We start from the raw sequence: 46859 nt of genomic DNA on the forward strand, positions 1-46859 counted from the left end.
GGTTTCGATATACCATGGTTCTGTAATATGAAAGAGACTATCAATATCTTGGATTTCTACCTTCATTCCGAATCACCTACTAGTTCTACTATTTTAGTAACCAGTATGGACAGGGGTAAATCATTTTAAACAGCGAAGAAGCTATTAATTTCGCTCATATTTGTCATGATTATTTTCGGATTGAACCTTTCAACATATGGGTCGTTACCAATTGCAGCACATTTAGCCATTGTGTCTAATGCCACCAAGCTAAGAGGTCGCCTTTTCTCTAGCCATGCTTTCATCCTCTCCCAAGTCGGAAAGCATAGAGCTGCTAATCTACCCCAATTATCATGAAACGTTATACAATTGTGTTCAATCCAATCAAGCACTTCATTTGAGCGAAATCTATGCAAACACGAAAATACAGACATTATTAGTTCTTTATCGCTTAAAGATTGTAATTTTTCGAAAATGTATTTCAGACCTTCTTTGGCAGGTAAACTACTTGATGATGCCCAAGACAATTGGATCAGGAAATCAGCATCGTAGTTATTCCAAAGTTCTCTAACCCAATCAGAAGCAACATCACCAAGAACATCAGCTATTATTTCTAACATTCTTGATTTTACTTCATAATTTACAGTGTCATAAAATCGATATTTAACAGAATTTAATAGGGAAACTTTATCATGCTGTTTCAGAGCATAAATTACCTCATCCTCAAGGAACCATCTCGTAATTGAAAAATCTAACAACAATTCCAAATCATTTTTAACGCTTTCTAGTGTTGGTGCTATATCATTATCAGACACCTATACTTTTTCTTCTGGTTGAGTTGCTTCTCCATCATCATCATAAAAATCATCATGTAATAAGAATTTCTTTGGAGAATGAATAACCGCTAAGTTATACCACTCAATAGGTTTAAGAGAATATTTTACTAATTTATTACGACACTCCATACAAAGCCTGAAAGGTTGTTTTTCATCATCAGATTCCTCAACAATGCTTATTAGATTTATCTTACAGGATTCGCATACTTCAGTAGTAAACAAAACAACCACTCCTTTTTAACGTAATAACTACTCCACTTTTATCACAAAATTATAATAGGCGTCACCCAGAGATACGCTTTCTTTCTTTTCGTCCATCCAAATTACTCCATATAAAAAAAATAAACGCCTTTTGCAATAGGGGCTTTAAAAATACCATTATTAATACTAACATCTGTTTTTTTACTGTTATTTATCTGAATTAATCTGAACTTATTTGGGGGTGTTTCATAGTTCATATTTAACTTAATTGAATCTCCAGCTTTAACTATTATAGGTTCTTTTCCTTTTAGAATCTCTTCTGGTCCTGCTTTCTCCACACATTTATCTTGCCAACAATAAGTTCCTAAAGTAGTTTCTTGTGTTTTATTTTCTACTTCAATTTCAACGATTGGGGGGGTTTCTCCATTTAGTACATTCCCGGTAATTGAGTTAAAAATAAATATTAATATAGAGAATAACCCCAATAGAGTTAAGGATATTACAAGCCAATATTTCATTTGTATACCTCCATTTTTTATAACTTTTCACCTCAAGCTTTTATAAACCAAAAACGCGCCTCTATTTATAGAAACGCGCCTGATATAAATTTAATAACTAATATATATTGAGAATACTAGGGATAGGCCCTATTTTTTTGTGTATATAAATTTATATCTATTTTTTAAAATGATTTTGTATTAATTTCTTTACAGAATTCAAATCTCTTCCATAAATGGTATGTCAACACTAAATCAAACAATCTTTTTAAGGGCTAAGTTTCTATATTCTACTGGACTTAGATAGCCAAGTGTACTGTGCGAACGGATATTATTGTACCAATTGATATAATCAAAAAGTTCAAGATCAAGCTGGTTAAGGGTGCTAAAGTGAGCTCCGTTTATTAATTCAGTTTTTAAGATCTTAAATGTTGCTTCTGCCACCGCATTATCATATGGATTTCCTTTATGGCTCAAAGAGCGTTCAATCTGATATTTACTTAATAATTCATCAATGTTCACGTTTTTAAACTCAGATCCGCGATCTGTATGAAAGAGCTTCACATTCTCTAATGGCTGCTTAACCGTTGCGAAAGCACGTTGAACTAAAGCTGCGTCTTTGCGTTTTCCAACACTATAACCAACTATTGCTCTATTATATAAGTCAATTAAAAAACAGACGTAGTTCCAATGCTGGCCTACTTTGACGTACGTTAAGTCACTGACCAGTACAGTCATCTCTTCATCTACTTCAAATTCCCGATCTAACACGTTTCCAACGGAGTCTTCATTGGGGAGGGAACTCATTGGCTTGTAAGATGGCTGTGCATACTTTGATTGAATTCCAAGCTCTTCAATAGTCTACCAATACGGCGTCTAGATACCTTGTAACCAGCTTTTAAAAGCTTTCCTTTAATCTTGCGAGTTCCATATACTTTACGGTTTTCGTTAAAGATCTTTAGTATTTTTTCTTTTAATTCTTCTTCTTCTTTAGCTTTTTCTTGTTCTTTTTGAACCGCTATTTCAGCTTCATAATAAAAAGTACTTCGAGCTATTTGTAGGACTTCGCACATTGCTGATACCGAATAGAGGTGTCGATTTTTCTGAATCACTTCTATTTTCGTCCCATGATCAGCACGGCTTGCTTTAAAATATCAACTTCCATTTCTAACTGTTTATTTCTTTTTCTTAACTCAATCAATTCTTGTTCCTCAGGGCTTCGATTATCTTTCTCTTTGAACGAACCAGACTGTTGAAATTGAGTAATCCATCTGTCTAAAGCAGAAGCTGTTAATTCATATTCACGTACAATATCTTGACGACTTTTTCCACCCTCATATAAAGCAACCACTTGCTTCTTAAACTCTGTGGTAAACGTTCTTCTTTTTTTGGACATAGTAGATTCGCTCCTCACTTATTGTGTTTATTCTACTAGCCCTTATTTTTATTGTCCAACTAAGTGTAGCCTATTCAAATTTGCTAAGTCATAAACCCTTTTCATCTCATATTAGGGAAGCTGCTGTTCAGCGAACGCCCTCTTAATTTAAACATTTATAAGCGGCTAATTTGGGGATTGATTACCTTCTTTTATGAATTAGAATTGATACTTAAACCCACGCATTATTTTTCTTTTAATATTGAATACAGCCGATAAGCCTTATAGTAACTTCCACCTAAAAAGACAACCATTAATGCGGGAAGCAATTTCAAAAGAACAAAAGGAGTTTCAAATAACAGCGCTTTCCAAAATAAAGAACCTTCCATATTCCAAAGACCTTCATGATATAATCCCGAATCTCGATAGAACATAAAAGAATACGCTAGAAACACCATACCCAACCAAAATGAATATCCCATAAGTCTTTTATAATAATTAGCCTTTGATTGGCGGTCTGAGAAAATTTCATTTTGATCATCATTTTCCTTTTGCCAATATCGTATTCCACTAAGCCAATACCCCTTCAGATAGTTCCAACCGAAATCCTCATAGATCCCTTTGTATTCGTCGAATTTTTCTTTGGACAAATGATTTTGATAGTCAAGTCGCATAACATATCTTTTTTTGGTTTTTTCGAATGTGTATATCCCCAGGCCACTAATGTTTATGCAGCGATAGCCTTTTTGTAATTGCTCATTCAGCCAATGCTCTTCTTTTTCTATATTAAAGAAAACTTTAAACTTCTTCATTTGCTTCACTTCCTTCATACAAAGATAAAATATGCAATAGCCTATCTTGTTCCATCTTCAATATTTTTCTTCCTTCTGTCGTTATCTTATAAATCTTTCTCCTACCTGAACTTCCAACAGATTCAATCCAATCATGCTTATTCAAGTTTTCAATCGCACCGTACAATGTACCAGCTGCTAAAATAACTGTTCCATTACTTATCTCTTCTATCTTCTGCATTGCGGCATAACCGTGGAGTGGCTCCCGTAGAGCTAATAATATATAATGCATGGTTTCAGACAACGGCAATAACTTATGTTTCATATACTCACCCTCTATTCAGTTCAACTGTATAGTGTAACTTAATATTAAGATATTACAGTTCAACTGAATAGTCAATAACATTTTTTTAATTAATTTAATGAAATTAAAATAAGCTTTTAAACCAAGGAAAAAATTGAATTTTAAAAAGTCAATTTCCTTTATGCTGGGAAATCGACTTTTTGTGTAATTTGAATCAATTTATGTTGCAGACTTTTTGAATACAAGAGTTAACCACAATCTTAAACTAAACTGCCCTTTAACTTAATACCAATTATTTCAAAATCGAGCAGCTTACTCAAGAAAAACTTTAAACAAAAAAGCTCATCCTGTTCTGGATAAGCCCCCTATATTGAAAAAAGCTAGTTTATAGTTTAGATTTCATTTGCTTAATAACATTTATAACTAATTGAGGTTCGTCACGGCGTGTCCCTCCTCCATTTCGATTCTTTCCGCCTGATCTACTAAATTTAAGTATATTGAATTAATTTGCGGCTTCATTAGAAAATTTAAAGAAATTAATTCAACTAGAAAGCAATATTCTTAGTAATTGGTTCAACTACTAAAAAGAAAGTGTTATATCATCAAATTCCTCAGTTACCCCTTTCTTAGATTCATAAATATAAACCTTTGGGTTATCTACTGGCTTTACTGCTGGCTCATCAGGATTGAACAAAATAAGGTTACTACCACTTGTCCTACTTGAAGAGTAAATAATTCCTTTGAACCCTGCTTGTCTAGCACAATCTGCTATAAATGTAGTTAGTAAATATTGTGGTCTCCATTTACTAGATCTATCAATTACCTTTTCGAATATAAAACGTGAAGCTAATAAAGCCTGAATCACTTCATTTTCCGAGGAACCTAAACCTGTCCATTCATGCCTTAAATCTAAAATCTGTGTTAATTCAAGCTTTTGAGAGTACTCCTGAATCCAAATTAGAGAAGGAATATCTGGATTTTCAAGAGTTTCTATCATTGCGAGCTCTTCGTTTTCAGCTAGATACAAAACACTTTGTCCCTGGTGATGAAACCTTCCACCTGAAGATAACCCGACCTGTGGTGCAGTCATATCCGATTGACCAAACACCTTCCCCTGGGATACTAGTCTTGCCCTTGCCCACCTCTAGTGTTTTACTTCAATTGATTCTACATTGCTCTTCGTTATTTCTTTATGAATTTTCTTTCCCATGGGATGCGCAAGAGCAAGGGACGGGTATTTTTCTAAGTGTAATCGAAAATCATATAGTTTATCAGCAAAACGGGAGATTATATGTTGATATTTCCTCTCTTCTTCTAGGACAGATGAATCCTCCGTACCAGCCACCTCGTATCGTTCAAAACCAGATTTCCCGCAGTTAGGACATTTCAAATGTGCAGCAATATCTTCACGGTATTCTTCAGGACATCTAACACTGTCAAAAATTTCATCAATCGTAGTTTCATTTCCAATTATCCAAATATAATCGCCACCATCATAAGGTTGACAGGTTATACAATAATTTAATTCTATTTGTGCTTTATTTTTATATTTCTCTGCTGTTTTATTGAGTTCTGGTAAGTACTCTTGATAATCCATTTTTCCTCCTTTTAACCGTATTCTTAAAACATTAATTTTAATATTAAACGAAGCTTTCGGATAGATTAATTATCCATTAGTTTCTAAATTCCTTCAACTGTTCCATTAAATGGCCCTTTAATGGAACTACCGTATGTAGTTAATCCATTTATATAAAAAAAAGCGGAAGATAACAAACTTCCGCTTAAATCATATAACGTTAATTTGTATAAGTCTTATTTATTTTATGTTTAATTATCGAGTAAAATATATCTTCCTCTACCTCCCCTTCTTAGCATCCTATACTCAGCATTGACCCTAGAACTTTTGCTTCCACCCTCAGAAACTGAGACCATATCAGCCATAATAGTTCCAAAATCACTCCATTTATCGCCATATTTCAGCTTAACTAAGTGTGTTACTTCTTCTATAGAACATTCTTTATTAAGATGCTTGAATGCGCCAATTATTGCTTCTGGTTGAGTTGTGATTGAATTCCCTCCTACCGATTATAGAGTCAATAAAGCCCATTAAATTTCTTTAATGGACTAAATCTCTAAATATCTCTACAATTCTTTTCGTTATATAAGTATGCTTATGTATAATTTATCTTTTTTTTCCTTCTAAACAATATGTGTTTTTTCGATATCTAGTATTTTCTTTCTTCTACAAACGCCCCCTTTAATGGAAGAGGTTCAACATACTCACTGAACCTCTTATCCAAAACTCTATTCAAATGATTCCGCTATCGAAATCATTGTTTCTTTGTTAATTTCTGTATCTAATTCAATCGTTTGATATTCTAAAATGTAATGATAATCCCCATCTTTCCAATGTACAGACGGACCGGTTATTTCATTGACAGCATAAAAACCTTCATTTCCGTTTATCTTTACTTCTTCTTGATTTTCCAATTCTTCTTCATATGTAACTGGAGATGAATGGACGACCAATGTAAAAATTTCATCGTTTTCACCCGTTATTTTTGTTTCGTGTCTAGTCGATTCGTGTTGCGGTTTCAATATTTCATATTTTGTAATAGATATTGGAAAATTTGTAGGTAATTTAGGTTCTACTCCTTCCTTTTCTAAATCACTTGCAAGTTCGCTGTTATCATATGTCACTAAGTTATTCCCATTGCCATTGTTGGTGCAGCCTATCAGAAGAAAAGATGCTGCAATTATCAAAAAGAAAATACTCCTCATAATGTAACCCCCTTATAATTTTACTTACGGACAAATGAGCAATTAGTTTCAATTATTCAAATTAATGTATCTGTGGGTCTTCCTCCATTATTTTGACCTTAACTTGAACAAAGGGCATTTATATGTTCAACAATCGCCCCCATTTCTGGAACAACTTCATTGACATTAAACATCTATTTTCGGTTTTTTTCCATTCTTGCCCCTGAAATCTAGAATCGTTTCCGTACCCCTTTTTATTTCATCGCCGTAACAAAAATGTTGTATAAGGTTCTTCTACAGCTTCTTTGATCCTAAATTTCAATACTTTCTCAATCCTACAAACTTGATATTCGAGCAATAAGATTAATTCATGAATTGGTGGTACCTCTTCTCCCCAATCGCTTGTTTTAGTACCTGGACTCAATAATTCTGTAATTTGATCAGGTAAGTTAATTTCTTCCCCAGTAAAATGAAAGGCGAACTGTTCTTGGACGACCTATATATGCCCGAGATTCCAGTTACTATTGTTATTATATCCTTCTAGAATGGATAGTGATGGCCCATCATTCATATCTGCCACATGGCCAACCGTATTATCCCGAACAATTCTTAATCAAATCCAAAATGCAGGAGATTCCCGGTTACTGCGTAAATTATTAATAATCAACGCAAAGAAAACAATAATCACCGAGCCGATTATTACCGGTGTAATTAAGTAACTCCAACTGAACTGATAACGGCACATTTTGCATTCGTATAATTTGTTTTTACGGCTAAATGTTAAATAGTATTCAGAGTGATCACATTTATCACACTGATACCCGTTTTTCCATTTCAAACGAAACAAATGATCTTGGCATTCTACTTCTGAAGAGAACTCTTTTTGAAACTTCACTAAGTTCATTTTCATGTAAGCCTTTATATGAATCAGTCTCTCAGGTATTGTTTCTACCATTATACAAGACGAACAGAATAGTATTTTTACCCATTCTGAGGCAAGGGGATACTCCGTTTTCCTAATTTACTAACGAGTTCTCTGCACCCTTCTCTCCAAAGTCAATACAGAAACCTAATCTCTAACCTTCCTTAATCAATCTCCTCATAATACTTAATATTTTTCAGTCAGAATAAGATTGACTCTCATTCAACCTCAAGGCTGAGGATAGACCATTCTTACGTACGTTACAGCTAAATGTAAAATTTTATAAAATAAAAATAAGAAAACTATATTGAAAAATGTCAATTGTATATAAGATTGTAAACCTTGTTTCACAACAATTTTAGTTAAGAGGAGGAAAAATCATGTTAGCACTCCTACACTTTACTCGTGAATTTTTTATCGTCCAGCCTGAATCGAAAAAACAACAAGAAAAAATGTTAACCGCTCGTGCTGTCCTACACACTATAATATTCTAGTGATAGTCGAAGAGATTTCATGTATGAAAAAGCTAATATTCATTTCTTTATTTACGAAGATTAGACATTTTTTATGATAATTCAATTCACAATAGGGAAAATTATCTTTAGCACATTCAAAAGGAGGATTGAACATGACAAACAAAAATGACAATCGTGAACGCAAAAACAAGTATCCAAACAACAAAAAACAAGATACCGAATTTTCTCGTGAAAAAGACATTCGTAGTGAGATAACAAAGAAAGATCTTGGCAAGTAACAAGTGAAGGACAAAGAGCGTTGGTCATCACCAACGCTCTTTGTCGATGGCTATTTTTTAATAAATGTGGTTTTTCGGATGGGAATAAAATCCATAACTTGGATGCCTAAGGGCTCTTTTTTACCATAAAATTATTGAATTCAAAATAAAAAATAAGAAATAACTAGAATTCACCATACTGCCTTAGTTTTCTTTGTAGAATAATGTAAACGAAGAGTGGCTTGTACCTCGAATTCTTTGTTTTTATCCCTTCACTTTTACCATTTGTATCGCGTCAACTTTTTTAACGTATTATCCGCTGCCTTATTTACTCATTTAAATTGCTTTTTTCGTATACATTGTGGCTAGTTCATCTGGTTTTGATTAAATCGCCCTTTTCCATGTTGATTCCCATAAAAATAAACGAAATGATGCCCGAAACAAAGCTATATCACCGTTTATAGACTGGTGCAAAAAGAAAAAAACTTTGCGAAAACAGCATTTCGCAAATAAACGAAAAGAGCCTAAAAAAGACACCTAACGAAATCGTTAAGTGCCTCAAAATCTATTTTTATTACTTTTTTATTTGATTGCCTTCATATACGTTCACATCTAGCGGTGCTGACAAATAATCCGGTGCTTTTTCAACAAATGCTTTGAAATGGTCGCTTGAATTATGACTTTCTACAGCTGCACCATCTTTCCAAGCTTCCACCATCATATACACATGATTTTTCTCTGTATCCTTCATTAGATCATAGGAAATATTTCCTTCTTCCGCTCTAGAAGCGTCCACCAACGAGCGAATCTCTTCTAAAAATGCCTGTTCTTTTACTGGATTAATTTGAAAACCCGCGTGAATAATAATCATTTTGATTATCCCCTTTTCCGTTTTTTATTTCCATTCTGTAATAGTTTCAATTGGTAAACGTATCGATGGATAGCCTGTTTCTGCTGCTTTCCCCATAGAGATCAGCATCACTGGATAGTAACGTTCCTTATCCATTCCATAGGCTTGTGCAATTTGCTCTTTTTCATACCCACCAATTGGATTGGTGTCGTAACCATGTGCACGTGCTGCAAGCATGAGTTGCATGGAAACCAATCCCGAATCAATCAGGTTCATTTCTTTTAACATTTCCGTTGAAACCGTCTCAAATAATCCTTTAATTGCAGGAAGCTGACGATCCCTTACTTCTGCAGGCATTAATCCTTCTTCCACTGCTTTATTATAGATTTCATCTGCATAATCAATATTTTGCATATCAGCAAAAACGGCGATAACAGCGGAAGAAGTTTTCACTTGAGTCTGATTGAATTTAGCAAGAGGGGCCAGTGTTTCTTTTCCCTCTTGGCTGTCGATCACCACAAAACGCCATGGTTGCAAGTTTAAAGATGACGGTGCAAGCGTGGCTTCTGTCAGAATTTCTGTCATTTCATCTTTACTAATTTTCACCTCTGGATCGTACGTACGGATCGAACGACGACCGCTAATAATTTCGTTAAAGTCATTGATTTTTGATTGATTCATGATGAATTCTCCTGTTTGTGTAATATGATTGGATTTTCTATTTACTCTTTTATTTCCTGAACATTTTCTTGAAGGCGGTTTAGCATATTGGATAAAACGGATTGTTCTTCACCCGTAAAATCCTTAAAGACCTTCGAAATGAAAATTTCTTTCTCTTCATAGTAATCTTGAATCTTCCTTCGACCTTCATCGGTTAATCGGACATAGGTAAATCGATGGTCCTCAGGGTTTTTACTTCGCGAAACGATCCCTTTAGCTTCAAGCTGCTTTAAATGTCTTGTCACAGCGGCACTATCAATGTTCACTTGTTTTTGAAGCGCTGTTTGGCTGATTTCCTCGATCCCAAACAACTTGTGCAAAAGTTCCAAACGAGACTGGCTAATCCCTGTACATCGTTCAAACTTCGGGCTCATCTGCTTATATATTTCATTTAACTGAACAATAATTTTTTCTTCATCCTGACATATGTTGGACAGCGCTACCGCCTCCTTTCAATTAATTGACGGGTCAATAGTTGACTCATCAATTAATATAATATACTTATGAATATCTGTCAAATGACTTGCTCTACTATCTGTAATGAGAAAAACAGATTTGGTATCAATATCGCCTTCTGGTTAATGAGAGTATATTCTCAAAGCATTCCTTACTACTTTTGGCTCAGTTAAGACGGATTTCTGTCCTTGTTGTTCCAATGTATTACCTTTTAGTCCATTTCTCCAATTTCTAGATGAAACCCTGATTTCAAATACACTATTTTATACTTCTCTATTCATATACAGCATTGTTCTTAATCCTTCATTTTGAGCTACATCTTCTTTTGAAGCAAATACATTCAACTAATTTCGAATAGATGATCAGAAAGCAAGGATCTACTCGAAAACATCCTTTTCTTCATTATTATTATCTTCCTAACAGCTATTACTTATTTAAATATCCGGAACATTAACTAAGTACCAATTTTTTCAAACATTTATTGGTTTTTCATCCCTTATTCTAGAATCAAAAGCCTATTACAATCAGCAGTGACCACCTCTATGATTAACATAAACTGGGGAGGGACGTGGACCAGATTCAATTACATAAATTCGATTTTTCATATCTCGAATTTGAAAATGTATTCCATGAATGATCCTTTTCTAAATAAAGCTGTTTTCGCAAAGCTTGTGGCTTTTCGAATAGGAATCTATCCCCTGATTTGTATGACTTCGTGCTCTTTTCCTCATGAAAACTTCTCCATTTCTAGATAAAAAGTAAGAAATCAGTCGAAAAAACCTTACTGCCTGTTTTTTCTTTGTGCCAATAGCAACAAAGTATATGAAAAGTGCCTTGAATAAAAATAATAAAAAATGCAAGTCACCTCCAGTTTTTGTCGAAGAACAACCGAAACCGGACATGGCTTGCACTTTACTTTTTCTTAAAAAAGGTTTTTTGGGTATACATAGTTTCGTTATTACTTTACTCCTTGTAGGAATAGGCCATGCAAGGATAGATATTCTAAAAAAAAGCCAAAAAGATGACCCGAATCTTATCCTTTTAACGCTATATATGGAATGCAGCGGTCTTGTCAAAATCAACCTATGAAGTGACTCCACTTAGGAACTTGCACCTTGACGATTACCAGGTTAAGGGTGTCAAGGATTCATCAATTGCTCTTAACTCATAATTCTCATTAAGCAAATATGTAATCACTTCATCCATATGCTCCAAGGTAGACTGTGTATCATGAAATAAGATGACCGGGTCTATTTTTGCTAATTCCAGTTCTTTGACTTCCTTCTTCACAATATCCACCATACGTCCACTTTTATTTTTCCAGTCCTTACTATCTATGTTCCAGTCCCAAATTTTATATCCCTTGGCCTCTATCGAATTTTTCCACTGATTACTGAGATAAGGTTTGCTCCCATAAGGGGTACGAATGAGTGTTGAATCGATCCCGGTGAGATTTTGAACAATTTGTCTCTCCTCTTCCATTTCGCTTACTATATTTTGAAGAGAGGAATAGACTTTTTTCACTGAGTGGGACATACTATGAAGACCAATCCCAAATCCATCTTCGGCCATTTTTTTAACGGCTTCAGTATGATGAACTATGTTTTCACCAATCATAAAAAAGGTCGCATTTACATTAAATTGATTAAAAAGCTCGATGAAGGAATCCGTGTATGGAGATGGTCCATCGTCAATCGTTATATAAGCCACCTTTCCCGTACGTGGCTTGAATTCATTTTCACCTTCACTCAGTGCAGTTGAATCATCTTTCTTTTCTTGAGTCCCATTCTCGCTATTGATATCTATTCCTTCTTCCATATTCAAGGCTACATTTCTATCACTATCAATTTCTGCTAAATGATTTTGCGTTTGGCTTTCCACTGTTTGAGAACTACCATTTGTGAAATAACTGAAGGTCATAGAACCCAAAGTAATAATCATGATTAGTATATAAAATCGATGATTTGGCCTTGGCAATCTTTTTAATTTCAATTTCCTCTTCACTTTCTCCATCCCCCGTACTATAACTATATGTTCTACCAATCTATTATTCTAGTGAAAACTCAGTTGTCGTTTTATCTAAAGGGTCAACTCGCAATCATTTTTTCTATCAATAGTATTTATCGAATGCATCTCTAGGTGTATGATTGATTCCGTTGAAAAATATACGATAAGATGACCCGAAACTTTTGCGTTTTTGATTTACAGACTATTTTGAAAACAGTCATAAATAAACAAAGTAAGTTACCCCTCTTAACAGTTGATAAGAAATCATCCTATGTCCTATTCAAAGGAGTATTTACTTTATATCTGTTTTCCTATGATTCAATAATTCCATTTTACACCATTGTATATAATTGTCAAATGCGATAAAAGCTTGTCGTTTCTTAGTTTTGGAATCAACTCTTCACTGAATATATTCATTGCTCTCTAATAATTCGCTTATCACATTTGTCGGTATAACAAATTCGACTAGCCCCATATACCCTGGAGCTACTTCATATTTATTAAAAACAATCACAAGCTTCCCTTCCGTATTAATATAAAATTGGTTCAGATTTCGAACCGCTTTTCCTGCGTCTTCATCACCAAATTCAATAAAATACGTATTCTGTGTATCTTCCTCCATTTGCTTTTTGATATTTTCACTAATGACATCAATGTATTGATCGTTCTTGAACAGCATAGGTAACGTTATGACTATTTTATTCTTTTTATCAATGGTATCAAACTTCACTTCTGTTTTTGATGAGCCCGATTGGAGTGTTCTCGTCACGATGCGGGCAAGGGATAAAATTTTTTCATTGTCTGTTTTAACATCCACATCGCTCTCAATTGTGGCCAGGTTTAAATCGTCCTGACCGATAGAATCAATCAATTCCTCATATAGAAGTTTTCCTTCAGCTAGGTATTTTTTATTCAGTGCTTCTTCTAGCGAAGGTTCGGCAAGATCTCGGATTGTTGGCACTTTAATAATGGCTTGATGATGATCATCTTCATATTCATATTCACGAAAAATAAGGATTTTTATAATGTCATCCACAACAGGTAATCCACTCATTGCCCTTGCTATAGTAGCGCTTGTGTTGAGTAATGAAATAAAAATGATGACGGCGACACCTGCTCCGATTAGCCATTGATTCTTCATTGATTTATGATTTATTTTTTGTTTGAATGCATTTTTTACAATGAATTCAAGTTCGTCTGGGATTGGGGTTTCTAAATATTGTTGTTTAAGATGTTCTAATTTTTTGTCCATCTTTATTTATCCTCCTTCCCAGGATGAGCTATTGTACTCTCTAAATCAGCCATTATCCGATATAGTCGCGATTTAACAGTATTGAGGTTCAAATCTAAGGTTTCGGCGATTTCCGATAATTTAAAGTCTTTATAATAGCGAAGAACGATGAGTGTTCTATCCTCTGTCGATAAATCATTTAACGCTCGATTTAGGTCAATATCCTGATAGGTGTCCATACGACCTGGTGAAAGGAAATTTAATGTTTCTTCATCGGTCACTTGAATTCTTTTTTTCTTTCGAATAACATCAAGTGCAGTGTTTGTGACAATTCGATAAAACCAGGATTTGATTTTTTTTGAATCTTTTAGTGTATCTAACTTAACTAATGCTTTATGAATGGACTCCTGCACGATATCCAGTGCTTCTTCCTTATCTTTTACATAACTGAATGCATATCGATAAATTGCTTCTCTATTATCGATAACGAATGAAGTTAGCTGCTTCTCAACCCTTTTTTTCCCTATCACAAGTATCCAATCCACCCTCTTTTTAAATTACACAGGTAAAGACGCATAGGTTGGTTAAAAAGTTTGAATTTTTTCCTTTCTTTTTTCACAGCTGGTCACCCGGATAAGTCTGCCAAGCAAGTTAAACATAAAATCACTCCGTTATCTGTGTAACGGAAAAGAAACCTTCTATGCCTCTGTACATCGAAGATCTTTAACTCAAGGCTGTTTTCGCAAAGATTGTGGATTTTCGAGTAAGAAGGAATCCCTTGACTTGTATCTCATATTTCGCACGTGAACCTATTCAATTTTTATTGACAAATTCTGAAACCTAAATGACAAAATAGTTCAATTTCCCCTTAGGAGAATACATTTTTTGAGGGTGATTGTGTTTTACTATTATAGACAGAATTCTAAATATCGCCTAACAAGTATATATTATTTTTCAAAAGAGTAACGATGTGCGAAAGGTGAGTTGTATGGCTTCGTGCTCTATTCCTAGTGAAAAATTCTTCATTTGTAGATATAAAGGAAGAAATTAATTGAATGAATGCTACTGCCTGTTTTTTTGTGTGAAGAGCAAGAAAGTATATGAATAGAGCCAAACTCAAAAAGAGAGTCGAATAGGATTGTTTTCAACTTGGCTCTATTCGTATTGATTATTGCTTTAAGTAGAAATTCTATGTGAAAATATTCCCTTTTCTAACTACACCAAACCTTTTGATACAAAAAGAGGACCCGAAGTGGAGATATGTTAAGAATGTTAAATTAGAAATGAATTCTAGACTGGAATTTCGAAGCCACCGAGAAAAAAGCAACAGATGCCTTCTCCCCGTTGCTTTAAATCAGTACTTAATCGAACTCTCAGCCTGCTCCCAACTCTCATCTTTTTTTCGTTTTTCAACTAGCCACTGAACGCCGTATAACAAGTAGGCCTTATAGTGGAGATAGAGAAAAAATTGAAGATGATTAATCCGTTCTAGACGAGCGATTTTCAATTTTTTTAGCACATCAATGAAGAAGAAGGCAAATAAACCATCTGCCAACACATTCAGTAAAACAAATTTCTTAAAATTCCCGAACGAAAATTTAAGTATCCACATCGACAGTGGCATGGCGGGGCCCATACTGAATGGAAGTTCTTCTTTTAGAAACGATTTAGGCTTATCATAAAATACCCACCATTTTCGGTTTTGCGCAAACAGATGATTTATAAACTCGAAAATGATAATAAATACTCCTGAAATAGAATAGCGTTTAAAGTTTTGCTTTCCTATAAAGAGTAAAGATATCCAAGATAGACTGATTAAAGAAAAATTAAAGACGAAGTGTCTCTTTGATTTCATCCGTCCCTTCACCTCACAAAAGTATTTCTTATTACCTTTGTATCGTCTCCAAAAAGAGGGAAATAAACCTTGAATTTTGGAATTAGAAGCATTATAGCGGTTACAAGCTACCAATAATATCAAAAAAACTAGTGTATGGAACTTATTTCCTTTCCCCCCTGAACCTGACTCTTCCGAAAAGCTCCACCTACAACACCTATGAGCTTTAATAATATATTGAAAATTCTAAAAATACATCACGATAAAGAATATAGTAAATAATAAGCATTCTTTTCAAAGAGCTCCAGTTGCTGAATAGGAGCACAAATGTATTAGTTGAAGCAAGCCTTTGAGCATCACATTGAAACATTTATTTAGGATAATGTAACAGTTGCTCCTGTTATTGCTACGGTATACGTATTCTTCATAATGCCCAGCAAATCGGACCCACGAACAAAAGAACGGCAAAGAAGCAACAAGTGCGAGCCCCCGTTGCTGTAAATCATTAACATATTGGGAATTAAGTCCTGCTCTTAGTCAAAACCATTGTTATAAAAGAAGCAAGCCCACTTTCATTTTGTCTCACAAGTTCTAAAAATTTTAGATCCACGACTAGTAAACAAATGTTACTCCTATTAGTAACTTAAGACATTTTCAGTTGATAGGCTTCTTCAAGTATTGATTTTAAATTCTCACTTCTTCTAGAAATAAACGAAGTCCAAAATGTTTCTCCCATTTTTGCAAGTTGTTTAGGAGTATAGACACCCTTTTCAAAATTACCCCAACATCCATCTGTAGTTAATTTATCCCAAAAAATATAATCGCTAAATTTTCTATTTTCAGGTGGAACATCTGAACCCATAGATTCAAGGGTAACCAATTCTGGACATAACCACATGGCAGTACATACAGATAATTTGCCTCCATGCATCTCATTTAATCCTTCCATCCCAGCCTCTTCTAGTGCTTCTTCCCAAGCTAAATGCCGATATGTAGTTATCAAGATTATCTCTGGATATTTAAAATTCATATGTTTTACAAAAGCTGATTCCCAGTATGCTCCACCGTGTCCATTGCATAGGACAAATTTTTTAAATCCTTGTCTTTGTAAATTGACGATTATTTCTTCTAACATACTCGTGAGAACATTTGGACTCACAGTAACAGTGCCCTTACAGTTTGCATGTTCTTCAGATGTGTTAAAAGGAATAGTTGGTAATACATAAGCATTTAATGCTTCTCCAAATGCTTCGGCATACATTTTTGCAATTAACGTATCCAAATGCATTGGCAAGTATGGACCGAATTGTTCCGTTGCACCAACAGATACTATTGCAGTTTCTGTTCCACTCTTATCAATTTCTGTTGTAGAATTTTTATAACTTAGCATAATGACCTCCACTAAAACACGCGTATTCATAACTTTTTTCTTCCCTTTAAACAATAACATAATTATTAAGGCTGTTTTCGCAAAGATTGTGGCTTTTCGAATTAGTCCCTATTTCGTGATGTAGAATGATTTCGGGCATCTTTTCGCCTTATTTTTGAGTACCAGAGGGACTGTCCCCCTGGTACTCAAAAAAGGAGGGAATCACGAGGTCTGTCCCGGTGATTCCCTTTCATGGTTATTTATTATTTGGTGAATCTTAGCCAATTTAGGTTTCCGAAATCTGTGGACGGCTCTCCTTTGAATACTAAATATAAATCATGTACGCCAGAAGTATCACTAATTGTACCGGATTTGGTCTCCCATTGTTGCCAGCCTCCAGTATGTGTAATATCAATTTGACCTATGACCGAACCTTCCGGAGAGTCTAGTCTTAATTCCATCGTTCCTCCCATTGTTTGCGAAGCGACTCGTGCTTCAACCCCCGTAGCTCCATCACCAAAATCAACATTTTCAAAAGCGATATAATCTCCATCACTGATCCAACCTACATTCAGTCCACCATCTTCATCACTCGTTGCTTCTGTTGCGATTCCATTCATTAAATCAAAATCCTCTGCTTCTAGTCTTTCAAATGGTTTTGTCGAGGAATCTGGAACTGTTTCTCCATTTCCAGTGTAAAATTGATGCGGTTCAACCGTTACAACTTCTCCATCTGAAAATGTAACTGTTTTCTCTTCATCTGTCATATTATAGACCACATACGTTCTTACCGTATCCTTTTTAAAAACTGCGTAGAATGGGTAATTAGCTGTAATAGTCCGGTCGACTGTTCCAACCGCATTTAGATTATGGATCCAATGATAGGTATTTGCTTTTGAATTTCCTCCTTCCGGTGAAAATTCACTTTGTCGATCGTTAAATTGTTGGATTGCATCTTCAGGATTTTCAATGGCACGGTACATCCAAATAAGGTCTTCCCATACATTCCAATTCGTTCCATTATTTTCTGATACTAACGCTTCATAATTTCTTTTCGTATATTCTGGAAAATGTGCTAAATATAGAGAAGCTCCGGTAATTGGTAACCAGTTAATCCCATGAACTTCCTCTGGATTATTTGTCCACCAAACCGCATCACCAACAGTTTTCCCACCCCAAATCATACTCGCTGTTTCAGGTGTGAAACCAGGATCATGGTTCTCATTATGAACATCAAACCAATATTCATTTATCGCATTCATTTCTGTCGTGTATAAATAGATTCCTAAGTCACGTATCTCTTTATTCCCAGTAGCTTCCCCCCATAGAATAATGCCGGCCCAAGCATTCATCGCTTCAGATGAAGACTCATTATTATTCCCATCGAAGAATTTTGCATGTCCAGAAGCCCAAGAATGTCCAGCGTACATATCAAAGTTCCTCATGAAAGGAAAGCTCTCATCATTCCGATCCCAGTTAGCAATATCTTTAATCAATAATTCGACCATTTGACCCCATCTATCTTGACTTGCCCAGTTTTTGTCTACACGAGCGACTTCAGCAGCAGCTTTAATATAGTAACCATAATGGAAGTGATGGTCATTCATTTCTTCTACAGAACCAAAGCTATCAGGATATCCTAATAACGTTCCCCAATTTTGATTATAGTAAAATAGACTTTTATCCTTTAGGTTTCCATTAGCATCACTAGCAGAAAACCAATCCTCTAACCCTGTAGATATTTCTTGCCTAAACTGATTTGCAGCATCACTATCTCCAACCTGTTCTGCAATTGGTGCTAGTGTAGCAAGTTTACCTAACTGCTTTCCATACCAATACGTATCAGGAGCAGAATTCTCTTCGTTTTGAGCTTCATCGATATAGCTAGCTAGAGTAGATTTATCATATGTTCCTAAATCAGGAAGGGATGGCAGAACCCCGTTAAACACCATACTCGTAGTAAATGATTCTCCTTCTGCTACCTTCATTTCTCCACGAACAGATGGATACGTATAGTCCAATAATGGCTGGTTCGTATTTTTCCATTGATGCGGATAGAGAGCAAATATTGTCCCTTTAGTATCTCCTTCTTTTGCCACTGTTTCTATTGTATAAACTGTCTTAACTTGACTTGTTGCCTCTTCAAATTCCCAATCTACTTTTGTGTCTACAACATGCGAGTAAGCATACTTCTTGAATTTCTCTAATGTTTCAACAGAATTATCCGGAAGTACGGCTATTGAAAAATAATTTTTTCCGTTTAGATTATTGGTTAAACTCTTGGTTCCTATTCCAGACCAAGTGGAACCTTCTGGGCCAAATAAGGCATAATGACTACCTTTCTCTGTCGTGATTCCTAGAACTTTACTATTTTCATCTCCAGACCAAATACTCGGTGGAATGGACGGAAAAGTGATGCTAGGGTTCCCTTCCTCATATGTGGCAAAAACATATGGAGAACCATGACCGTAAGTAACCGACAATGATTTAGAGCCTTCTTTATATTGGTTTGTCACAAACCAGTCGCTGAATTGGTCAACATTTGTACTTTGAAATGAGCTAATTTCTGAATGACCAAGAATGAAATCGTCAATATCATTCATCCACCCCTTAGTAAATCCACCTAACCCTTCAATACTATTACTAGGGTTATAGACTCGAAGACCTTCTGCTTGATTGATCATGGCTAATGGATGCGGATATTGAGCATTAGAGTGTTGTTCCCAAGCTGTAGAACTCCACCAATCGTTTGTAGGCATTGCTCCTGTTACATTATTTGTCTTGTAAATCGTCGGTTGCACATCATTTACACCTGCAGGCTTTATCGTAGAATAGCTACCAGCCCCTAAATTCACTTCTCCAGCGAATGCAGTTACAGTATATGGGATAATGACCCCCGCAGTAAGAATTAAGGTAAGGATTGTTAAAGCAATTTTTTTCATTTTAAATCTCCTCTCCAAAATAGATCGTTTTCCTTTTTTAAGTACTTTGACAATGAAAAAACCTTTATAGATAGACAACTTATTCAGTAAATAGACTTGAAGATATAAAAGCCTGAAGGTTTATTTAAAAAAATCTTAGTCTTAAGATGAAGATTCTCCCCTTCTGAGGGATTACCATCCAAAAGAAGATGTTTAAAAACACCTGTCCTGTCCTCTTCTCTCTCCAGTTATATTAAAATAAGCTCTCTTTTAAATTTCCTTCTACAGCCCCCTTTCAAATCGATCATAATCTTATTTCCTTAAAAAGTTTTTGATGATTTTTATTGCTTATGTTAGTAATCTAACTTTACGGTCTAAGTCAATTCCTTTAATTTATGAGAAAATGGAATTTTTCATATTGGCTTTCACGAGATACACCATCAATTAAGCTGATATCATAATCTTATTTCATTATCGAAACCGGTTTCGATTTAGGCCAAAAATAGAACTTTTCTAACTTTATGTTCTTTCTTCAATGATTGTTAGTAACTATAGACAGGAAAGCCGCACCCCTCTAAGTGATCCAGTACTGTTTGATTGATCGAAACCTCTATAGTGATTGGTTTTTGTACCTGTGCATTGGACCTTATTTCAACCAAATTCCAGTGCGGTTCGGTATTCTGGTGATTTTTCTAGGATTGAGTCGAAATTTTTCTATTGATTAAAGTAACTCCAGCCCCTACCAGATGACCTTAAAATATACGTCACTAATTTGAAAACGTTTTCTTTTTATATTTCTACAAATTTCTTTAAAACCCTTTATGTTTTTTTTTTTTGATAGTTCTACCGATAATTTTAGAGATACTCGATGAAAAAATAAAATGTCAGTCTTGAAATCCGCGACTTTCGCCTACTTAGGAAGAGGTGTATGGAGAATAGGATTGAGGATCAAAAAAATACTATTTTTGCTTCTTCGCTATTTAGTATTTAGTTCAAACAACTATGTAGGTTTCAGAACTCAATCAATTATTCTTGTAACAGGTGGTGAATGCTGAGCGAGCAATTGAACTCATTCCCTTGTCCGGTTTGGTTTTTCGCTTGTTTTAATCAATATGTAGAATCCTGACATTAAGCTAAAATGGTAGCATCAATTGAACCCTAGATAATTGTCTTGTCAACACTAAATAGCGAAGAGCCCTATTTTTTAATAAATAATACAGTCACCAAATAGGTGCGAGGGCCTGTCCCCATTTTTCCAGTATTATCAAATAAGGTACAATATGTACAGTCAAAACTAGTAATTGAAACATACTCTAGTATTGTGTCACTTACGATTTTAAGAAAGGCTGTTATCGCAAAGATTGTGGCTTATCGTATTACCTCCGTTTGCTCGAAATAGCTACACTACGGGTCATCTTTTCGTAGCAAAGGAAAATAGACGTAGAGAAATAACCTATCTTCATACAACAATTCGTCTTAAATCTACAATCAATACGAAGAGAGCCTTAAGAAAAGAGGTGAAATCATGACTCATACAAACAAAATATTAACATGTGATTGCGGTACTAGATCACTTAAAAAACTTGTTAAAGAAAATTTCAAAAAAGGCGATCCAATTGGTGTTACATTTTTGGGCACTGACGTACTTTTAGTTGCAATCGGTGAATTCAGAGAACTCAGTGATGAAGCACTAGTAATCAAAAATATTTTTAATTTACCTGGACAAGACTCAATCAGTTTTATTCCTTTAACTGATTTAAATAGCATTGAGAAATTAGAGAAGTTCCCTGATGACCCTTCCATGTTTACCATACGTCCAAATTAGGCAAGCTTAAAGTATAAGGACGGGTTGAGACCAGTCAAAAAAAGTAGTTTAAAGAATGTGGCGCTTACATTCAATAATATAAAACAATTTGAGGGCAATCATCTACTTTTAGTAGGTGGTCAACCTCTTTTTTCTTTTCGGGGGACAGAGGAACACTTGTCCGATTAAAATCCAAAAAACCTGCAGCCCATATTGACTGCAGGTTAAAAATGGCCAAGAGTACCGATCCCACAGTGCTCGACTACTCATAGGTCAGTCACACAAGGAAATGTCTAGATATTTTTCATACCTTTGCTCTACAATATTTAATTGATAAATTCTAATGAAATTCACAACAAAATCAGGATAGGGTGTTAATTGTTTTTCCGCTAATTCTTCCATAGATTTCAGTTCTATTTTAGAGAGTCCGGTAGAAATATTGCCACCATAATTTTCTTTTCCTAATGTTAAATGAGGGACAAAATCCTCAAGTTCAAAATACTGCTTTATTAATTCTTCTGAAGGAGAAATTTCTTGAACAATTTCCTTATGTAATTCATGTAAATTATGTGAGCTCACACTCAAATATAAAATAGTATCTCCAAAATAAGTTGGTTTTTCTAATGACACTTCAAATGGTTTGAATTTCTGACAAACCCTCTGTATTTTGTCTATCCACTTTTCTTCTTGAGTTAATCCTCCCTGGGCTTTCAATGTTATATGGGGTTCTACACCTAAAAAGGGAATCCACCTTCTTTGAAAATTCTCAATTCGCTCTAAATATTCTTCAGGCGGGACAATGCCAATAAAATACTCTTCCTTCATTCTTCCCCACTCCTTACTCTTGATTTCATGAGAGATCAGCAGACTGTTTATAGGATAGGAACCTTTCCCTAAATCAAACCTGCGCCTCAGCTATCACGGTGATCCTATTGTAATATAGCCCTACTCACTTGAAGCAATGTGAAAAGAAAATCGAATAATGTATACCGATAAAGTACCCATACAATCAATCCGATTTCCTTATTTGTTTGCCCTCCATAATTCCTCTTGAACTCTCTTTTTATAACACCTTTATAAACATGCTCTATTTTTTCCAAAATAGTGCTTCATGGTCGCACAAAAATACATCTGCATTATTAGTGTGCCATTACTTCTTAAGCAATTCTTCAACAAGTAATTGCGACTTTAATCCCTCAACACCATCTACCATTGGCAATACATCCTGTTGAACACAATCAATGAAATGCTGAACGGCATCCTCAAAGCCGCGTTGTTTTAACGTCGTTTCCCACGAAGAAGAAGTAGTCGTCTGTTTGGCATTGTCTTTTTCGATTTCAGTTGTATTCATATTTTTCACCCGGATAATCGCTCCGTCAGTGACCATTTCTATTTGTTCAAGATTCGTTCCAGCTCTTCGATGCATAGCAGTGGTGATGGGAATACCTTGCCCTGATTGATAGTAATGCCGGGAATATAAAAGATGTTTCTCTTCATTTGTTTGTAAAATCCCCGTTTGCAACTTAAGCTCTCCACCAGCCAGCCAACGGGCTGTATCTACTACATGCAGATAATCATCCAACATCGTGAAATGATAAGAATTTGGTCCAATTCTGTCCATCCGATGCTTTTCAATATTAATCCACGCGACACCTTTCGTTTCTTCCTTTAATTTCACGTACATCGGAGCAAACCGTCGATTAAACCCTACCATCAGCTTTCTACCCATTTTTCCACTTAATTCAACTAGTTTCTCCGCATCTGAAATCGTTGCTGCCAAAGGCTTATCAACATAGACATCGATACCTCTAGTAAGCAGCTCCGAAACGACTTCATAATGTGATTCCGTAGAGCTATGGACAAACACCGCATCACATTCTTGTGCCAAAGCGGGTAAGCTTGAAAAGTCATTAATCCGATACTGATTGCAAATCCGCTTCCTTTTCTCTCGATTTGGAGAATAGGCACCCGCAAAGCTCCAATTTGATTCTTTCGAAAGGATAGGCAAATAAGCTTTCTGCGCTATATCTCCAAGTCCAATCATACCAATTCTAGGTTTTATCATCTGGATCATCCTTTATTATGTATGTCTATTTTCGCAAAGGTTGGGTCTTTTCGAATTAAGTGATGGGTGAATGTAGAAAAAATGAACGATTTTCATTCGGAGTTTTTTCTAATAGAAACATACCATTCTAAAAGAGCTTTAGGTATAGAAATTGTCTCTAAAACTACTTCAAATAGTAATGTCCTCCTCTTCATCATAGAATAAAAGACAACAACTGTAAAAAGATTTTCTTAATTTTCGGAAATAGTAGGGAATCATTGAGTTTCTAATCAATCTATAGATTTTACACATCCCTTTTCAGTGCATGGAAATTCCCCTCAATTAAGAAAAGAGTCAGTATAACTGACCCCTGATACCATTAATTTATTTTCTCATGGTCCTTGCTTTGGACGATAATGTCATACGGTTCATCCTTTAAAATAGCAGAGATATCTTCAGTTTTAAGAAGATCAATAATCATAGATTCAATACGAGCTCCAAGCATTTTAGCTGCCGGATCAGAGCTTAGAATCGAGGTCATTATTGTTATGTGAAATGGATCGTATTTATGACTTACCCCAGTCACCTTAAATTCCTTCTTCGACAAAAGCCCTTCTGTGATAGCAGAGATAATTAGAGATCTTTCATCCTGTTTTGTTACCTCTACTCTTACTCTAGTAGCAATACTGGAATAGCCACTATAGTTATTGATATTGGCAACGTCTATCGCCACCCTTTCCACATCCTCATTAATTGATTCGTAGTATTCATCTGGCCCCACAATATTAATAAATATGGTCTTTTCTGTTGGATCGGCTTGCACCCTATCAAATTGATAGCCCTCTTGTTTGAGCTCCATTGTCACAGCATCTTCAAGTAGATTTTTTTCTTTTAATTCTTCCTCATTAAGGACATCTTCACTTTTAGGTTCAAATTGATGAACATTTACCGAATAGGCATCATAGCCTTTTTCTTTTAAAACTCCCTTTATGCTCTTCTCGATGTCCCCTTTCACTTCATGATAATATTCATCTGAACCCTCGACAGCCACGTCAATCATTTTCTTAGGATAATAGCTAACTCCTGCAGAAGCAGTGGTATATCCTTTTTCATCAAGCTCATCATTTATTAATTTTAGGATTGATTTGGATTGAAATACGGTACCTAAATAGGGAATATTCCCCATGACATTCGCCATTGCAGGTGATACAAAAGCCGATCCAATTAGAAGACCGATAAATATCATAAAGCCCATACAAATGGAAGATATCTTACTAATTGAACCCATTCTTTTGTATCGAGAAAACAAGTTGGGCTTATTTCTCATTTGCTTTTGGGACTCTATTTTTTCAATATTTGTCAAAACACGATTTTTAACTTCCATTTTTTTCAAACCATTCCATTTGATATGTTCTTCCAATTTTGTTAGGGACTGATCGGCAAAATCGTCATTAAAATGTTTTGGCATCCAAGAAGCCCTCCTTTATCAATTGTTTTTTTAACATCGGAATCGCCCGGTACATCGTCGATTTCACCTTACTCTCAGACCAACCTAAAATCTTAGCCGTATCCTCAATTGAAAAACCCTTGATTTTCCTTAAAATAATGACCTTTCGATAATGATCTTTGATTTCACTTAATGCTTGATATAGTTCAGCAGAATTCTCTTGGATTCTGATCATTTCTTCCGGCAACGGATTAGGGTCTTTTTGCGATACAAATATTTCTTTCATGAGCATCCTAGGCTTACGTTTTCTTATAAAATCAACCGTTACATTATGCGCTATACTAAATAACCATGTTTTGTCACTGGAATGACGCTTAAATGAGTCATAGTTCTGATAGGATTTTACAAATGTATCATGGGTCAGATCTTCTGCTTGATGATAATCCTTCACCATCAATAAAATAAAGGTTAAAATCGATTGACTATGTAGATCATACCAATCAGCAATTATTTCTTTTCTGGTTTCCGACAATTGTATCCCCCTCTCATTTTTTGATAGTCACTACTTAGACGCATTATCAAGAGAAAAGTTCTGATTTATTCCCGATTTTTTCACTTTTTTTAGAATGTATTAGACGTGATAGAACAGAATCATATACAAATATCCCAATGACTCATTGAAATAAATGAGCCACTGGGATAGAACAGAGGAAAAGGTCCTGGAACCATTTTTATCTTTTGCACCATTTATGGATATTGACAAGCGCAAAATGGAATATAGGAACAAATTTGTTACACATCCATTTAAAAAAGGGGACAAGGTGCATGTGTCACCTTGTCCCCCTTAAACCCTTAAGTCCCTTGTCTCTTTTTAATTTTTTCACTATGTTCGATTTCGTTTTTCTCAGCAATAATCTTCTCAAAATAATTCGTATATTCCGACTGCCCTGAATAAGAAAGGCAGAGATACTCCTTTGCCCTGGTCATGCCAATATATAATAGTGATGCTTCTCTCTCTTTTTCTTCCTCTAATGAAAACGGCATATTATCGACATTCACAATGAAAACCGCTTGAAAGTCTAGTCCTTTGCTGCTATCGATCGTACTAATACTGACAAACTCGTCCGTGCGATTATAAGAACGCTTCGATTCGCTATTTTCCGTAAGCCAGTAAAATGGAATATCTTCCTTCCCAAGCGCCCGCTGCAGGACGGTCACATAATTCATCTTATAAGACTTTTTAATCCGGTATAGAATCAGCATTTCCGAATACGGAATTTTCTTTTCTATATGTAGTTTTTTTATCTGTTTACTGACTAAAGTAGCTTCTTTTAAAAAAGTATCAGTCTTCACAATCGCAGGTTCATGCCCTTTTCGTTTCGTACTTTGCGGTGAAATGATTTCCCCCATCTGTTCATGTAGGGCAACTTTCGACTTGAGCAATGAATGATTCTGATAAAATTGCCAAGCAAAATTCACAATTTGCTGCGTGTTTCGATAATTGATACTCAACACCTTGGAACGCCCTTGAAAACTAAGGCCAGTGTCCTGGACATACGATCGTTTTCGTTTATAGATCGATTGTGCACGATCCTCAACCAGCAATAGCGATTTCGTTTCAGGATTCAACAACTTACTAACAAGGACCAACCATTCCGCCTCAAAATCCTGTCCTTCATCAATCAAAATGGCATCATACATCGGTAAAATCGCCTCACCGTTATCCAACTTCTCCACGATGGTAGGAATTTGCTTCTCGGATATCTTTAAGTCATGCTTTAACCATGCATGAAAATTAAACACCGATACATGATGGCTCATCTTGTCACCATCCTCCGCAATATCGAATAAATTATCCGGCTCATTCATCATCTGATCGATCATTTGTTGAATGCCGCGAGCCAAAGAAATATTGTAGCAAAGAATCAGTACTTTCCAGTCCGGTCTTTCCTTCGTCAGAAGTTTCGCCCGACTAGCTAAAATAAGGGTTTTTCCGCTCCCAGCGACTCCACGGATTAACCGATTCTTATCTCCAAGCTGCTTCGCTAAATTCTCCTGATGCAAGTCCATTGCTTTTATATCATGAAGCGAAAGCAATAATTGATCCTGATAAGGTACTTTTTGCTTAAACTCCGCAGAAATGCGTACCTCTGGAAACAAATGATAGCGAATCGTATCAATTTCATTTTTCGTCAACGGCTCACGTAAACGATAAGGAACCACAAACATATTCAAGATCTTTTCCAGCAAATTCTCTTCAGTAAATGCCTCATGCTCTGGATCAATCTCATCTCTCGTAAAACAAAGATGAGGCTCGACAATGGAATATAAACCTTCTTTTATAAAATAGTCCTGCTTTAAACGTGTGAACACCACACCATGTCCATATGGAAACTTTAATTGCGAAGCGTATTTCCCCTCTAGTTGGATCAGGTTTTTATCTTTTTTTAGCACATCAACTAAATGAAACGTATTGTCACGTGCTTGCTTTAACGGGGACTTCGTTAACATCTGCTCCCCGTTTGTATTCACAATCGTCCACGTTTCATGATTCAAGCTCATCAACGTAGACTGCGTATAATCTTTGATCTCAAGTACAACTAAGCCTAAATCAGGACCAATAATCACAAAATCAGGTCGCTTCCCGCGAATCTCTGGCTCGTAATACACGATATAATCATCCGGTAAATAGGTCTTTAACGTTCGAAATAATAATCGTTCACCCGCAGTAGCCGATGTGCGAATCGTCTCAGGTACAGTATAAGCCACACTACCACTCCATCACATATTGTCATTATCATCCATTATACTATAAAAATAGTTAAAATTCGGTAAAAACATATAATGCACTTTACCTACACATCTACTGAAAAGCTACCATTGAGCAATAGGTTACATGTCGATATCTAGAAAGCTGTTTTCTAAAGGATGGAATATGGTAAAATTCAGTAGAAAGAAATTCAAACCAATGGAGGTAGCAAAGTATGCAATTACTAGAATAGGAAAAAGACGATATTCAAGGAACCGTTGATATGCTAGATGAGTTGATCGTCGCAAACACGTTAATAGAGGCATTCCTCCATAACAAAGATGTGGATACGATTAAAACCAACGATCCCATAAACCTATGTAAAATAAAATTAATGGGAGAATATCACGGAATCCTAATCCGGGACTTTCAAGAAGAATTAGAAGATGCCGAAATGTATTTACTCACATGGGATAGCGAAGCTTCTGACGGTGGAGAAATGGTAAAAATCAATGAATTTGTCCTGGAGAAGATTGCTCGGGGAACTTTGTTTACCGGTGAGTGAGAAAGTTCTTAAATGAAAAGGAACCACCCATCAATACATACGATTTGAATTTTATGAATGAATTTGATTATGGAGGAAACAATGAAAAAAACCATTCAAGTAGTCGCAGCCATAATAGAAAACGACAAAAAGGAAATCCTCTGTGCACTAAGATCACCACACATGTCGATCCCAAATCAATGGGAGTTTCCTGGTGGAAAAGTAGAGAAAAGTGAAGACTTATACTCCGCATTGGTACGGGAAATTCAAGAAGAATTAGGATGCACAATTGAACCGATTGATTTATTTAACGACATCGTCCATGAGTATGATACCTTTATTATTAATCTCATTGCTATTAAATGCTGGTTACAGGATGGCACACCAGTAGCAAACGAACATTCTAGTCTTATTTGGTTAAAAAGGGAGAATCTTAGCTCGTTAAAATGGGCTCCGGCTGATATTCCTGCGGTTGAGCAGTTAATGAATGAAAAATAGACTTCTTTGAGTAGGAGGCCACTGAAAAAGTGCTCACTTTGAACAATTAGCAGGTATTTTCATCAACATACAGTAAATAAAAGGAGTTAACTATCTACATATAGTAGGTAATTAACTCCTATTTTCCTTTAATTACACTTTTTCAGTGCCCTCCTGAGTAGAAGTCTTTTTTTCTAATCTTAAATAAATGAATACTACCCTTAATTAACTGTATTGCATCTTTCATTTTGTTTAAACAATTAATTTTCAGTCAAATAATGATAAAGATGATGTTCAATTGGATCATTTAGATGTAAATTCATTGTCACAACCGGAATTTTTTTACCATTTTTATCTAACATAGAAGATTGCTCTATACTTTCCTGGTCTGGTTTTGCCATTCCTAAATAATAAAATTCTGTCCCCTCGTCATCATCCTTTTTCACAAAAACATGAAGATCTCTTCCTTCTTTTTCACAGTCAATAATCTTACGTACTTCCTTAGATTCCAGCGTTCGGTTACTACGTGTATACCATTTTAGTACTTCTTGATTCAAAAATTCGTCTCCGTAATTAACACTGGACTCTACTTCTTCCCCTTTATGATAAGTGACAAATATGGGGCGGGTTCCATGCTTCGGCTTATAGCCATACATTGTCGAGCTCTCGTCATTCTCCCAATTTAACAGTTTGCAAACATCCTTCCTTGAATACTTCTGAAAGGGAGTTAATGGTCGACTACTATTGTATCTCTTTGCCTTTTCCTCAGCTGTCTTGAGCAAGTCTACCACCAAGAGGCGAAAATACGGCTTTTGTAAAAGGGCTTGTACTACTTCCTCATTCAACATGTACTTCTCGCTGTCCACACTTATCAAAGGCTTCTCGCCGTATTTTTTACGAACGGATTGTGAAAAAAAAGATAATTCTACAATTCTTTGAACAGATGCTAATGTCTCTTTCCCAAATTGGCAATTGTTTTGTTCAAGAGAACGAATATATTCTTCTTTTTGCACTCTCCTGTTGTCTAGTAACAACTGCATTAAGATTAGCTCATGTCTTCTTTTGCCGTTTAAGACTTCTTGTGAAAGCATCGTTAATACATACTGCTCATAATCGCTTAAATCTGGAACGTCTTCCTTTACCTTTTTCAGAAACGTGTAGTAATTCCCATGTTCTTTAACGATGATTTCTGGATCCAGCGAATGTTGTTCAATATAATCATAGAGAAATGGAACTCGGCCAATTCGATTTTTTAATTCCTGATAGGTATCTCGTAAAATCTTTAGAGAGCTTAGTTTGCTATCATTAATTGCGTTGAAAATTTGTTTCTTTGCAATCTCCTCAAAATTAATAGTTGAGACTCCTTTAATATAACTCGTATCTTTGGTTTTTCGACGAATATTATCCTTGTTCTGTGATCTATCTCCTGAAAGAGCAACGGGAATTAGATAGTTATTTTTATAATTCCCAATGAAATCAATCACCGTAACATAATCTTTGGTTTTATTTTTACGCAGACCACGTCCAAGCTGTTGAATAAAAATGATACTTGATTGTGTCTGCCTCAGCATGACGACCTGGTTGACACTAGGGATATCAATTCCTTCATTAAAAATATCGACGGTTAAAATATAATCCAACTTTCCATCTTCCAACTGATCCACTCGCGATAGCCGTTCTTCTTGAGTATTGTCACCAGTCAAAGCGACTGTGTTCAATCCTTTTTTATTTAATTCAAGTGACAATTTCTTAGCCTCATCTTTCCGACTACAAAACATAAGACCACGAACTTTTTCACCAGAATAGCCATAGTAATTGACCTTCTCTAGAATATGGTCCACTCTCTCCTCGGTAACAAGTTTAGACAGCTCCACCGCATCATCAATGAGTTTTCCATCTATTTCAAATTCCTTTACTCCAAAGTAGTGAAACGGACAAAGCATATCTTCTTCTAATGCTTCTTGTAGCCGAATTTCATAGGCAATATTATAGTCAAATAGTTCATAAACATTAAAATCATCCGTCCGTTCCGGTGTCGCCGTCATCCCCATCATAACTTCTGGAGTAAAATAGTTGATCACCCTTTGATACGAATTAGCTCCAGCTCGGTGGACCTCATCAACAAGAATATAATCAAAATCAGTCGGATCGAATGACGAGAGTACGGCTTCTTTTGATAATGTTTGAATAGTAGTAAATAAATACCGTCTATCCGTTTGCTTCGAATTCCCTGACAGGATCCCAAAATCCTCTTCGACACCACCAAGCAATTTAAGATAGTCTGATTTAGCCTTTTGTAAAATCTGTTCTCGATGCACTATAAATAACATACGTTTTGGTTTTACCCTTCTAACATCGAAAGCAGATAGGAATGTTTTACCTGTACCGGTAGCTGAAATAACAAGCCCTTTTGTTTTCCCCGCATCACGTACAGCTTGTATACTTTCCAAAGCAGAAGTCTGCATCATATTTGGCTGAATTTCAAGCGCATCTTTAATAGAGTTCGCCTGATAATCTTCAGGAAATTCCACAATTTTGTTCATCTCATGTTTAAGAGTATTTTCAGTGTACACTTTTTCATATTCATCGATCCAACCTGAACTTAAAACAAGAGACTGCCCCCAAACATCATCAAACTGATCGAAAAAATTAGAAATAATCTCCCCGTTCTCATGTGAAGTTAATTTCACATTCCATTCATAGTTCAGTTTCAGCGCGTGTGCCGTTAAATTCGAACTTCCAACGATAAGAGAATAATGATCCTTCTGTTTAAAAATATAACCCTTTGAATGAAACCCTTTTAAGTTGGTTATTCGAACATCTAGATTTTTAATCTTTAACAACTCTCTAAATACCTTAGGCTGATTAAATTGCAGAAAGGTAGAAGTCAGGATTCTTCCCTTAACCCCTTTATTCTATAAGTCCCATAAATGTGATTTTAGTGTAGCAAGACCACTCTCCGTTATAAATGCAACTGAGAAAAAGAAATCCTCACAATGATCCAATTCCTCTAGAAGTGGCGTTAAGATATCTTCATTTTGTCTATAATTATTTACAAGTAGCCTAGGTTGATAATTTCCTGTTCGTGTATGCTTACGATCTACAAATCCTTTATATAAAGATTCCTTTAAGCTTTCAATAATACTCATGTAATCAGCACCAATCATTAAATTCATATGTAAATATTGTAAAACGAAATGCGTCGATTGTCTATGACTCCCTAGTTGGTATGTTGGTTACGTCATTCTTTGAGGAGAAAGGATAGTACCTCATTCCTTTCCTCCAGCCGATGTATAAATATGAACTGATTACTCCCCACACGCAATACTAACTATTAATTATAAAACTAAGAAGGATTATCCTTACTAACTAACTTTAACTTCTCCCTCAACCGTACCTCTTCCCCACTCCCAGTCGTCTTCATTCTGATAATTGGAATCTCATACTTTTTCAGTATTTCATCCTTCATAACATCCCGTTTCATCTGATTCGGATTATTTTCATGATAAGCATGTCCATCGACTTCTACAATCAACACAGGCAGTTTATCTAGTCTATTAAAGATGACGAAATCAGCGTGAGTGAGAATGTTCATGGCATAAGTTGCCTCTTCTTTCGATAGCTTTGATCGGTAGTCTTAAAGGCAGAGTACCAGAGGGACTGTCCCCCTGGTACTCTAATTCTATAGTTCTTTTTAACTCTTTTAAAACGCCAAGCATCTCGGTACAGTTCGACAATACTGCGCTTAGCTATCCAGCTTAGATTTCGTTCAACTTTTGAGTCGCCATCATAACAAGAGGAAATATCCCCCGTTCTCCGATCCACTATTTTCTAAGAACTATAATCCCATTTGCTTATTCAAATGCTTTTACTAACTATATAACACTGGTACCTTGACCAGTTTCTGAATTATTTATAAATATTTGGTGGGCCGAGGAGCCTGTTCCCCTGTCCCTGGTACCATTACAGGAATCTCTCCCTATTCTTTTTGTAGTTCTTTTTTCTCCATTATGACTAGCAAAATAAATTTGATAATAGCCCAAAAAGAAAAAAATAATAACAAGAAAAATAAAAACCAAACCTGAGTATAATTTGGACCGTCCCCAATCGGTCCAACCTTTGGTTTATAACCATTATAGACAATGATACTCCCCCAAATAATAAAACTAACTGCGAATAAGATGTATAAATATTTCCCTTTCGTCCCTAGTTTCCCCATATTCACCTCTCCTCAACAGGTGCCTGTCGCTCCTCGAAATTTCTTGTTTCACAGCAATGTTTCACGGCTCATCATCTAATTAATCATAGATGAATTTTTCATTGAGTGATTGACCTTTTTGCTATTTGACCCCAACTCTTAAGAAAAAGGGACTGTCCCTTTTTCCCTCCCCAATAAACCTTGGAGATTGATTTTCCTTCTTAAACTCTTATTTCCCTATTAATAGTCCAATATACGAGCTTAAACATGACACAAACATAAACGAAAATGAAAAAAGAGCATTAGGGTAATTAAAGTCAGCGCAGTTAAAACACCCGAATTAATAAACATGGCCGCAATCACATGATCGGCACTTCCTGCAAGAGCCTTAATGAGTTTCGTCGTGATAACACGATGGGAGAACTCTCGATACACCTCTAAAAATTGTTGTTTATTCACTTTTTTCACCTCAGTCCAAACGATAAAGAATGGACCAAGTCAACAGTCAATAAAAAAGTTTAATGATTATTCCACTAACTCAGAACCGGGAAAGGTTACTCGTTTGCTGGTGACTTAGCTTAAAAAAACTATCCAAAAAACAGTGGTTTTTGGATAGTTTTTAATTTAAATTCTGTAATTGAAAAAGTCATTCTGAGTAAAAGGGATACTCATTAAAAGTTTTAAAAAATAGTTTGTGTCCCTGGGGGGGTTAATCCGATATTTTCTTATTAGCATCGCTTACCCAATTGATTCTTCTGTTATCGATTTTTTCTAGTAATATTTACTATCTTGCTAGCTAAGCAGATGGTTTTGTTTTGATGACGATTGCCCTTCACTTTTATAGGTTATCTGACTGACCCTACTAAATAGCTTTAATTTCTCTGATATGCGAACATATAGGTTCCAATTTTAATTGCGTGTCCTCAAATACGGCTTGAGTTGACGCTTTATTAATAAGTTAGCAGGAACAAGCTGGCTATCTCAAAGAAACTGATGAACTCTCCGCCGCGCACTCTTAAACTGAATCTGCTTAACCGTCCCCTTAATATCTATCTTTTCATTTTCACAACACCAATTCGATTTAGGAACACTTTTTTTTACAGATGGAGCAAAAATCAGCTTATTTCATGTAAACGCATTTGTCACAAGAATAATGACTATATGATTGACGAATACCAACTCTCAAAATCTCAGTAATTAAGTGAGATTTTGAGATTTTTTTAAAGTTTCTTATATTTTACCATTTATATGCACTTAAGTATGATATAACCGTAAATTAAATTATAAGATTCGACATCTTCTGATTAGTTGCGGTCGGCGCAGATGATTAAGTCATAGTCACAGCAAGATACATTTTCCCATTCTGTGTGATAACACAAATCATGGTTATAACAACAAATATCAATGGTATTTATGGCATAACCTCCACCATACTGTCCGCGTTCTCCACATCCTATTCCACAGTGATTATAATCCTTGTCAATCACATCATTATAAAAACAGTAGTCAAAAAGTCCTTGTGATGCTATCGTATTGTCTGGAAAATTTAAATTCTTCGACATGGGGGTAAAATGTAAATTCAGTAATGTTCAAGATCCCTGACCGATGAGATACGATATCATCCTCCTTAGTTGTAATTTGTCCAACGGGGCTGACAAATGAAAGGTCATCACTGATAAGTCTATCGAGATTTTCTACATCCCCATTTACCCCAGCCTTCCGTAATCTTTCTTCATATTCATAGATAATAATTTCTTCCACCTTCACATCACTCCCTATGTAAATTATTTAATAGTATCTCTCACTTTTGTCTCCTGTTTTGCTAGTGCCAAGCGCAAGAAGGGAGGTAAAAAACAGGTTCGTTTCCCCCTCCGTTTAACAACTCCGGGATGGTACTTGCCCCAAATTTATGGTCTCGCAGAAGTTCCATCAGGTAAACGTGACAATGTCCATGTTGGTAATTGGTCAAGACTTGGATATTTTGTAGCAAGTTCCTCGTTAATATCTATTCCTAATCCTGGTTTTTCATTTGGATACACATAACCATTTTTCACTTCAGGAGTTCCCGGGAAAACCTCTAAAAGCTCTTCGCTAAATGGATTTAACTCTTGAATCCCAAAATTTGTTGCAGAAATGTCCAGATGAACATGAGCCGCATGTCCTACTGGCGACACATCACCTGGGCCATGCCAAGCTGTCCTCACACCAAATGCTTCAGCTAAGGAAATCATCTTCAGAGCAGGCGTAATGCCTCCAATTTGACTAATATGTATACGAATAAAATCGATTAAATTTTCCTTAATAAGCGGAATCCACTCATTTGGATTATTAAACAATTCACCAACGGCTAAAGGAATGGAAGATTGACTTCTTAAATACTTAAACCAATCCATCTGTTCTGGTGATAACGCATCCTCCAAATAGAAGAGTTTAAACGGTTCTAGGTCCTTAGCAAAATTCACTGCATCAATCGGAGCAAGTCTTTCATGAACATCATGTAATAATTCAATCTCATATCCTACACTGCCACGAATATGATCAAACATAGAAACAACATCTCTCATATAAACTTTCGGATTATAGTAGGCACCGTTTAGGGCTCCTTCAGGCTTGACCATCTCTTGATTTTCGCCCCCATAAAGTCCCATTTGGCAACGAATATAGCGATATCCTTGCTCCTTAAACTTCAAAACATTCGATTCAACTTCCTGCTTGTCTTTCCCATCAGCATGGATATAAACAGCAGCCCCTTCTCTACTTTTTCCTCCAAACAATTGGTACAGTGGTAACCCCGCAATTTTACCCTTAATATCCCAAAGTGCCATATCAATTCCAGACAAAGCATTATTCAATACGGGTCCATTTCTCCAATAGGCACTCACCATGGAAGTATTCCAAATATCCTCAATACGATGAACATCTTTACCAATTAAAAATGGCTTTAAATAGTCTTCAATTGCTGAAAAAACGGCCTTAGATCGTTGTGTAAAAGTAGCACACCCTAAACCAAACAAGCCTGGTTCTGACGTTTCAATTTTCACAACAACCAAATCGATTCCTTCTGGTGCGGTAATAATGGTTTTGACATTTCTTATTTTAATCACTAGACATTCTCCTTAATCTTTAAACCGTTCTATTTCTTCAAAAAAAGACGGAAGTAATAAACACAGAATGTTAAAATTCACACAACACTCAGGTCTTGACTGAAATTCTCTTAAATAGGTATATTTTCTTCGTTAAATTTGCTATAATTTCTGAACGCTTATAGTCCAATGAGGTTACAGGGTCGTCAAAAAGAACTGTATTTAAATCTTTACGCATAGTTAAATCAGCAGAGAATTCAGCCATTGCTACAGATTTTTGTTCACCTTCGCTCATAATTTGAGATACCTTATACTCCTCAGAAGAAACAAATTTTTTTCTTAAAGCTTCCCCCTTTTTAGGAATAAACCTTAGATCAATATTTGATACTTTAAGTTCCTTAGCAAAACGTTCAAATGTTTCAAAATACTCAGCTTGAACAATTTGTTGAAAAGCCTCAGATTGTTTTTGGGTTAAGGAATTTGCGGAAAATCCCCCTTTCGCTTTACTGTATTCTTCAATTGTCTTCTGAATATCAAACCATCTTACAAAGGAGTTCTGTGAAGAATGAAGTTTTTCATTCTTTTTTAATGTTTCTCTTACCTCCTTAAGGGAAGCTATAATTTTACCAGCTTCTGAACTCGTTTTCTTTAAGTTTTCTACTCTACTATCTAATACATCTAATTCCTGATTAATTTCTTCAATAACATCGGTTAAATTCAAATACACCTGATCAGTACTATTTTGTTTAGAGTTAAGAAGGGAGCTAAACAATTCTTTATTGCGGTTGACAATTTGAAGAGCCGATTTAATTCTCCCTAAAAACTTCTCACTTTCAAACAAGGCGGCCTCCTCTTCAGAAAAATTAATCGATATATTATTTGTATCGTGTTTGAGAATTTCTCTCTCAATTGAGATTTATAATCCCTTTTTACTATGAGCAGCATGTTTAAAATTGGCTTCAACAACATTCACACTCGATGAATCAAGTAATTGGCTATAAAAAATACAAGACTCCCCTTCAAGAACATGATCATGATTAATGGATTTATAATACTTCTTGCCCATCTTAATGAACTCTAACCAATCATCATTTACCTCTTCAAGAAAAGACACACTTTTTTGGAAAGTTTCATTAAACTCTTGCTATTCTTGTATTTTTTTCTCGTAATCTTTAATTAGCACATTGACATTTTCTATGTTTTATTTATTTAATATTGTTGCCAATTTCTTAAATGAGTCTTTAATTGATCTAAGTTTAGTCATTGGGCTGTCAAAATAGTAATCTTATCTTTTGGGTGAGAAGATTCTAATTCCTTGATTTGAAGATCTATCTCTTTAATTACCTCTTCATATGAATCGCTACGTGGATAATTATTTTCAAGATATTCTTTTATATTTTTTGAATCCTTAACTTCCTCCAGAATTTTATCTAGCTCTCCACGAATAAAATCGAAAGAAGAATCAAAAAAAATCTTATCCTGCTTCTCCTTTTCAGCATATATATAGGTTGATATCTCCTTACGAAAAGAATCCAACAAACCCGAAACCCTTTGGAATTTCTCAAAGCCTTTTGGTAGGATACTAAATGTAGTATCACTATTAATCACAGGAAGAACAGATTCACTATCGGAAACATTTATTTTTGGAAAGCTCAGTATGTGGTTTATTTATATCCACAAGGTCATTTTTCGTATTGTCATTCAGTTGTTATGTAACTCTAACCGTTTGAGGTAAATGTTCTTCCGCTGAATCTTCCTTATAAACATTCGGAAATATAGTTAAATTTTTTTCTGATGTGAAATATTGATCTGCTAATTTACGGAACATACGAACTTACGATTATTTTCCCGAACCATTTTCCCCATAAACCACATTAAGGTTTTTTCCCAATGAGGATTGAGCATCTCCTGATAAAGCATTAACATTTTTGGGAGACTTTATTTCACTTATAGTCAATCTATTCCCTTCGAACTGTTCGCTACTCATAGCGGAATCCCTATCAACATCAACTGTTTTATTTATTTTCATTAGGTGTAACACTTCATCTAACAGTTTTGTTGAATTAATATCCCTTTTTTTGTGACTTTGTTATAAACGTGGATTTTCCATGCTTCCTTTTCTGCCCATTCTGCCAAGAACTCAACTGTTGTTTTCATATTTCCCCTCCAATATCGTCGTGTTTTCGGAACCATTTTTTTAAAATTTTGTTGTATGTAGGCAATTTTATCACAAACATCACAAAACTATAGTTACTAAATAGAGCAATTGAATTTTAGTCAAAAAATGACTCTTCTAACAAAACAGCATACTTTTTATCATTTTTTCACTTAATAACGATTATTTCAAATGTACGGTATATAGGCAATTCCTTACTCCTGAATCTGGCCTGAAATAAAAAATGACGCTAATCTGAATTTCAGATTAGCGCCCAATAGCTAAAGACCGTTCTGAACATCTATGCTTTCTGGATAACGAAGAAACAACCCTATCTTGAGTAGTTCTTCTTCACTACATTTAAAATAGAAGCTTTTCATAAAGGAATTAATACAATTAAGCCCTAGCCATTCACCATAGCTAGGGAGTCTCCTCCAATTTTTGAATCTTTGAATGGATATTTCCAATCTCTTTGACAAGCCCTGGCAAGCGGAAGATTTTAACGATGACCGATTGGGGCGGGCCTTGGAGAAGAAAGGGATCCTCCTCGACCACGCTCACTTTGATACAACGAGCCTCTCTGTTCAGGGCGCCTATGAGACGGCTGATTCCGAAGAGTCCCCTCTCCGAATTGATTATGGTCATTCTAAGGAACGCCGTCCGGATTTAAAACAGTTGATGTTTGGATTAGGCAGTGTTCAGGGTCTCCCGATTTTCGCTGATGTTATGGACGGAAACACATCCGATAAAAAATGGAATGGAAAGATGGCTCTGCGCATGAAGGATCTTCTTCCACCCGAAACGCTTCAATCGATGATCACTATCGCCGATTCAGCTGTGGTCACGAAAGAGAATCTAGACATTTTCGGTCAACGCCCCTTTATCAGCCGCTTTCCGGAAAACTTCGGTCTGTGTAAAAAACTGAAACAGCTTGCCTACGAGAACGAAGCAGATTGGGTCCAGGTGGGCACTCTCTCGGACAAGAAGAATTCAGCCACCTATCGAATTCAAGGGATGACCGCCGAATTGTATGATCGGACCTACCGTTTCGCTGTGGTACACTCTTCTGCTTTGGATCAACGAAAGCAGAAAAAAATCACTCGTGACATCGCCAACGAACGAATGAAAATAGAAAAAGCGATGAAAAGCTGGAGTCAGATCGAGTATCATTGCCTGGAAGATGCCTCCGCTCAATTAGAACACCAGTTGGCTACACCGCTTAAATACCACCAACTCACAGCTGATGTAAGCAAGATGGAAAAGGTAAAAAGAAGAAGAGGACGACCTTCCAAGACGGAGACCCTCATTCCAGATGTTTACTATACAGGCCAATTTACGGTGAACGAGGATGAAGCACAAATCCAAAAAGCACGTGAAATGGAAAGTACGTTTGTCCTAATCAGTAATGTGAGTCGCGAAAAAGAAACCAGTAGTCTGGGGTTATTGAAACGCTACAAATCGCAAATCGATGTAGAAAATCTGTTTCGTGCCTTGAAACATCCGTATTTCGTTCATGGTGTATTCTTAAAAAACGATGTACGAGTCCTTGGGTTAAGCTATGTGTTCGTCGTCGGGCTTCTGATCTATGCCTTACTGCAGCGTCGTGTCCGAGTGAAAATCGATGAGGAAGAAACACCCCTACGACTGTATGGCAAAAATTTTTACCGTCCGACAGGGAAAACCATTTTAGAGCAATTTGATCACGTGTTGGTCATTGAATATGAGCATCCAGTCACGAAGGAAAAACAAAAAATAGCGAAAATTCCCGAAAAAACACACCAAATACTACGGTGGCTGGGTCTCGATGAAACCATTTTTCTAGAAAGGAAGGTGTCTGGATAGTAGGTTTTGTCGATGTCCTTTGTCGAAGGGTATACGAAAAAAAACACCTTTCTTTCTCACTGTTTAATATAGAAAATTTCCTGTTGAATTCAAGGAAAATAAGTCGCAAATTATCAAAAGCTAACTTGGGTTTTCGACAAATGGTGATTAGCGGAAAATGAGGTAAATGTGAAGTTCTTTATCTTCTTTTGCCAACTCATAATGAAAAACGTACCCAAGGTTAAGGTATTTCTAAAGCAGCTTCGAATACATTAAAATCTCCCTTAACGCCATCAGCTCCTAGGTATTTTCGTAGTTTCTACCAAGCATGGACAGCTATACAAGATTTTAGACTAAATACTAAATAGCGAAGAAGCTGATTTTTGAGTATCTTCGTGAATTATAATCCAATTCTTTCTCTTCTATGCTCTATTTAATGTTCATCAAGGAGGATCCTATTGTATGATTTTTAGACAATAGCATTAATTAAAACAACCTTTTTGTCGTGTTGTCCTACCACGTGGTACCAGTTACCTGGGGAAAGAGGTTCCTTTTCCCCATTCTATATATTGAAAAAAAGCTATCTTTGATACTCATAGGCATGGGACAAAGGATCTGTCTCCTTTTCCATTTTGGCATTCTTCCATATAGATAGCGTCCTGAAGAATGTTTTCTAATCTGTTTACAAATTACTTCACTGATACCTCTTTTAACGTACGCTCACCTTTTTCCAACTAATGTTACCTCTTTAGATAACCTTCAATTTCCACCTATCTAACCCCAAACTTTCAATGTTACAGTAAAAATAACTAACCAACAATCCCTAACAACCTCTCATGAATCCCTTCCCAAGACTGGTTCAAATCCAACGTGCAGACTCTAATACCAAACCCATGCATTTCATAATTCAAATCGATTTCCTTATAAACTTTTGGGTATAAAAGGATACCAATCGCTTTCTTCCCAGTAAAATATTCATCATTCTTTAGATACGAGAACATTTGGTACAAATGTGCACTGCGAACGGTCTCCTTTTCCCAATGCTGAGAGAATATGTCTTTGTAAAATTTGGTATCGATTATGATTTTTCTATTTTCAAATTCTAAAGAAATGTCCGTCGTCATCTTTGGTAGAAGCTCTTTGTCCTTTCCTTCAGCCGGCCAATGGAGTATATCACTCTTTGCTTTCGATCCTTTTATTTCTTTTCGATAAAAATTCTTCACAAAGTCCTCAAACAGTTTCGCCATTTTTTGATGTTCACGAGAGAAGTCCTGAAAGAGTTGTTCAGCTTCCCATTCATGAAGCAAGGTATTTTCCCAGATAAACTGGCAAATGTTTAGTAGAAACTGATAGTGCTGATTATTCCGGTGAAGACTAAATTCCTTAAATAAGTTGCTTGAGATCTTTATTAGAGAAATGCCACTGAAAAAGGGGAGTACCTTTGTGATTTCATCCCGATACTCCTTCTCTAGTTGCTTCTGCATTGATAAGTGATACAAAATGGTTTTGATCACTTGATTATGCAAAAAGTCGTGAGTCATATTGTCTTCAAGAATATGCATCTTCCCTCTTCTACGGGAGAAGGTTTGGAGGGATTCCTTGAAAAGGATTTTCCCCCGGATGATGCCTGATTCATCTTGAGTCTGGATGTATTCTTTGTAAAAGCCCTTTTTAATAAGGGCTTTTACTTTTATAATCAACACCTTGCTTAGGAGATTGATCAGGCTTTTTTCATCTTTCCTCAATACAGAAATGAAGTTCTTTTCATGAGGATGGCTCCAAGCATAGGTAAGCATATAGTAAATGTTTTTAATCGGGATCCTGCTAGGATTTTCGGATAAGGTCATCTACCTTGTCCTCCTGATCAAACCAGTATTCCGCTAGTAGAGGCCTGATCTCTAGTCGGATAATTCGTTCGTACCAGGCCTGCTCGTCTTCTATTTTTATCCCAGGTGAGAAGTAGCTATGACCTATCTCAAAGCCCTTCCCTAGATTCACTACATCACTGGATATTTCAGAGTTTACTTCCTGCATAAATGTCTTGATATTATCAACAAACCCCTTGCTAATACCTCTTGTTTTCAGGTGTTCCTCAAAGGCAGGAGTGTGAAATCCAGGGATGAGTTCAATAAAGGCAAATCTTCTTCTTAAGGCATAATCAACAAGCGCTAATGAACGATCCGCTGTATTCATCGTAGCAATGACAAATACATTTTCCGGGATAGAGAAGGTTTTATCACCTTTGCTATAGGCGAGTTTAATGGAATAATCGGCCCCCCGTTTGTCTGCTTCTATTAACATCATGACTTCGCCGAATATTTTAGAGAGATTCCCCCGGTTTATTTCATCGATGATAAAGTAGAAGTTTTCTTCAGGCTGCTTCTTTGCTTTCTCACAGAAAGAATAAAACAATCCATCTTGGAGCGAAAAATGTCCCTCTTCATTCGGTTTGAACCCTCTAATAAACTCTTCATAGGAATAGGATTGATGGAACTGTACCATCTCGATGTTTTCCGGTTGTCTTTTTTGCATGTGTAAATAGGCTAACCGTTTTGCAACGAACGTTTTTCCTACACCAGGAGGTCCCTGAAGGATAATGTTTTTCTTATATTCTAGGGATTCTATGGCATCCTCAATTTTCTCTAAGTCCATAAAAACTTCTGCTTTAATATGGTCTACTGTGTATGGTTTTGCTTCCAGCTTTTCGTCGTCCTTTGTTTCATATGCAGCAGTAGGCTCTCTTACTTCTATCCTATTTAAGATGGTTGTAAGGAAATCTTCATAATCAGTAATATCCGTTAGCGTTTTCATATTAAGAGGTAAATCCGATACGTCCCAATCTCCCTCACGTTGCCATTCAACTTCCCGATAGGAGTGGTGGTCGCCGTTTTCAGGATTATACAGATAAGGTGAGGCAATTTCTCCCATTGCAATGAGTTTGTTCATCCCCTGTTTGATTAGAACAATATCTCCCTCATTCATTTCTCGGACAAATTGTTCATTTGCCAAAGCATCATTGGTTGGAGTATGTTCGATGTTATAGATTTCTCTTAACTTCTCCGTGATCTCTCTTTTATCCTTATATTTCCGCAGGTCACCAAGTTTTCTCCAGCCAATGGATATCCGATTTTCCTTTTTGAAATCTTCCCAGTACTTATTCTTTTCACCTGCCGCTAGTAACCAATAGCGTACCCCGACCTCTTCCTCTTCTAAGTCCACCTTCATCTTGCTTTTTTCGAATACGAAACTAAAAAACTGATCCACTTCATAGTTAATCGGAAGGTCCGTTTGTCGCCCTACAATCATTTCATACTTATTAGCAATCTCATGATCTCTCAAAGCAAATTGGAACTTCAAAGCCTTCTGTGAAAAAGAATCTCCACGCTTATACTGAGGATCAATCCCTATCACATTTTCTACAGCAACTCTGTCCCTTTGATTATAAAAACAAAACTCCTCAGGGAAAATATTCCCCACAATCTCAGAAAGAGCATTCGCCCCGATTCCAAACAGCTTATAATCAGGATGATGCAAAAATCGATTCATTCTTATATCAATAGGATCCTGTCCATGGACAAGATAATGAAAACTTTCACGGTACTTCTCCAAAGGAGCATTTAATTTACCAAGTGCACGGCTGCGAGCAATGGCCATACGAAAAGCATTTACATGGTCCCCAATCTTTTGGAAATCCTCCCACTCCATACCTCTGATGAAATCAGGATTTCGATACTGTTGAAAGTAGTCATATGCTTTGGTTATGTATTCAACCTCAGTTAAAAAGTCCGTTGCTTTTTGTTTATAATAATGCAGGTAACGTTCTACGGTGTTCATTTCCGCTTTCTCATCTAACCCTTTCCGATGATCCCAAAAGTATTTGAGATAAGTATATTCATCTTCCGTCAGTTTATAATTTGTACTTTGAGGTGCACGTATGATTAAGAGTTGGCTCGTTTCCGGAACCTCTTTCAGCTTATATCTTGGAAGCATCCCTTCCTCTTGAGTTAACTTGCACTCCTGTACACGTAACTCAACGGAAGGAGCTTCATTTTCCCCAATCGAAGGTTCTGAAATGATCTCTGCAAGGGCAATAATACCCCCACTGTTCTTCTCTTCTCCGTCCGATCTCCAAATGAATACTTGATCACCAATTTTTACATCTTGCGCGTGTTGCTTTTGCCTTATATTCCAATCAATGACCTTCCCTTCCTTCACATAATTATTAAAATCGTGAAGATGTGGGTATTTCTCATTATCTATCGTAAACCGCTGTGGGTTTCCTTGAAAAATCCAGTGTGACATGTTGATTCCTCCTTGTGTTTATCTATGTTAGTCCATTCGACAAAAAGCGAGCATTTCCCTGCATAGGAGGGAAATGCTCGCTTTATAACATCATTGTACCTGGTTGTAGTGATAGGCATCACGTTGTCAAAAGCTTCTAGAATTAATCCTTATACGAAGAATACCAACCCGGCATATAATTTGTAGACTTACTCTTGTTTTGAGTATAGTTAAACTTTATACCCATCTTATCAAATTCTTCTTTTAAAGTACCCATCTCTTCTCCACACACTACTTACAGGTTACCACCTTTTTCTCGTAGATCGATCACTTTTAACTTTCTCTGTTTTAAATAATTCAGTAAAGAGAAATTTGAAGGTTGATGGTCATTTTCAGTGATTTCACTATCCTCTTCAAACAATGCAATCTGCTCAAAAGACCCTTTAGATAGCCCAGTATATCCAGACAAGTCTAACCCTTTTTGCCCATTAAGAGAATTTACATATTGGTTTATTCTTTCATTTTCTCTGGTGACAGGAGTAGGTCGAGCCTTCTAGTATACTCGTTCAATTTTAGGTCTATTTTCTTTTAGAGTCTGTTGCTCCTCAGAATTTTCTATGAGGTTAGGCTCAATACCTAACTCCTCTAACTTCTCCCATAGACTTTCCAATGAAGCCACTCGATCATAATAGAATTGTCTTCCCCTAACTCTCCAAAACTTCCATCCTGCTCGTTCCAGGTCATATTGACGTTGCAAGTCTTCTTCCCATTTTTCAGGTCCGTGCCACCTTTCACCATCACACTCAATGGCCAGGCGGTCTCTGATTCCTTCAATGACAAAGTCAATTCGATATTTACCTACCTTAACTTGAGGTTGAATTTTATATCCTTAGGCAACGATCATACGCATGACATCAATTTCAAATGGAGAATCACATTTCTCTTCTAAGTTCTCTACAATATCCTCTATTTTCATCCCTTTACAACCGTATCTCTTCTTAAAATGAAGATTTTCCAGTAATTATTAGCTTTAAGAGAAAAATTATCCCTGCAATCAGGAAAAAAGGGGCTCAAATAGGTAGATATCACCGACTTTTCAGTTTTTATCACCAACTTCTCTAGATTTATCGCCGACTTTACAGATATACCACCAACTCATCCATTTACAATCGTTTTTCCCTTCACTATTTTTCCACAAAATCATTCTTCCTGAAAATGGATAATCAACACCCCTAGTTTAATACATTATTAATTATTGAATTATAAGCTATCTATACTACTTCTAGGCTCAGGACAAATGAACCTCTGACCATTTAAATGCATAAAAAAAAGTGAACCAGCGCCCTCGTTCTCCAATAAACTATGTTAATTACCAGGAAGGTTACCCTTTATTAAGAAACCCCACAATTTTCATTTCAAAAACCAAAAAATGTATTTATGTTTCTTTAATTTTCCGATATAACGCTAGATATTGAGCTGGTTAGTTATTTCCATCATCATTGAAAATCTCTTAGAAAGCTGTGATTAAACAATTTCATACAAAAATTTCAGCATCCAACAGCAAGCACGACACCAGAGGTCGTAATTAAAACTCAAAAAGTTTCTCGTTTCGAAGCTGACCAATCAATCCTTCAACAAATTATTGATTCTCCTTATCCTGAAGGCGAACATCTTGGAAATATATTTTTTGCACAGGAACATATGAATGGTACGTTTAAAATTGGCAAAACAAAACATATAGAAAAAAGAATGAATCTACTCATTGTGAAGCTTCCGTTCGAACATCCATTGATCTTCTTAATAAAATCGGGTAATCACACTCAGACAGAAGTTGTGTTTCATAAACATTTTGCCAATAAGAGATTACAGGGAGAATGGTCTAATTTATCTAGTGAAGATCTTCAATGGGTTAAAAAAGGGATCTATACGGATTCTATTGAAGCTACCATTAACCCTAAAATTATGATGAAATCTGAATGCCGGCAAAACAACTAGCATTTGTTAAAACATTGATTCAGAAACTCGAAAGTACTCATGAACTTCAAATTAATTATGCTGATTTACCTCAGGAGGATTTAAACCGTCTATCAATATACTTTAACCTGAATTATTCATACTTCCTTGCTAAACTAAATATGTAACCCAAAAGGTCTTCTTTTCAATATGATTGGAAAAAGGATAGGTGTTTTCTCTTCTTTTGATGTGATTTTCTCTGATCTAGTTGGAATTAGTCGGATTTTGGGCAGACGTCCCCCTTGGTTCAATCTAGAATTTTATGCTTTGAATTCGCCGAAGTACGTTCCAAAAGAATTTCTGGTACACAAAACTGGAAGATAATTTAAAATAAAGGGACCTTCCTGATTTAACTAGTTTGCTAGCGACTTTAATCATTTTTGTGTGGATAGTTTCAATTTGCATGCTCTTTTTTTCTTCTGGAAAACAAAGGGTTCGCAACCAATTCGTTAGGTTA

Annotated in this window: 41 protein-coding genes and 3 pseudogenes; 6 read left to right on the plus strand and 38 right to left on the minus strand. The window is 36.0% G+C overall.

The annotated features are described in order from the left end of the window. Positions 1-125 precede the first annotated feature (125 nt). The 10 genes and pseudogenes from U8D43_RS16320 to U8D43_RS21075 all read right to left on the minus strand — a co-directional run bounded on the left by U8D43_RS16320 (position 126) and on the right by U8D43_RS21075 (position 7647). Positions 126-794 carry a hypothetical protein gene (locus tag U8D43_RS16320; protein ID WP_335872256.1) on the minus strand — a complete coding sequence of 223 codons (669 nt, stop codon included), beginning with the start codon at positions 792-794 and terminating at the stop codon, positions 126-128. Continuing rightward, positions 795-1037, minus strand: coding sequence for a hypothetical protein (locus tag U8D43_RS16325; RefSeq protein ID WP_335872257.1), 243 nt, complete (start codon positions 1035-1037; stop codon positions 795-797). Between the two features lie 101 nt (positions 1038-1138). Then, complete coding sequence (locus U8D43_RS16330) at positions 1139-1534, minus strand: hypothetical protein (RefSeq protein WP_335872258.1); 396 nt, start codon at positions 1532-1534, stop codon at positions 1139-1141. A 234-nt stretch (positions 1535-1768) separates the two neighbouring features. Next, positions 1769-2909, minus strand: a pseudogene (locus U8D43_RS16335) (IS3 family transposase). A 224-nt stretch (positions 2910-3133) separates the two neighbouring features. Next, complete coding sequence (locus U8D43_RS16340; RefSeq protein ID WP_335872259.1) at positions 3134-3700, minus strand: DUF2812 domain-containing protein; 567 nt, start codon at positions 3698-3700, stop codon at positions 3134-3136. Next, entirely contained in the window at positions 3687-4004 is a 318-nt protein-coding gene (locus U8D43_RS16345; RefSeq protein WP_335872260.1) for a PadR family transcriptional regulator, read from the minus strand. The genes U8D43_RS16340 and U8D43_RS16345 overlap by 14 nt, the downstream gene beginning before the upstream one ends. Positions 4005-4563: 559 nt before the next feature. Then, positions 4564-5091 carry an RES family NAD+ phosphorylase gene (locus U8D43_RS16350; protein ID WP_335872261.1) on the minus strand — a complete coding sequence of 176 codons (528 nt, stop codon included), beginning with the start codon at positions 5089-5091 and terminating at the stop codon, positions 4564-4566. 36 nt (positions 5092-5127) lie between these two features. Beyond that, on the minus strand, positions 5128-5580 hold the full coding sequence (locus U8D43_RS16355; RefSeq protein ID WP_335872262.1) for a hypothetical protein: 453 nt from the start codon (positions 5578-5580) through the stop codon (positions 5128-5130). Between the two features lie 707 nt (positions 5581-6287). Continuing rightward, positions 6288-6764, minus strand: a complete 477-nt coding sequence (locus U8D43_RS16360) for a hypothetical protein (protein WP_335872263.1) — start codon at positions 6762-6764, stop codon at positions 6288-6290. 592 nt (positions 6765-7356) lie between these two features. Then, the gene (locus tag U8D43_RS21075) at positions 7357-7647 is read right to left on the minus strand and encodes a transposase (protein WP_442893621.1); all 291 of its coding nucleotides are present in this window, start codon (positions 7645-7647) and stop codon (positions 7357-7359) included. Between the two features lie 646 nt (positions 7648-8293). On the opposite strand from U8D43_RS21075, the gene U8D43_RS16375 reads away from it, so the two are divergent. After that, positions 8294-8419, plus strand: a complete 126-nt coding sequence (locus tag U8D43_RS16375) for a hypothetical protein (protein WP_335872264.1) — start codon at positions 8294-8296, stop codon at positions 8417-8419. Between the two features lie 553 nt (positions 8420-8972). Here U8D43_RS16375 and U8D43_RS16380 read toward each other — a convergent pair. From U8D43_RS16380 to U8D43_RS16420, 9 genes are all read right to left on the minus strand, one after another. After that, a complete protein-coding gene (locus U8D43_RS16380) occupies positions 8973-9269 on the minus strand; it encodes a putative quinol monooxygenase (protein WP_335872265.1) in 297 nt (98 codons plus the stop codon). A gap of 24 nt (positions 9270-9293) precedes the next feature. After that, entirely contained in the window at positions 9294-9929 is a 636-nt protein-coding gene (locus tag U8D43_RS16385; RefSeq protein WP_335872266.1) for a nitroreductase family protein, read from the minus strand. Between the two features lie 41 nt (positions 9930-9970). Further along, positions 9971-10405, minus strand: coding sequence for a MarR family winged helix-turn-helix transcriptional regulator (locus U8D43_RS16390; RefSeq protein ID WP_335872302.1), 435 nt, complete (start codon positions 10403-10405; stop codon positions 9971-9973). 1141 nt (positions 10406-11546) lie between these two features. Beyond that, positions 11547-12428, minus strand: coding sequence for a polysaccharide deacetylase family protein (locus tag U8D43_RS16395; RefSeq protein WP_335872267.1), 882 nt, complete (start codon positions 12426-12428; stop codon positions 11547-11549). A 403-nt stretch (positions 12429-12831) separates the two neighbouring features. Further along, positions 12832-13683: an anti-sigma-V factor RsiV gene (gene rsiV, locus U8D43_RS16400; protein ID WP_335872268.1), complete on the minus strand. Its 852-nt coding sequence runs from the start codon at positions 13681-13683 to the stop codon at positions 12832-12834. 2 nt (positions 13684-13685) lie between these two features. Further along, the gene (sigV, locus tag U8D43_RS16405; RefSeq protein WP_335872269.1) at positions 13686-14207 is read right to left on the minus strand and encodes an RNA polymerase sigma factor SigV; all 522 of its coding nucleotides are present in this window, start codon (positions 14205-14207) and stop codon (positions 13686-13688) included. Between the two features lie 809 nt (positions 14208-15016). Then, the gene (locus U8D43_RS16410; RefSeq protein ID WP_335872270.1) at positions 15017-15517 is read right to left on the minus strand and encodes a hypothetical protein; all 501 of its coding nucleotides are present in this window, start codon (positions 15515-15517) and stop codon (positions 15017-15019) included. Between the two features lie 622 nt (positions 15518-16139). Next, complete coding sequence (locus tag U8D43_RS16415) at positions 16140-16916, minus strand: creatininase family protein (RefSeq protein ID WP_335872271.1); 777 nt, start codon at positions 16914-16916, stop codon at positions 16140-16142. Between the two features lie 212 nt (positions 16917-17128). Next, on the minus strand, positions 17129-19807 hold the full coding sequence (locus tag U8D43_RS16420) for a glycosyl hydrolase (protein WP_335872272.1): 2679 nt from the start codon (positions 19805-19807) through the stop codon (positions 17129-17131). 1504 nt (positions 19808-21311) lie between these two features. On the opposite strand from U8D43_RS16420, the gene U8D43_RS16425 reads away from it, so the two are divergent. Further along, positions 21312-21611: a hypothetical protein gene (locus U8D43_RS16425; RefSeq protein WP_335872273.1), complete on the plus strand. Its 300-nt coding sequence runs from the start codon at positions 21312-21314 to the stop codon at positions 21609-21611. A gap of 252 nt (positions 21612-21863) precedes the next feature. On the opposite strand, the gene U8D43_RS16430 is transcribed toward U8D43_RS16425, so the two are convergent. The 5 genes from U8D43_RS16430 to U8D43_RS16450 form a co-directional block, all read right to left on the minus strand. Then, a complete protein-coding gene (locus U8D43_RS16430; protein WP_335872274.1) occupies positions 21864-22415 on the minus strand; it encodes a 2'-5' RNA ligase family protein in 552 nt (183 codons plus the stop codon). 325 nt (positions 22416-22740) lie between these two features. Next, the gene (locus U8D43_RS16435; protein WP_335872275.1) at positions 22741-23655 is read right to left on the minus strand and encodes a Gfo/Idh/MocA family protein; all 915 of its coding nucleotides are present in this window, start codon (positions 23653-23655) and stop codon (positions 22741-22743) included. 358 nt (positions 23656-24013) lie between these two features. Next, entirely contained in the window at positions 24014-25102 is a 1089-nt protein-coding gene (locus U8D43_RS16440; protein WP_335872276.1) for a DUF4030 domain-containing protein, read from the minus strand. Then, positions 25086-25613, minus strand: a complete 528-nt coding sequence (locus tag U8D43_RS16445) for an RNA polymerase sigma factor (RefSeq protein ID WP_335872277.1) — start codon at positions 25611-25613, stop codon at positions 25086-25088. The genes U8D43_RS16440 and U8D43_RS16445 overlap by 17 nt, the downstream gene beginning before the upstream one ends. A 320-nt stretch (positions 25614-25933) precedes the next feature. After that, the gene (locus U8D43_RS16450) at positions 25934-27850 is read right to left on the minus strand and encodes a DEAD/DEAH box helicase (RefSeq protein WP_335872278.1); all 1917 of its coding nucleotides are present in this window, start codon (positions 27848-27850) and stop codon (positions 25934-25936) included. Between the two features lie 263 nt (positions 27851-28113). Here U8D43_RS16450 and U8D43_RS16455 point away from each other — a divergent pair, with 263 nt between their 5' ends. Together U8D43_RS16455 and U8D43_RS16460 are read left to right on the plus strand one after the other, a co-directional pair. Next, entirely contained in the window at positions 28114-28395 is a 282-nt protein-coding gene (locus U8D43_RS16455; RefSeq protein WP_335872279.1) for a hypothetical protein, read from the plus strand. Between the two features lie 81 nt (positions 28396-28476). Further along, a complete protein-coding gene (locus tag U8D43_RS16460; protein ID WP_335872280.1) occupies positions 28477-28872 on the plus strand; it encodes a (deoxy)nucleoside triphosphate pyrophosphohydrolase in 396 nt (131 codons plus the stop codon). A 239-nt stretch (positions 28873-29111) separates the two neighbouring features. Here U8D43_RS16460 and U8D43_RS16465 read toward each other — a convergent pair. The 10 genes and pseudogenes from U8D43_RS16465 to U8D43_RS16510 all read right to left on the minus strand — a co-directional run bounded on the left by U8D43_RS16465 (position 29112) and on the right by U8D43_RS16510 (position 38161). Further along, positions 29112-32000: pseudogene (locus U8D43_RS16465) on the minus strand (DEAD/DEAH box helicase). A gap of 197 nt (positions 32001-32197) precedes the next feature. After that, positions 32198-32455, minus strand: a pseudogene (locus tag U8D43_RS16470) (DUF2726 domain-containing protein); the annotation flags it as partial. Between the two features lie 375 nt (positions 32456-32830). Then, positions 32831-33070, minus strand: coding sequence for a hypothetical protein (locus tag U8D43_RS16475; protein ID WP_335872282.1), 240 nt, complete (start codon positions 33068-33070; stop codon positions 32831-32833). A gap of 240 nt (positions 33071-33310) precedes the next feature. Beyond that, the gene (locus tag U8D43_RS16480; protein WP_335872283.1) at positions 33311-33508 is read right to left on the minus strand and encodes a hypothetical protein; all 198 of its coding nucleotides are present in this window, start codon (positions 33506-33508) and stop codon (positions 33311-33313) included. 1047 nt (positions 33509-34555) lie between these two features. After that, positions 34556-34810 (minus strand): nuclear transport factor 2 family protein, encoded by a 255-nt coding sequence (locus U8D43_RS16485; protein ID WP_335872284.1) that lies wholly within the window; start codon positions 34808-34810, stop codon positions 34556-34558. Positions 34811-34956: 146 nt separating this feature from the next. Next, entirely contained in the window at positions 34957-36153 is a 1197-nt protein-coding gene (locus U8D43_RS16490; RefSeq protein WP_335872285.1) for an enolase C-terminal domain-like protein, read from the minus strand. Positions 36154-36241: 88 nt separating this feature from the next. Further along, complete coding sequence (locus U8D43_RS16495) at positions 36242-36973, minus strand: AAA family ATPase (protein ID WP_335872286.1); 732 nt, start codon at positions 36971-36973, stop codon at positions 36242-36244. 75 nt (positions 36974-37048) lie between these two features. Beyond that, positions 37049-37198, minus strand: a complete 150-nt coding sequence (locus U8D43_RS16500; RefSeq protein ID WP_335872287.1) for a hypothetical protein — start codon at positions 37196-37198, stop codon at positions 37049-37051. Positions 37199-37392: 194 nt separating this feature from the next. Continuing rightward, the gene (locus U8D43_RS16505; RefSeq protein WP_335872288.1) at positions 37393-37668 is read right to left on the minus strand and encodes a hypothetical protein; all 276 of its coding nucleotides are present in this window, start codon (positions 37666-37668) and stop codon (positions 37393-37395) included. 304 nt (positions 37669-37972) lie between these two features. Continuing rightward, positions 37973-38161, minus strand: a complete 189-nt coding sequence (locus U8D43_RS16510; RefSeq protein ID WP_335872289.1) for a hypothetical protein — start codon at positions 38159-38161, stop codon at positions 37973-37975. Positions 38162-38800: 639 nt separating this feature from the next. Here U8D43_RS16510 and U8D43_RS16515 point away from each other — a divergent pair. Further along, positions 38801-40129: an IS1634 family transposase gene (locus U8D43_RS16515; RefSeq protein ID WP_442893622.1), complete on the plus strand. Its 1329-nt coding sequence runs from the start codon at positions 38801-38803 to the stop codon at positions 40127-40129. A gap of 788 nt (positions 40130-40917) precedes the next feature. On the opposite strand, the gene U8D43_RS16520 is transcribed toward U8D43_RS16515, so the two are convergent. From U8D43_RS16520 to U8D43_RS21080, 3 genes are all read right to left on the minus strand, one after another. After that, on the minus strand, positions 40918-41955 hold the full coding sequence (locus U8D43_RS16520; RefSeq protein ID WP_335872291.1) for a 5-methylcytosine restriction system specificity protein McrC: 1038 nt from the start codon (positions 41953-41955) through the stop codon (positions 40918-40920). Continuing rightward, a complete protein-coding gene (locus U8D43_RS16525; protein WP_335872292.1) occupies positions 41933-44410 on the minus strand; it encodes an AAA family ATPase in 2478 nt (825 codons plus the stop codon). Before U8D43_RS16525 ends, U8D43_RS16520 begins: the two co-directional genes overlap by 23 nt. Before the next feature lie 532 nt (positions 44411-44942). After that, complete coding sequence (locus U8D43_RS21080; RefSeq protein WP_442893624.1) at positions 44943-45269, minus strand: PDDEXK-like endonuclease domain-containing protein; 327 nt, start codon at positions 45267-45269, stop codon at positions 44943-44945. Between the two features lie 821 nt (positions 45270-46090). Between U8D43_RS21080 and U8D43_RS21085 the strand changes: the two genes are divergently transcribed. After that, complete coding sequence (locus U8D43_RS21085) at positions 46091-46384, plus strand: GIY-YIG nuclease family protein (protein WP_442893623.1); 294 nt, start codon at positions 46091-46093, stop codon at positions 46382-46384. A 270-nt stretch (positions 46385-46654) separates the two neighbouring features. On the opposite strand, the gene U8D43_RS16530 is transcribed toward U8D43_RS21085, so the two are convergent. Then, positions 46655-46859, minus strand: a 205-nt coding sequence (locus U8D43_RS16530; protein WP_335872293.1) for a transposase, incomplete at its 5' end; no start/stop codon positions are given.

Source organism: Bacillus sp. 2205SS5-2, from assembly GCF_037024155.1.
GTDB lineage: Bacteria > Bacillota > Bacilli > Bacillales > Bacillaceae_K > Bacillus_CI.

Bases quoted from the DNA above. Each gene is read 5' to 3' on its own strand.
- U8D43_RS16355 (WP_335872262.1), bottom strand. From the start codon at position 5,580: ATGGATTATCAAGAGTACTTACCAGAACTCAATAAAACAGCAGAGAAA.
- rsiV (WP_335872268.1), bottom strand. From the start codon at position 13,683: ATGGACAAAAAATTAGAACATCTTAAACAACAATATTTAGAAACCCCA.
- U8D43_RS16510 (WP_335872289.1), bottom strand. From the start codon at position 38,161: ATGAAAATAAATAAAACAGTTGATGTTGATAGGGATTCCGCTATGAGT.
- U8D43_RS16345 (WP_335872260.1), bottom strand. From the start codon at position 4,004: ATGAAACATAAGTTATTGCCGTTGTCTGAAACCATGCATTATATATTA.
- U8D43_RS16360 (WP_335872263.1), bottom strand. From the start codon at position 6,764: ATGAGGAGTATTTTCTTTTTGATAATTGCAGCATCTTTTCTTCTGATA.
- U8D43_RS16475 (WP_335872282.1), bottom strand. From the start codon at position 33,070: ATGGGGAAACTAGGGACGAAAGGGAAATATTTATACATCTTATTCGCA.
- U8D43_RS16420 (WP_335872272.1), bottom strand. From the start codon at position 19,807: ATGAAAAAAATTGCTTTAACAATCCTTACCTTAATTCTTACTGCGGGG.
- U8D43_RS16440 (WP_335872276.1), bottom strand. From the start codon at position 25,102: ATGCCAAAACATTTTAATGACGATTTTGCCGATCAGTCCCTAACAAAA.
- U8D43_RS21085 (WP_442893623.1), top strand. From the start codon at position 46,091: ATGAATGGTACGTTTAAAATTGGCAAAACAAAACATATAGAAAAAAGA.
- U8D43_RS21075 (WP_442893621.1), bottom strand. From the start codon at position 7,647: ATGAACTTAGTGAAGTTTCAAAAAGAGTTCTCTTCAGAAGTAGAATGC.
- U8D43_RS16525 (WP_335872292.1), bottom strand. From the start codon at position 44,410: ATGTCACACTGGATTTTTCAAGGAAACCCACAGCGGTTTACGATAGAT.
- U8D43_RS16410 (WP_335872270.1), bottom strand. From the start codon at position 15,517: ATGAAATCAAAGAGACACTTCGTCTTTAATTTTTCTTTAATCAGTCTA.
- U8D43_RS16385 (WP_335872266.1), bottom strand. From the start codon at position 9,929: ATGAATCAATCAAAAATCAATGACTTTAACGAAATTATTAGCGGTCGT.
- U8D43_RS16455 (WP_335872279.1), top strand. From the start codon at position 28,114: ATGCTAGATGAGTTGATCGTCGCAAACACGTTAATAGAGGCATTCCTC.
- U8D43_RS16340 (WP_335872259.1), bottom strand. From the start codon at position 3,700: ATGAAGAAGTTTAAAGTTTTCTTTAATATAGAAAAAGAAGAGCATTGG.
- U8D43_RS16380 (WP_335872265.1), bottom strand. From the start codon at position 9,269: ATGATTATTATTCACGCGGGTTTTCAAATTAATCCAGTAAAAGAACAG.
- U8D43_RS16425 (WP_335872273.1), top strand. From the start codon at position 21,312: ATGACTCATACAAACAAAATATTAACATGTGATTGCGGTACTAGATCA.
- U8D43_RS16415 (WP_335872271.1), bottom strand. From the start codon at position 16,916: ATGAATACGCGTGTTTTAGTGGAGGTCATTATGCTAAGTTATAAAAAT.
- U8D43_RS16520 (WP_335872291.1), bottom strand. From the start codon at position 41,955: ATGACCTTATCCGAAAATCCTAGCAGGATCCCGATTAAAAACATTTAC.
- U8D43_RS16330 (WP_335872258.1), bottom strand. From the start codon at position 1,534: ATGAAATATTGGCTTGTAATATCCTTAACTCTATTGGGGTTATTCTCT.
- U8D43_RS16460 (WP_335872280.1), top strand. From the start codon at position 28,477: ATGAAAAAAACCATTCAAGTAGTCGCAGCCATAATAGAAAACGACAAA.
- U8D43_RS16430 (WP_335872274.1), bottom strand. From the start codon at position 22,415: ATGAAGGAAGAGTATTTTATTGGCATTGTCCCGCCTGAAGAATATTTA.
- U8D43_RS16435 (WP_335872275.1), bottom strand. From the start codon at position 23,655: ATGATAAAACCTAGAATTGGTATGATTGGACTTGGAGATATAGCGCAG.
- U8D43_RS16500 (WP_335872287.1), bottom strand. From the start codon at position 37,198: ATGGGCAAGAAGTATTATAAATCCATTAATCATGATCATGTTCTTGAA.
- U8D43_RS16375 (WP_335872264.1), top strand. From the start codon at position 8,294: ATGACAAACAAAAATGACAATCGTGAACGCAAAAACAAGTATCCAAAC.